General features: G+C 66.2%; 60 protein-coding genes and 4 tRNA genes (2 of these 64 running past the window's edge). 33 read left to right on the top strand and 31 right to left on the bottom strand.

Going from position 1 to position 54,765, the window contains the following annotated elements:
- Window positions 1-304: the 5' portion of a hypothetical protein gene (locus AB0I14_RS19460; RefSeq protein WP_358024959.1), read on the bottom strand. It extends 20 nt beyond the left edge of the window; the window shows 304 of its 324 coding nt (coding positions 1-304); its start codon is at window positions 302-304; its stop codon lies off the left edge, out of view.
- Window positions 305-485: 181 nt separating this feature from the next.
- A complete protein-coding gene (locus AB0I14_RS19455) occupies window positions 486-938 on the bottom strand; it encodes a hypothetical protein (protein WP_358024957.1) in 453 nt (150 codons plus the stop codon).
- Window positions 939-1,029: 91 nt separating this feature from the next.
- Here AB0I14_RS19455 and AB0I14_RS19450 point away from each other — a divergent pair, with 91 nt between their 5' ends.
- Entirely contained in the window at window positions 1,030-1,698 is a 669-nt protein-coding gene (locus AB0I14_RS19450; RefSeq protein ID WP_358024955.1) for a helix-turn-helix domain-containing protein, read from the top strand.
- A 17-nt stretch (window positions 1,699-1,715) separates the two neighbouring features.
- On the opposite strand, the gene AB0I14_RS19445 is transcribed toward AB0I14_RS19450, so the two are convergent.
- A complete protein-coding gene (locus tag AB0I14_RS19445; protein WP_358024953.1) occupies window positions 1,716-2,705 on the bottom strand; it encodes an LLM class F420-dependent oxidoreductase in 990 nt (329 codons plus the stop codon).
- A 96-nt stretch (window positions 2,706-2,801) separates the two neighbouring features.
- Between AB0I14_RS19445 and AB0I14_RS19440 the strand changes: the two genes are divergently transcribed.
- From AB0I14_RS19440 to AB0I14_RS19415, 6 genes are all read left to right on the top strand, one after another.
- Window positions 2,802-3,227, top strand: a complete 426-nt coding sequence (locus tag AB0I14_RS19440) for a pyridoxamine 5'-phosphate oxidase family protein (protein WP_358024951.1) — start codon at window positions 2,802-2,804, stop codon at window positions 3,225-3,227.
- 4 nt (window positions 3,228-3,231) lie between these two features.
- A complete protein-coding gene (locus AB0I14_RS19435) occupies window positions 3,232-3,828 on the top strand; it encodes a class I SAM-dependent methyltransferase (RefSeq protein WP_358024949.1) in 597 nt (198 codons plus the stop codon).
- Window positions 3,829-3,971: 143 nt separating this feature from the next.
- Complete coding sequence (locus AB0I14_RS19430) at window positions 3,972-4,796, top strand: type VII secretion target (RefSeq protein WP_358024947.1); 825 nt, start codon at window positions 3,972-3,974, stop codon at window positions 4,794-4,796.
- Between the two features lie 18 nt (window positions 4,797-4,814).
- Window positions 4,815-5,600 carry a hypothetical protein gene (locus AB0I14_RS19425; protein ID WP_358024945.1) on the top strand — a complete coding sequence of 262 codons (786 nt, stop codon included), beginning with the start codon at window positions 4,815-4,817 and terminating at the stop codon, window positions 5,598-5,600.
- Between the two features lie 14 nt (window positions 5,601-5,614).
- Window positions 5,615-6,967, top strand: coding sequence for an NlpC/P60 family protein (locus AB0I14_RS19420; protein WP_358024943.1), 1,353 nt, complete (start codon window positions 5,615-5,617; stop codon window positions 6,965-6,967).
- A 30-nt stretch (window positions 6,968-6,997) separates the two neighbouring features.
- Window positions 6,998-7,708 carry a sensor domain-containing protein gene (locus AB0I14_RS19415; protein WP_358024941.1) on the top strand — a complete coding sequence of 237 codons (711 nt, stop codon included), beginning with the start codon at window positions 6,998-7,000 and terminating at the stop codon, window positions 7,706-7,708.
- A gap of 1 nt (window position 7,709) precedes the next feature.
- Here the strand turns inward: AB0I14_RS19415 and AB0I14_RS19410 are convergent, their stop codons facing one another.
- Entirely contained in the window at window positions 7,710-8,255 is a 546-nt protein-coding gene (locus tag AB0I14_RS19410; protein ID WP_358024939.1) for a helix-turn-helix domain-containing protein, read from the bottom strand.
- 76 nt (window positions 8,256-8,331) lie between these two features.
- Here AB0I14_RS19410 and AB0I14_RS19405 point away from each other — a divergent pair, with 76 nt between their 5' ends.
- Genes AB0I14_RS19405 through AB0I14_RS19395 form a run of 3 tightly spaced genes read left to right on the top strand, consistent with a single transcriptional unit; the run spans window position 8,332 to window position 10,448 of the window.
- Window positions 8,332-9,540: an FAD-dependent monooxygenase gene (locus AB0I14_RS19405; protein WP_358024937.1), complete on the top strand. Its 1,209-nt coding sequence runs from the start codon at window positions 8,332-8,334 to the stop codon at window positions 9,538-9,540.
- 28 nt (window positions 9,541-9,568) lie between these two features.
- Window positions 9,569-9,991 (top strand): PPOX class F420-dependent oxidoreductase, encoded by a 423-nt coding sequence (locus AB0I14_RS19400; RefSeq protein ID WP_358024935.1) that lies wholly within the window; start codon window positions 9,569-9,571, stop codon window positions 9,989-9,991.
- Window positions 9,992-10,001: 10 nt separating this feature from the next.
- Complete coding sequence (locus AB0I14_RS19395; RefSeq protein WP_358024933.1) at window positions 10,002-10,448, top strand: TIGR03618 family F420-dependent PPOX class oxidoreductase; 447 nt, start codon at window positions 10,002-10,004, stop codon at window positions 10,446-10,448.
- Window positions 10,449-10,464: 16 nt separating this feature from the next.
- Here AB0I14_RS19395 and AB0I14_RS19390 read toward each other — a convergent pair whose 3' ends face one another.
- From AB0I14_RS19390 to AB0I14_RS19380, 3 genes are all read right to left on the bottom strand, one after another.
- A complete protein-coding gene (locus tag AB0I14_RS19390) occupies window positions 10,465-12,288 on the bottom strand; it encodes a S9 family peptidase (RefSeq protein WP_358024931.1) in 1,824 nt (607 codons plus the stop codon).
- Window positions 12,289-12,391: 103 nt separating this feature from the next.
- Complete coding sequence (locus AB0I14_RS19385; protein WP_358024929.1) at window positions 12,392-14,539, bottom strand: 3-hydroxyacyl-CoA dehydrogenase NAD-binding domain-containing protein; 2,148 nt, start codon at window positions 14,537-14,539, stop codon at window positions 12,392-12,394.
- Window positions 14,540-14,551: 12 nt separating this feature from the next.
- Window positions 14,552-15,763: an acetyl-CoA C-acetyltransferase gene (locus AB0I14_RS19380; protein WP_358024927.1), complete on the bottom strand. Its 1,212-nt coding sequence runs from the start codon at window positions 15,761-15,763 to the stop codon at window positions 14,552-14,554.
- A gap of 187 nt (window positions 15,764-15,950) precedes the next feature.
- Between AB0I14_RS19380 and AB0I14_RS19375 the strand changes: the two genes are divergently transcribed.
- Window positions 15,951-16,418, top strand: coding sequence for a hypothetical protein (locus AB0I14_RS19375; protein WP_358024925.1), 468 nt, complete (start codon window positions 15,951-15,953; stop codon window positions 16,416-16,418).
- 87 nt (window positions 16,419-16,505) lie between these two features.
- Here AB0I14_RS19375 and AB0I14_RS19370 read toward each other — a convergent pair whose 3' ends face one another.
- Window positions 16,506-17,612: an alkene reductase gene (locus AB0I14_RS19370; protein WP_358024923.1), complete on the bottom strand. Its 1,107-nt coding sequence runs from the start codon at window positions 17,610-17,612 to the stop codon at window positions 16,506-16,508.
- Between the two features lie 169 nt (window positions 17,613-17,781).
- On the opposite strand from AB0I14_RS19370, the gene AB0I14_RS19365 reads away from it, so the two are divergent.
- Entirely contained in the window at window positions 17,782-18,948 is a 1,167-nt protein-coding gene (locus AB0I14_RS19365; RefSeq protein WP_358024921.1) for a pyridoxal phosphate-dependent aminotransferase, read from the top strand.
- Here the strand turns inward: AB0I14_RS19365 and AB0I14_RS19360 are convergent.
- Window positions 18,945-19,241 (bottom strand): WhiB family transcriptional regulator, encoded by a 297-nt coding sequence (locus AB0I14_RS19360; protein ID WP_358024919.1) that lies wholly within the window; start codon window positions 19,239-19,241, stop codon window positions 18,945-18,947. The genes AB0I14_RS19365 and AB0I14_RS19360 overlap by 4 nt on opposite strands.
- Before the next feature lie 304 nt (window positions 19,242-19,545).
- Here AB0I14_RS19360 and AB0I14_RS19355 point away from each other — a divergent pair, with 304 nt between their 5' ends.
- The 3 genes from AB0I14_RS19355 (at window position 19,546) to AB0I14_RS19345 (ending at window position 23,693) form a co-directional block, all read left to right on the top strand.
- Window positions 19,546-20,943, top strand: coding sequence for an APC family permease (locus AB0I14_RS19355; RefSeq protein ID WP_358024917.1), 1,398 nt, complete (start codon window positions 19,546-19,548; stop codon window positions 20,941-20,943).
- Window positions 20,940-22,262, top strand: a complete 1,323-nt coding sequence (locus AB0I14_RS19350) for an amidohydrolase family protein (protein WP_358024915.1) — start codon at window positions 20,940-20,942, stop codon at window positions 22,260-22,262. The genes AB0I14_RS19355 and AB0I14_RS19350 overlap by 4 nt, the downstream gene beginning before the upstream one ends.
- A gap of 81 nt (window positions 22,263-22,343) precedes the next feature.
- Window positions 22,344-23,693, top strand: a complete 1,350-nt coding sequence (locus AB0I14_RS19345; protein ID WP_358024913.1) for a helix-turn-helix domain-containing protein — start codon at window positions 22,344-22,346, stop codon at window positions 23,691-23,693.
- A 12-nt stretch (window positions 23,694-23,705) separates the two neighbouring features.
- Here the strand turns inward: AB0I14_RS19345 and AB0I14_RS19340 are convergent, their stop codons facing one another.
- A complete protein-coding gene (locus AB0I14_RS19340; protein ID WP_358024911.1) occupies window positions 23,706-24,626 on the bottom strand; it encodes an LLM class F420-dependent oxidoreductase in 921 nt (306 codons plus the stop codon).
- 459 nt (window positions 24,627-25,085) lie between these two features.
- Here AB0I14_RS19340 and AB0I14_RS19335 point away from each other — a divergent pair, with 459 nt between their 5' ends.
- Complete coding sequence (locus AB0I14_RS19335; protein ID WP_358024909.1) at window positions 25,086-26,429, top strand: hypothetical protein; 1,344 nt, start codon at window positions 25,086-25,088, stop codon at window positions 26,427-26,429.
- An 83-nt stretch (window positions 26,430-26,512) separates the two neighbouring features.
- Here AB0I14_RS19335 and AB0I14_RS19330 read toward each other — a convergent pair whose 3' ends face one another.
- From AB0I14_RS19330 to AB0I14_RS19315, 4 genes are all read right to left on the bottom strand, one after another.
- Complete coding sequence (locus AB0I14_RS19330; RefSeq protein ID WP_358024907.1) at window positions 26,513-26,956, bottom strand: SRPBCC family protein; 444 nt, start codon at window positions 26,954-26,956, stop codon at window positions 26,513-26,515.
- A gap of 65 nt (window positions 26,957-27,021) precedes the next feature.
- Window positions 27,022-27,897 (bottom strand): universal stress protein, encoded by an 876-nt coding sequence (locus AB0I14_RS19325; protein ID WP_358024905.1) that lies wholly within the window; start codon window positions 27,895-27,897, stop codon window positions 27,022-27,024.
- Window positions 27,890-28,789 (bottom strand): universal stress protein, encoded by a 900-nt coding sequence (locus tag AB0I14_RS19320; RefSeq protein WP_358024903.1) that lies wholly within the window; start codon window positions 28,787-28,789, stop codon window positions 27,890-27,892. Before AB0I14_RS19320 ends, AB0I14_RS19325 begins: the two co-directional genes overlap by 8 nt.
- A gap of 59 nt (window positions 28,790-28,848) precedes the next feature.
- Window positions 28,849-29,931, bottom strand: a complete 1,083-nt coding sequence (locus tag AB0I14_RS19315; protein WP_358024901.1) for a CaiB/BaiF CoA-transferase family protein — start codon at window positions 29,929-29,931, stop codon at window positions 28,849-28,851.
- Window positions 29,932-29,948: 17 nt separating this feature from the next.
- Here AB0I14_RS19315 and AB0I14_RS19310 point away from each other — a divergent pair, with 17 nt between their 5' ends.
- A complete protein-coding gene (locus AB0I14_RS19310; RefSeq protein ID WP_358024899.1) occupies window positions 29,949-31,616 on the top strand; it encodes an alpha-keto acid decarboxylase family protein in 1,668 nt (555 codons plus the stop codon).
- A gap of 4 nt (window positions 31,617-31,620) precedes the next feature.
- On the opposite strand, the gene AB0I14_RS19305 is transcribed toward AB0I14_RS19310, so the two are convergent.
- Window positions 31,621-32,061, bottom strand: a complete 441-nt coding sequence (locus AB0I14_RS19305) for an SRPBCC family protein (protein WP_064884881.1) — start codon at window positions 32,059-32,061, stop codon at window positions 31,621-31,623.
- A gap of 33 nt (window positions 32,062-32,094) precedes the next feature.
- On the opposite strand from AB0I14_RS19305, the gene AB0I14_RS19300 reads away from it, so the two are divergent.
- Window positions 32,095-32,442 (top strand): UBP-type zinc finger domain-containing protein, encoded by a 348-nt coding sequence (locus AB0I14_RS19300; protein WP_358024897.1) that lies wholly within the window; start codon window positions 32,095-32,097, stop codon window positions 32,440-32,442.
- On the opposite strand, the gene AB0I14_RS19295 is transcribed toward AB0I14_RS19300, so the two are convergent.
- Window positions 32,439-33,995: an NAD(P)/FAD-dependent oxidoreductase gene (locus AB0I14_RS19295; RefSeq protein ID WP_358024895.1), complete on the bottom strand. Its 1,557-nt coding sequence runs from the start codon at window positions 33,993-33,995 to the stop codon at window positions 32,439-32,441. The two genes, AB0I14_RS19300 and AB0I14_RS19295, sit on opposite strands and share 4 nt — an antisense overlap.
- Before the next feature lie 75 nt (window positions 33,996-34,070).
- Window positions 34,071-34,676, bottom strand: a complete 606-nt coding sequence (locus tag AB0I14_RS19290) for a TetR/AcrR family transcriptional regulator (protein WP_358024893.1) — start codon at window positions 34,674-34,676, stop codon at window positions 34,071-34,073.
- A 90-nt stretch (window positions 34,677-34,766) separates the two neighbouring features.
- Between AB0I14_RS19290 and AB0I14_RS19285 the strand changes: the two genes are divergently transcribed.
- On the top strand, window positions 34,767-35,243 hold the full coding sequence (locus AB0I14_RS19285; RefSeq protein ID WP_358024891.1) for a DUF2834 domain-containing protein: 477 nt from the start codon (window positions 34,767-34,769) through the stop codon (window positions 35,241-35,243).
- Here AB0I14_RS19285 and AB0I14_RS19280 read toward each other — a convergent pair.
- The 3 genes from AB0I14_RS19280 to AB0I14_RS19270 are packed head-to-tail and all read right to left on the bottom strand — an operon-like array spanning window position 35,236 to window position 36,652.
- On the bottom strand, window positions 35,236-35,835 hold the full coding sequence (locus AB0I14_RS19280) for a TetR/AcrR family transcriptional regulator (protein ID WP_358024888.1): 600 nt from the start codon (window positions 35,833-35,835) through the stop codon (window positions 35,236-35,238). The genes AB0I14_RS19285 and AB0I14_RS19280 overlap by 8 nt on opposite strands.
- A gap of 24 nt (window positions 35,836-35,859) precedes the next feature.
- A complete protein-coding gene (locus AB0I14_RS19275; protein ID WP_358024885.1) occupies window positions 35,860-36,102 on the bottom strand; it encodes a hypothetical protein in 243 nt (80 codons plus the stop codon).
- Window positions 36,103-36,124: 22 nt separating this feature from the next.
- Window positions 36,125-36,652: a YdcF family protein gene (locus tag AB0I14_RS19270; protein WP_358025476.1), complete on the bottom strand. Its 528-nt coding sequence runs from the start codon at window positions 36,650-36,652 to the stop codon at window positions 36,125-36,127.
- A gap of 469 nt (window positions 36,653-37,121) precedes the next feature.
- On the opposite strand from AB0I14_RS19270, the gene AB0I14_RS19265 reads away from it, so the two are divergent.
- From AB0I14_RS19265 to AB0I14_RS19245, 5 genes are all read left to right on the top strand, one after another.
- Window positions 37,122-38,006, top strand: a complete 885-nt coding sequence (locus AB0I14_RS19265) for a TIGR04222 domain-containing membrane protein (RefSeq protein WP_358024882.1) — start codon at window positions 37,122-37,124, stop codon at window positions 38,004-38,006.
- Window positions 38,003-38,869 (top strand): DUF692 domain-containing protein, encoded by an 867-nt coding sequence (locus AB0I14_RS19260; protein WP_358024879.1) that lies wholly within the window; start codon window positions 38,003-38,005, stop codon window positions 38,867-38,869. The genes AB0I14_RS19265 and AB0I14_RS19260 overlap by 4 nt, the downstream gene beginning before the upstream one ends.
- Complete coding sequence (locus tag AB0I14_RS19255; protein WP_358024876.1) at window positions 38,866-39,066, top strand: hypothetical protein; 201 nt, start codon at window positions 38,866-38,868, stop codon at window positions 39,064-39,066. Before AB0I14_RS19260 ends, AB0I14_RS19255 begins: the two co-directional genes overlap by 4 nt.
- Window positions 39,067-39,148: 82 nt before the next feature.
- Window positions 39,149-39,961, top strand: coding sequence for a L,D-transpeptidase (locus AB0I14_RS19250; protein WP_358024873.1), 813 nt, complete (start codon window positions 39,149-39,151; stop codon window positions 39,959-39,961).
- Window positions 39,962-40,093: 132 nt separating this feature from the next.
- Complete coding sequence (locus AB0I14_RS19245; RefSeq protein WP_358024870.1) at window positions 40,094-40,717, top strand: hypothetical protein; 624 nt, start codon at window positions 40,094-40,096, stop codon at window positions 40,715-40,717.
- Between the two features lie 108 nt (window positions 40,718-40,825).
- Here the strand turns inward: AB0I14_RS19245 and AB0I14_RS19240 are convergent, their stop codons facing one another.
- The 3 genes from AB0I14_RS19240 to AB0I14_RS19230 form a co-directional block, all read right to left on the bottom strand.
- Window positions 40,826-42,388 carry a DUF4132 domain-containing protein gene (locus AB0I14_RS19240; RefSeq protein ID WP_358024867.1) on the bottom strand — a complete coding sequence of 521 codons (1,563 nt, stop codon included), beginning with the start codon at window positions 42,386-42,388 and terminating at the stop codon, window positions 40,826-40,828.
- Between the two features lie 125 nt (window positions 42,389-42,513).
- Window positions 42,514-42,777 (bottom strand): hypothetical protein, encoded by a 264-nt coding sequence (locus AB0I14_RS19235; protein ID WP_358024864.1) that lies wholly within the window; start codon window positions 42,775-42,777, stop codon window positions 42,514-42,516.
- 123 nt (window positions 42,778-42,900) lie between these two features.
- Window positions 42,901-43,248 carry a DUF2200 domain-containing protein gene (locus AB0I14_RS19230; RefSeq protein ID WP_358024861.1) on the bottom strand — a complete coding sequence of 116 codons (348 nt, stop codon included), beginning with the start codon at window positions 43,246-43,248 and terminating at the stop codon, window positions 42,901-42,903.
- 51 nt (window positions 43,249-43,299) lie between these two features.
- Here AB0I14_RS19230 and AB0I14_RS19225 point away from each other — a divergent pair, with 51 nt between their 5' ends.
- On the top strand, window positions 43,300-43,791 hold the full coding sequence (locus tag AB0I14_RS19225; protein ID WP_358024858.1) for a hypothetical protein: 492 nt from the start codon (window positions 43,300-43,302) through the stop codon (window positions 43,789-43,791).
- A 242-nt stretch (window positions 43,792-44,033) separates the two neighbouring features.
- Here the strand turns inward: AB0I14_RS19225 and AB0I14_RS19220 are convergent.
- The 3 genes from AB0I14_RS19220 to AB0I14_RS19210 form a co-directional block, all read right to left on the bottom strand.
- A tRNA-Phe gene (locus AB0I14_RS19220) sits at window positions 44,034-44,107 on the bottom strand.
- A 39-nt stretch (window positions 44,108-44,146) separates the two neighbouring features.
- Window positions 44,147-44,223: transfer RNA gene (locus AB0I14_RS19215), tRNA-Asp, on the bottom strand.
- 35 nt (window positions 44,224-44,258) lie between these two features.
- Window positions 44,259-44,331, bottom strand: a tRNA-Glu gene (locus tag AB0I14_RS19210).
- Between the two features lie 135 nt (window positions 44,332-44,466).
- On the opposite strand from AB0I14_RS19210, the gene AB0I14_RS19205 reads away from it, so the two are divergent.
- Window positions 44,467-44,542 (top strand) — tRNA-Lys (locus tag AB0I14_RS19205).
- A 56-nt stretch (window positions 44,543-44,598) separates the two neighbouring features.
- Here AB0I14_RS19205 and AB0I14_RS19200 read toward each other — a convergent pair.
- Window positions 44,599-44,964 (bottom strand): group 1 truncated hemoglobin, encoded by a 366-nt coding sequence (locus AB0I14_RS19200; protein ID WP_358024855.1) that lies wholly within the window; start codon window positions 44,962-44,964, stop codon window positions 44,599-44,601.
- 224 nt (window positions 44,965-45,188) lie between these two features.
- Here AB0I14_RS19200 and AB0I14_RS19195 point away from each other — a divergent pair, with 224 nt between their 5' ends.
- Window positions 45,189-45,545: a DUF732 domain-containing protein gene (locus AB0I14_RS19195; protein ID WP_358024852.1), complete on the top strand. Its 357-nt coding sequence runs from the start codon at window positions 45,189-45,191 to the stop codon at window positions 45,543-45,545.
- Window positions 45,546-45,555: 10 nt separating this feature from the next.
- Here AB0I14_RS19195 and AB0I14_RS19190 read toward each other — a convergent pair whose 3' ends face one another.
- Window positions 45,556-46,566: an oxygenase MpaB family protein gene (locus tag AB0I14_RS19190; protein WP_358024849.1), complete on the bottom strand. Its 1,011-nt coding sequence runs from the start codon at window positions 46,564-46,566 to the stop codon at window positions 45,556-45,558.
- Window positions 46,567-46,646: 80 nt separating this feature from the next.
- Here AB0I14_RS19190 and AB0I14_RS19185 point away from each other — a divergent pair, with 80 nt between their 5' ends.
- Entirely contained in the window at window positions 46,647-47,231 is a 585-nt protein-coding gene (locus tag AB0I14_RS19185; RefSeq protein ID WP_358024845.1) for a TetR/AcrR family transcriptional regulator, read from the top strand.
- A 19-nt stretch (window positions 47,232-47,250) separates the two neighbouring features.
- Here AB0I14_RS19185 and AB0I14_RS19180 read toward each other — a convergent pair whose 3' ends face one another.
- The gene (locus AB0I14_RS19180; RefSeq protein ID WP_358024842.1) at window positions 47,251-47,691 is read right to left on the bottom strand and encodes a hypothetical protein; all 441 of its coding nucleotides are present in this window, start codon (window positions 47,689-47,691) and stop codon (window positions 47,251-47,253) included.
- A 172-nt stretch (window positions 47,692-47,863) separates the two neighbouring features.
- Window positions 47,864-48,313, bottom strand: coding sequence for a hypothetical protein (locus tag AB0I14_RS19175; RefSeq protein ID WP_358025474.1), 450 nt, complete (start codon window positions 48,311-48,313; stop codon window positions 47,864-47,866).
- A gap of 198 nt (window positions 48,314-48,511) precedes the next feature.
- On the opposite strand from AB0I14_RS19175, the gene AB0I14_RS19170 reads away from it, so the two are divergent.
- The 4 genes from AB0I14_RS19170 to phoU all read left to right on the top strand — a co-directional run bounded on the left by AB0I14_RS19170 (window position 48,512) and on the right by phoU (window position 54,070).
- Window positions 48,512-49,516, top strand: a complete 1,005-nt coding sequence (locus AB0I14_RS19170) for an acyl-ACP desaturase (protein WP_358024839.1) — start codon at window positions 48,512-48,514, stop codon at window positions 49,514-49,516.
- Entirely contained in the window at window positions 49,513-50,697 is a 1,185-nt protein-coding gene (gene dusB, locus AB0I14_RS19165) for a tRNA dihydrouridine synthase DusB (protein WP_358024836.1), read from the top strand. The genes AB0I14_RS19170 and dusB overlap by 4 nt, the downstream gene beginning before the upstream one ends.
- Before the next feature lie 237 nt (window positions 50,698-50,934).
- Window positions 50,935-53,319, top strand: a complete 2,385-nt coding sequence (locus tag AB0I14_RS19160; RefSeq protein WP_358024833.1) for an LCP family protein — start codon at window positions 50,935-50,937, stop codon at window positions 53,317-53,319.
- 85 nt (window positions 53,320-53,404) lie between these two features.
- Window positions 53,405-54,070, top strand: coding sequence for a phosphate signaling complex protein PhoU (gene phoU / locus AB0I14_RS19155; protein WP_358024830.1), 666 nt, complete (start codon window positions 53,405-53,407; stop codon window positions 54,068-54,070).
- Between the two features lie 3 nt (window positions 54,071-54,073).
- On the opposite strand, the gene AB0I14_RS19150 is transcribed toward phoU, so the two are convergent.
- Window positions 54,074-54,592, bottom strand: coding sequence for a MarR family transcriptional regulator (locus AB0I14_RS19150; protein ID WP_358024827.1), 519 nt, complete (start codon window positions 54,590-54,592; stop codon window positions 54,074-54,076).
- An 81-nt stretch (window positions 54,593-54,673) separates the two neighbouring features.
- On the opposite strand from AB0I14_RS19150, the gene AB0I14_RS19145 reads away from it, so the two are divergent.
- Window positions 54,674-54,765, top strand: partial view of a zinc-binding alcohol dehydrogenase family protein gene (locus AB0I14_RS19145; protein ID WP_358024824.1) — the beginning only. The gene runs 883 nt beyond the window's last position; only the first 92 of its 975 coding nucleotides appear in the window; its start codon is at window positions 54,674-54,676; the stop codon falls past the right edge of the window.

Genomic DNA, 54,765 nt, shown 5'->3' with positions numbered 1-54,765 from the left:
CTCCCTCATAACCGAACCGGGCCCGCAGTTGAACGAGCAATCGCTCGGCCTCGGCAATGCGCGCGTACAACCGGACAAGTGCCTCCGGCATCGGCGCTTCGGCCACTCGGCTGCGTTCCCGAAGCTGTCGCCACCGGAGTTCGGTGGCCGCGAGAAGGTCGCGCAGCTCGGCGATTTCGCCGATCAGAATGTCCTCGAACAGCCGCGATTGGGCGATGTCAGCGCTGTGCACGGGCCTGGAACAGTCAACCGGCGAGGCCGCGCGCGAAGCCACGCGCGGCAGGGGGTTGAACACCGCGGCCACATCGGCCCCGACTGTCGGGGCAGAGATGTGTCCGCTCCCGAATTCCCGTGATATCAGCGTCACGTGAGGATCATGGAGCACTTCCCGGCGCCAATCCACCGCAGGTTTCACCCGGCATACCTTTGGCGGCCATCTGCCAGTCATGCGATGTACGTTTGACGACTTTCCCGAGCGGACGCGATCAATGCGTACCGGAGCGATGCCAGGCAGGGTCGTACACCGAGGCCAACCGGGCCAGAGTCAACGCCGCCAACAGCAGCCCGAAATCGCGCAGCGCGATGTCGTAGAAACCCGGGTAGCTCGCCAGGTTCACGATGATCCCGGCGAGCCACGCGGCGACGATGTAGGCCGCATACCTCGGCTTGACGGCCACTGCCACGCCGGCCACGATCTCGATCACGCCCACCACGAGCATGGTCGGGTGGGTTCCGAGCGGACTGAGATCTGCGATCCACGGCGCCAGATAGCCATCCCAGTCGGTCAACAACTGGGTGAACTTGTCGACGCCGAAGACGATGGGCAACAAGGTAAAGCCGATACGCAGCAACGCGTAGGCCCCATAGGCCGGGTCCTGGCGGGCCCGTTCAACCGCCAAGGACCCGGAGTGACCGATACCAACATTTGAGGTGGTCATAGCCCTTCCTTTCTAAAAACATAATCTAATGTTTTTAGACTCGACCCCCGCGACAGATTTTGTCAATAGTTTTTGGTGTTAGAGTGGGGCGATGTTTCCCCGGGCCGCCCAACCGGCGGCCATGTCAGCGCTGAGCACCCTCGATGACCCCCTGCGCCGCGAGCTCTACCAACTGGTCGCCGACAGTGACGAGCCGGTTTCCCGCGAGGACGCGGCCGCGGCAGCCGGGATCGGACGCACCCTGGCGGCCTACCACCTGGACAAGCTCGCCGATGCCGAGTTGCTCGCGGTCACCTACCAGCGTCCCGACGGACGATCGGGCCCCGGCGCGGGGCGGCCGGCCAAGCTGTACAGCCTGGCCGAACGCGAGCTGGCCGTCAGCGTGCCGCCTCGCGACTACCAATTGCTTGCAGGAATACTCGTGGCCTCGATCGAGCAGGACACCGACGGCGCGGTGCGAGCGGTGGTCGAGCAGGCCGCGCGCGACGCGGGCACGCGGGCGGCTCACGACGCAGACGGCGATCTACTCGACGCCCTGCGCGGCTGTGGATACGTGCCCCGCACAGACCCGGACGGGAGGATCTCGCTGCGGAACTGCCCATTTCATGCCGTGGCCCGTGATCACCTCGACGTCGTGTGCGGGTTGAATCTCGAACTGATCCGAGGCGCGATCGCCGCCAGTTCATCGAATACTGCACACGCAGAACTCAATCCACGTCCTGGACACTGCTGCGTTTTAGTGCACGACGCCGCTCACTGATATCGCGCTCTGTCAGGTCAGCCCAGTGCAGGGATGACCTCTCGCTCGAACAGTTCGATACCGGACCGGTCGTACGCGGCCTCGGGGAAGTACAGAATGGCGTACTCGCAGCCGAGGTCGCGTAGCCGCTTGAGCTTCTCGATCGCCTGTTCGGGTGTGCCGCTTGCCGATTCGGGTGCGGTGACGTTGGCCAGCATGGCGTCGACGGTGGCCTCCCCGGCCACCGGCACCTGCCGGGCCCGCAGCCGCGCGACGCGCTCGGCGACGTCGGCCTCGGATTCGCCGATGACGGCGTTGAAGTTGGCCGACCGCACGATCGCGTCGTAGTCGGTGCCGACGTCGCGGCAGTGCCCGGCCAGAACCTCCGACTTGTGCGCGAATCCCTCGGGTTCAGAGGTGAAGTTGGTGTACTGCGCATACTTGGCCGCGATGCGCAGCGTCACCTTCTCCCCGCCGCCGGCGATCCACATCGGTATACCGTTGCTCTGCAGCGGCTTCGGGGCCACGATGGCGCCGTCGACCTGATAGTGCTTGCCGTCGAAGCTGACCCGACCGTCGCGCCAGGCGTCGCGCATGATCTGCACGCCCTCATCGAGCCGGCCCAGCCGCACCCCGGCCGATGGGAATCCGTAGCCGTAGGCACGCCACTCGTGCTCGTACCAGCCGCCGCCGATACCCATCTGCACGCGACCACCCGAGATGATGTCGGTGGTGGCGGCGATCTTCGCCAGATAGGCGGGGTTGCGGTAACTCATCGCGGTGCACATCTGGCCGAGTTTGATCCGCGACGTCGTCGCCGCGTACGCGGCCATCAACGACCAGGCCTCGTGGGTGGCCTCGTCGGTCGGCACCGGCACCGTGTGGAAGTGGTCGTACACCCACAGCGAGTCCCAAGCACCCGCGTCGGCGTAGGCGGCCAGGTCACGCATCACCGGCCAGTGGTTTTCGGTGGGAATGTCGACGAGGTCGAGACGCCAGCCCTGCGGGATGAAGAGTCCAAAGCGCATGGACCCCGACTCTACGACTCCAGGCGCCCAGTGGCCAGATGTCGCACTGAAACCGTTGCCCGGCAACTTTTTTCAAACCAGGTCTAGGCTGTCATCATGCCTCTTTCCAAGGATGAACGCGAACAGTTTCTGGCCGAACCGCACATCGCCGCACTGTCGGTGTATGCAGGCGACAAGCGCGGTCCGCTGACCGTCCCGATCTGGTACCAGTACGCCCCCGGTGGCCAGCCATGGCTGCTGACCGGCACCGGGTCCCGCAAGCACCGGCTGATCGAGGCGGCCGGTCACCTGAGCTTGATGGTCGAGCGGCTCGATCCGACGGTGCGCTACGTCGCCGTCGACGGTGCGGTCGACCGCATCGAGCCGGGCACCGATGAGCAACTCGTCGAGATGACCAAGCGCTACCTGGCCCCGGAGAAGGTGGAGCCTTATCTGGAGTTCGCCCGCCGCGAGCAGGGCGACAGCGTCGCGGTGTTCCTCAAACCCGAGCACTGGCTGTCCTCGGATCTGGGAGCGCTATAGCGTTGTGAGTTCGCGCCAACGTTTGTTCCGGTGGCTGTACCGGCTCGGGTTCACACCCTGGGACGGCCACCCGTTGGCGCACAGCCTGACCGTTCTGGTCGAGGGCACCCGCAACTCATTGACGTCCCCGGGGACCGCGCTCGACGTGGGCTGCGGTACCGGGGACAACGCGGTGTACCTGGCCAGACACGGTTGGCGGGTCACAGGTGTGGACTACGTGGCCAAACCGCTGAAGAAAGCCCGCGCCAAGGCCACCGGGCTGCCCGCAATCTTCGCCAAAGCCGATGTGACACAACTGAGTTGGTCGGGCATCGGGGCCGGCTTCGATCTCATCGTCGACAGTGGCTGCCTGCACGGCATGAGTGCCGACGATCGCGACGCCTACGTCCGGGAAGTCAGCGCGGTAGCCGCCCCCGGCGCCCAGCTGCTGATCATGGCGTTCATCCCCGGTGCGTCGATGGGCGTGCCCGGCATCGGGTTCGACGAAGTCCAACGACGCTTCAGCGGGGGCTGGACACTGCTGTCCAGTGGGGATGAGCCGGCGATGGACCAGAACGGGGCGAACGGGGCGCGGTTCTATCTGTTCCGGCGCACCGCATAGGTTCGGCGCCCAAGACCAGACCTCGGTACACCCCGCGGCAACAATCCGCACATTCCGCAGGAAATCCACAGGTACTTCACAGCCGTTCTGTCGCAACAGAATTCGTGTCATGACAGGTCTAAGAGTGCCATTAGGCTTCCGATATGACCTCGCCGCTGCGCGTGAATCCGTCGACCCTCCGGTCGGCCGCAGGCGATTTCGACCATCTGGGCACCGACAGCGCCGGCACCGACGCAAACCTCCAATTCTCCGCACTTCCCGCTCAGCTTCCCGGTTTGAGCAGCGGTGACGCCTGCCAGCAGGCCGGAACGACCGTGGACGCCGCATGCCGTCGGGTGGCAGACCAGTACGCCAAACTCTCGAACAATCTGAACTCGGCAGCCGATACCTACGAGAAAACCGACGCCGAGCTCGGCAACAAGGTGAAGAAGGCCGGCGACGGCGTCGACAAGCCCGACGACGGAGGAGACGGCACCGCTCCCCCGCCGGCCGGCCAACAGGGTCCCGAGTCCATTCCGGTCGACCAGGTCACCTACGACAAGGGGTCCTGGCCCTCGGGTCAGGACGCCACCCGCAACTACATCAACCAGGCGCTGGACCAACGTGGCGTCACCGACCCGGCGGCCCGGCAACGGTGGATGGACGCGTACCTGACCTTGACCGAGCACGAGTCGTCCTACAACCCGATGGCGATCAACGACTGGGATGTCAACGCCAAGCCGCCGAACTCGACCTACACCGTGTCCGACGGCTACGGCAACGGGTGCTCGCGCGGGCTCGCCCAATGTGTCCCCGGAACCTTCGCCCAGTACCACCAGCCCGGAACGTCGAACAACATCTACGATCCGGCCGCGAACATCGCCGCGTCGATGAACTATCTGGTGGGGGCGTACGGCGTGAATCCCGACGGATCCGACATCCGGGCGAAGATTCCGCAGACGAACCCTGGCACCCATCAAGGGTACTGATCGATGACAGGAGAATTGGTGAAGCTCACGCGCGCAGTCTCGATCGTGCTCACCGCGGGCGCCATGGTGGCGGGCCTGACGGCATGTCAGAACAGCCCGGTTGCCGGCACACCCAGCCCCGATACCGCTGCCACGACCACAGGCATGGTGCACCCCGCGACGAGTCCCGCACCAAGCCCTACCGCCAGCCCGGGAGCCAGCCCGGTGTCGACGACGGCTCCGCAGGACGCGTCCGTTCCTACCGCCGCGTGGATCCACTCCAACCGCCTCCCACTCAACGGCTCTGCGCACTGGCCCAATCTGGCTGACTCCGCACAACCGCTGGGAAGCAACACATTCCGGATCGACAGCCTCTGCGCAGGGACGCCGGTGCAGGTCGCCGGCAGCGAGAACGCGAGTTCCCTGATCGATCGTGGCGACGACAACTGGTCGGTTCAGCAGGTGATCGTGCACTATCCCGGCGATCCCTGGACCATGGGCCAGACCGCGCACGCGATGTTCACGGCCCTGCAGGGCACCCTGGCCGGATGCCAATCTACGTCGCCCACAGCGCAACTGACCATGACCACCCCGAAGCAGTTCTGCCCGAGCATGCAGCGCGGCGGCTGCAATCAAGTGGCGGCCGAAATTCGCCTGCCGGACAAGCACACAACGGCACACGTGTACCTGGCAGTCGTGGGAAGCGCGGTGACCGAACTGAGCGTGTGGTCCACCGGAACGCCTGCGGCGCCGTGGCAGGACCATCCCGACGAGGATGTGTTCGCCGCCATGAACCCTCAGCTGTGCTCGGTCTGGGAATGCTGAGGAACTGACCCGACATGACGATGACGATCTCCGGGGTGAGCAACTCACACCCCGAGCAGTTGACCGATGCCGGACAGCGCGCGGCGGATTCGGCCGGCAAGGTCGCCCAGCAGATCGCCGACGGACACGGCACCCTCAAGAGGCTGGACGACGGGTGGAAAGGCTCGGCGGCCGATGCCGCGAATGCCAGCGCCAACCGCACTTTCACCGATCAGCAGAAGGTTGCCGACACGCTGCAGCGGCTGCAATCGGTCCTCACCGACGGCGGCAGCCAGTTGTCGCTGACCAAGAACAGCGTCACCGAAGGCGTGAACAGCCTCAAACAGCAAGGCTTTCAAGTAGCCGACGATGGCACTGTATCCGTCCGACCCGGCAGCGCGCTGGACGTGATGTCGAAGAAGAACCCCGTCATCGCCATGCAGCTGCGCCGGCTCACCGCCGCCAACTCCGTCAAACTCAAGACCCTGCTGGCCCAATTCGACAGCCAGGACCGAAAACTCGCCGATGCGATACGCAAGGCCACCGACGGCCTGAACCCGGCCGAGGACAAGCCCAAGGACCCGAACACTCCACCGCCACCGCCTCCGGACCAGCCGAAGCCCAACACCGACGACACCAATGCGCCGGTTCCGGGCCCGGATGCCAAACCGGGCGACCCCGGGTACAAGGTGCCCCACGCACCCGGCGATCCGGCGGAGGTGCCCCCGAAGCCGGGGTGGAAGGTGGACGCCAAGGGAGAGACGAATCCGCCCGGGTACCCGCCGCAACCGCCGGGCGAAGCGCGCGATCAGAATTGGCGTGACTATCTCAACGGGAAGAACGGCGACGGCACCCAACGTCCGTCGGGACAGCCTCCCGAGGCCTACCCACTGCCGGAGGCGGTCACCGACAAGAAGCTCAAGATCGTCGGTGCGGCCGAGAACCAGCAGGGCACACGGTATGTGTGGGGTGGTGGCAGCAAGGACGGCGCAACCTCAGGGGCACCGGCCAAGGGGACTGATCAGTACGCGGACAAGATGCACGACTACGAACACACCGGATTCGATTGCAGCGGCCTGTCCGAATATGCGATCTACCAGGCCACCGGGTACGACCCGGGCAAGGGCACATCCGTGCAGTATCCCAACATGACGGAGGGCGCCGGGGCGTTCGGGTCGGTGGTGCAGACCGGCGACAAGCTGGACACCTCGCAACTGCAACCCGGCGACGTCATCTACTACGACGGCGGCCAGGGTGTCGCGGGGGCACACGTCGCGATCTACATGGGCAACGGCGTCACGGTCGAGACAAATGAGTCCGGCACGCCCGCACATTCACAGGCAGCGACCACATCCAACGGCCCAGTCCGCGTGGTGCGGCCCAACTGAGTCCTCGACGATCCGAGCCAGGAGACCAACATGAGAACAACCGCCCTCAACGTCCTTTGCGTAGCCACCTTGCTCACCGTGAGTGCCTGCCATTCGCAAGGCCCGTCGACCGTCGGAGCCACCCCGCCCGCCACCGCCCCTCACGCGGCCTCCGTCACCGCCACCCCGGTGGACACCACAACCGCACCTACCGATCCGGCAAAGCTCACCTTGTCTGTTGACGCCCTGAACAGCGTTGTGCAGCAGGCAAACCCCGGCGCCGCAGAATTCGACTCACTGGACCCGGCCGAAACCACGCCGCGAGTACCGGATGCGGGACCGATGGCGGTGTGCGATGGGGTGAACACGCTGTACTTCGCCGCGGGTTCCCCGGCCACCATCAAGTACGTCTCGCAGTGGGCGGGCGCGCCCGGGCAGCACTCAGTCAGCCAGGCAATCGCCATCTACGACAGTGCTGCCACGGCATCGCAGAAATTCGCACAGCTCACCGCCGGGGTTCCCGCCTGCGCCACGGCGTCAGCGGGTGACGGCATCCCGTTCACCGTCACCCCGGGTGAGACCGGACCTGACGTGGTGCGCTTCACCCAGAAGCGCAAGCCCAATCCCAGTCTTTCAGGCGGAAGCTCCGGCAACGCCACGGAATACCGGCTGGCGGGCTCGGCGATCGTGGGGGTGTCATCCACCGAATCGGCTGCCGCCGTCACGGCAGTCGCCGGCAAGCTCGTCGGCAAGCTCGGCTGATTCACAACCCGAGCGCGGCCATCGCCCCGTCGACTGTGGCCGTGCGCAGCTGCTCGCAGGGGACGTCGGGAAACTGCAGGCAGCAGTCCTGCAGCCCACCGAAGGCGATGACCGCGCGGGCCGACTGTTCGAGGGTGGGCCTACGGCCGAACACCAGCACCCCCAGCCGGGCCCGCCAAGCCAGCAGTTGGTCGATCAACCCCAGATCGACCAACGTGGTCAGCTCGGAAACGATCAGCACGAGATCGGCGCGGTGCCGGTAATGAAAGTCGAAGTAGCCCTCCAGAAGTTCCCGCGCTGAGGCCCGGGCGGCTCCGCGTTTGCGTTCCTGCTCCGCGATGAAGGCCTCCCCCTCGTCGATGAGAGGTTGCAGAATGCTGCGGACCAGCTCCTCGCGTGACCGGAAGTGGTAGTACAACGCGGGTTTGGTGATACCGAGGCGGTCGGCGATGTCCTGCAGGCTGGTGCGCACCACGCCCTTCTCGGCGAACAGTTCGCGCGCCACATCCTGGATGCGCTGCCGGGTATCCAATACAGGCTTGGCCACGTAGCCACCCTAACTTACTTAACGATAGGTAAGCTCACGACAACAGCACTTACCGACCGTTAAGTAAGGGGGCATCATGAAGGTACTCATCTCCGGCGCCAGCATCGCCGGGCCGGTTCTCGCCTACTGGCTGTCGCGACACGGGGTCGACGTGACCGTGGTGGAACGCTCGCCCGCCCTACGTAAGACCGGCGGCCACGCCGTCGACCTGTTCCGGCCCGCCATGGAGATCTCCGAACGCATGGGTGTGCTGTCCGACATCGAGGCGCATGCCACCGGCACCACCGAGATGATCATCCATCGACCCGGCACGTCGCGCCCTACCCGCCTGGACTACGTCAAGATCATGGGCGCCATGTCCGACCGCCACGTCGAGATCATGCGGGACGACCTCAGCGAGATCTATTTCCGAGCAGGCCGCGACGACGTCGAATACCTCTTCGGCGACACCATCACGTCGATCTCGCCCGATGGTGACGTGACGTTCGAGCACAACGCACCCCGGCACTTCGACGTGGTGGTGGGAGCCGACGGGCTGCACTCCGGTGTGCGTCGTCTGACGTTCGGCGACAACGTTTCCGAGAGCTTCCTCGGCGGCTATCTGTCCGTGGTCTCAGTGCCGAAGGACCTGGCCCGTGACGGCGAGATGACCGGCTACTTCAAACCCGGCCACATGGCCGGGATCTACACCGCCGACCATCTCGACGATGCCCGCGCGGTGTACATCTTCCGCCCGGGCCAACCGCTGGATTACGACTACCGCGATGCGGACCGCCAAAAGGCGCAACTGCGCGCCGCATTCGAACACATGGGTTCCGAGGTGGACCGCTGGCTCGCCGAGGTGGAGCGGACGCCGACGTTCTACTTCGACGCCATCACCCAGCTGCAGATGACCACGTGGTCGCGGGGCCGGGTGACCCTCGTCGGGGATGCCGGCTACTGCCCCGGCCCCGCGGTCGGAGGAAGCACCAGCCTGGCGGTCTACGGCGCCTATGTCCTGGCCGCCGAGATGGTCCGCGCGGGTGACGATTACGCCGCGGCGTTCGCCTCGTATGAACGCACGATGCTCGAGCCGGTTCAGGGCAGCCGAAAGCTGGCGCGCGTGAACGCGAAAACGGTGGTGCCCATGAGTGGGTGGGGCATTCGCGCCCTCGTGGGTGCCGGGCAGGCGATCTCGCTGCTACCGCTGGGATTGGTCCAATCACTCGCTCGGCTCAACACGAAGGGCGTACGGCTCTACGACACCATGCCGTTGCCCGCCTGGCCGGCCTCCTTGACCAGATGAGCACGCGCGGCGGGCGTAGCGTGGCCGCATGGACGCACTTTCCGACGAGGTGATCGCGTTCCTGTCCGAAGGCACCCGCACCGCTGTGCTGAGCTGGGTGGCGGCCGACGGCCGACCGCTGGCCGCCCCGGTGTGGTTCGTGGTCGACGACGGAGCGCTTGTCTTCAACACCGGAAAGGGCACGGCCAAGGGCCGGGCACTTGCCCGCGACCGGCGGGTGACGCTGTGCATCGACGATTCCAACCCGCCGTTCGCGTTCGTCCAGGTGCAGGGCACGGCCTCGATCAGCGAGGACCCCGACGACCTACTCGCCACCGCGACCCGCATCGGCGGCCGTTACATGGGCGCCGACCGCGCCGAGGAATTCGGCAGGCGCAACGGGGTGCCGGGAGAACTCGTGGTGCGGGTCAAACCGACGAAAGTCCATGCCGCATTCGACGTGGCAGAGTGAGGAGATCAGCGTGACCGAGGTATCCGCATTCGCCGACATGCTGTCCCGCGATCACGGTCTCTGCGTGCTGAGCACCCTGCGCGGGGACGGCAGCATCCAGTCGTCGGTCGTGAATGCCGGCGTGATGGCACACCCGACAACCGGTGAGCCCGTCGTCGCCCTCGTGGCGATAGGCGGCGCACGCAAGCTCCAGCACCTGCGTGCCGATCCCCGGGCCACCGTCGTCGCCCGCGCCGGGTGGCAATGGGTCACGGTCGAGGGCACCACGCAGATCATCGGCCCCGACGACCCGCATCCAGGCACCGACGCCGAGAGATTACGACTGCTGTTGCGTGCCGTCTTCGAAGCTGCCGGCGGCACCCACGACGACTGGGACACCTACGACCGCGTCATGCGCGAAGAGCGTCGCACCGCGGTGTTGATCTCTCCCACCCGGGTCTACTCGAACCCCGGGTGAACCCCGCAGTGCCGCTTCACTCCGCGCGGCCACCCAGGTGCTTGGCCAGGAAGTGGTCGACGCGGCGGTAGAAGTCCAGCCGGTTCTCCGGCTTGGCGAAGCCGTGACCTTCGTTCTCGTACATCACGTATTCGTGGTCGATGCCGTGCTCGGCCATCGCCGCGACGATCTGCTCGGATTCGGCCCGCTTGACCCTGGGGTCGTTCTCACCCTGACCGATCAGCATCGGGATCGTGATCGCGTCCACGCGGGACAGCGGCGAACGGGACCACAGGAAGTCCGGGTCGTCCCCAACTCGCTTGTGCCACAACTGGATCATCGGCTTCCAATACTCTGGGAAGGAGTCGATGAGGGTGTTCAGGTTGGAAGGACCGACGATCGAGACCGCGCAGGCGAACACGTCCGGCGTGAACGTCGCCCCGATCAGTGCCGCGTAGCCCCCGTAGGAGCCGCCGTAGATGGCGACCCGCTCGGAGTCGATATAGCCCTTGCCCACCAGATGGTCGACAGCGTCGAGCAAGTCGTCGTGCATCTTGGCGCCCCATTCGCGGTTGCCCGCGTTGAGGAACTCCTTGCCGTAGCCGCTGGAGCCGCGAAAGTTGACCGACACAGTGACGTAGCCGCGGTTGGCCAACCACTGCGCCTCGGGGTCGAAGCCCCAGCCGACGCGGGCCCACGGCCCGCCGTGCACGTTGAGCACGGCGGGTAACCCGGAGCGCTCCACGCCGGGCGGGAACGAGAGGTAGCCGTGAACGGTCAGGCCGTCGCGGGAGGTGAAGCTGAACGGCTCCATCGGCACCAGCGGGAAGTCGTTGAGCTCTGGGCGATGGTCGAACAGGAACGTCGGAGTCTGCGAGGCCCGATCCCAGGAGTAGAACTTCACCGGCCCGGCGTCCTGATTGAAGGCGACCAGCCAGGTGCCGTCGTCGTGGCTCCGGTCGGTGATCGCCAGATCCCCTGGGCTCAACTGCGTGAGCGCCGCGATGTCGCCGCGAATCGACTCGTCGAAGATGCGGTACTCCAACCGTTCGCCGTACACGATCGCGGCCTGGATTTCACGGGTGTCCGGGTGCAAGACCACGTTGCTCACGTCGTACACCGGGTCCTCGGCGAGCACCTCGATCGCCCCGGTCGCGATGTCCATCGTCACCAAACGAGCGGTGTTCGAGCCGACCGACAGCAGCAGGTACATCGCCGAGCCGTCGCCGTTGAAGGTGATCGGGCCCGTAGTTTCGGCATCCTCGGGCGGAACGTCCAACAAGGTTCGCCACTCCGACTCTTCGTCGTCGCGCACCAGGATCGTCATCCCACCCTCGGCAGTCGGCTGCAGGGCGCCGCGTACCCGCATGTCTCTGTCGATCACCCAGCCCACGAAACCGGGGTTTTCCACCACCTTGCGCAACTCGCCGGTGGTCAGGTCGAGGTGGTACACATCGTGCAGTTGCGGGTTGTCCTTGTTGATGCCGACGAGCACATCATTGGGAAAGCGTTTGGGAAGACTGATGATTCGGCATTGCACGTCATCGAATGGGGTGAGGTCGCGTTCGACACCGGTGTCGAGGTCGACGTCGTAGAGCCGGAAGTTCTCACTGCCGTCGCGGTCGCGCACGTAGAGGATGTGTCGATTGTCGTACGCCCAGACGTAGTCGAGGATTCCCCGATCGGTGTCGTGCGTGACCGGCCGATCATCACCGGACCCGATGACGCCGACGAACACGTTGAGCACGCCATCGAGCGGAGCCAGGTAGGACAATCGCGTCCCGTCGGGCGAGATCTGCGCGGCGGCACGCTCCGGATTGCCGAACAGCACTTCGATCGGGATCAACGTCGCATCCGCCACTACAGCCCCCTTGTTGTCGGTATTTCTCAATACTGCCGCACGGTTGGCCGACGACCAGACGCAAAAGCCCCCGACTTGCGTCGGGGGCTTTTGACGTTCTGACTCAGGACTCCAGTGAGGCCGGCGGCAGGAAGCGGTCGCCGTAGCGGGCGGCCAGTTCCTTGGCCCGGGCCACGAAGGCCTCCTTGCCGACACCGAGCTCGCCCTGGTAGCCGACGATGAACTGCGCCGAACCACCGGTGTACGGCGGGAAGCCGATACCCATGATCGAGCCGATGTTCGCGTCAGCGGTCGAGGTGAGCACGCCCTCGTCGATGCACTTCTGGGTCTCCAGCGCCTCGGCGAACAGCATGCGGTCGATCATGTCCTGCAGCGGCAGCTCGACCGAACCCGAATTGAAGGTCTCCTTCAGCCCCGGCCACAGCTGCGTCCGCTTGCCGTCGACGTACTCGTAGAAGCCCGCACCCTTCAGGCGCGACGGGCGACCGAGCTCGATCATCTTCTCGACGACGACCTCGTTCATCTGCTTCTCGTAGGTGCCGCCGGCGGCTTCGATGCCTTCCTTGGTGGCAACGGCGATCTTGTGCATGAGCTCCAGGTTGAGCTCATCCGACAGCTGCAGCGGCGCCGCCGGGTAACCGGCCTGCGAACCCGCCTGCTCGATCGACGCGGGCGCAACGCCCTCGCCCAGCATGGCCAGCGCCTCGTTGACGAAGGTGCCGATCACGCGGCTGGTGAAGAAGCCACGGCTGTCGTTGACCACGATCGGGGTCTTGCGGATGGCGAGCGTGTAGTCGAACACCCGGGCCAGCGCCTCGTCAGAGGTCTTCTCGCCCTTGATGATCTCCACCAGCGGCATCTTGTCGACGGGTGAGAAGAAGTGGATGCCGATGAAGTCCTCCTGGCGCTTCACGCCGGTCGCCAGACCGGTGATCGGCAGCGTGGAGGTGTTCGAGCCGAGCAGTGCGTTGGGCTCGACGATGTCTTCGATCTCACCGAACACCTTGTGCTTGAGTTCCTGGTTCTCGAACACGGCCTCGATGACGAAGTCGACGCCCGCCAGATCCTGGGGATCGGCGGTCGGGGTGATCTTGGCGAGCAGCGCCGCGGACTTCTCTTCGGTGGTCTTGCCACGCTTGAGCGCCTTGGCCTCGATGGCCTCCGAGTACGCCTTACCCTTGTCGGCGGCCTCCTGCGTGACGTCCTTGAGCACGACGTCGTAGCCGGCCTTGGCCGACACGTAGGCGATACCGGCGCCCATCATGCCCGCGCCCAGCACGCCGATCTTGCGGATCTCCTGCTTGGCGATGCCCTCGGGGCGCGATGCGCCGCCATTGATGGCCTGCAGGTCCAGGAAGAACGCCTGAATCATGTTCTTGGCGGTCTGGCCGGTGACCAGCGAGACGAAGTAACGGCTCTCGATGCGGCTCGCGGTGTCGAAGTCGACCTGCGCACCCTCGACCGCGGCATCCAGGATGGCGCGCGGGGCGGGCATCGGGGCACCCTTGAGCTGCTTGCGCAGCAGTGCCGGGAACGACGGCAGGATGGCCGCCAGAGCCGGGCTCGACGGGGTGCCGCCGGGCATCTTGTAGCCCTTGACGTCCCACGGCTGGGTGTGGGCTTCAGGGTTGGCCTTGATCCATGCCTTCGCGGCCGGGATCAACTCATCGACCGAACCGACGAGCTCGTCGACCAAGCCGGTGTCCTTGGCCTTGGACGGCGAGAAACGGGTGCCCTGCGAGAGCACCTCCATGAAGGCCTTCTGGATACCGAACATGCGCACGGTGCGGGCCACGCCGCCACCGCCGGGCAGCAGGCCCAGGGTGACCTCGGGCAGGCCGATCTGGCTGCCCTTGACGTCGGCGGCGATGCGGTGATTGGTGGTCAGCGCGATCTCCAGGCCACCACCGAGCGCCGCACCGTTGATCGCGGCGACGACGGGCTTGGGCAGGGTCTCCAGCTTGCGCAGGTCGGCCTTGATGGTCTCGACCATCTCGAACGCCTCGGCGGCGTCGTCCGGGCCGATGTTCATCATGCCCTTGAGGTCGCCACCGGCGAAGAAGGTCTTCTTCGCGCTGGTGATGACCACACCGGTGATCGAGTCCTGCTCGGCCACAAGGCGTTCCACAGCGTTGTGCATGGATTCCTTGTAGTGCTCGTTCATCACGTTGGCCGAACCGGTCGGGTCGTCCAGCGTCAGGGTGACGATGCCGTCGGCATCCTTGTCCCACTGAATGGTGTTCTCAGCCATTGGTCATATCTCCTAGACGCGCTCGATGATGGTGGCCACGCCCATGCCGCCGCCGATACACAGCGTGATCAGGGCACGCCGAGCGCCACGACGCTCGAGCTCGTCGACCATGGTTCCGGTGATCATGGCGCCGGTGGCGCCCAGCGGGTGGCCCATCGCGATGGCGCCACCGTTGACGTTGAGCTTCTCATCCGGGATGTTGAGGTCCTTCTGGAACTTCAGGACGACCGAGGCGAAGGCCTCGTTGAGCTCGAACAGGTCGATGTCATCGACGGTCAGACCGGCCCGGTCCAGCACCTTCTTGGTGGCCGGGGTGGGGCCGGTGAGCATGATGACCGGGTCGGCGCCGCTGGTGGCGGTGGCCACGATGCGGGCGCGCGGGGTCAGGTTCTGCGACGCTCCGGCGCTTTCGCTACCGATCAGCAGCAGGCCGGCACCGTCGACGATGCCCGAGCTGTTGCCACCGGTGTGGACGTGGTTGATCTTCTCGACGTAGTGGTACTTCTGCAGCGCCACATCATCGAAGCCACCCATCGCGCCCAGACCCTCGAAGGCCGACTTGAGCTTGCCCAGGTCTGCCGCGGTGGTACCGGGGCGCATGTGCTCGTCATGGTCGAGGACGACGAGGCCGTTCTGGTCCTTGACCGGGATGACGGACTTGGCGAAGTAGCCGCCGGACCAGGCCGCGGCGGCTTTCTCCTGCGAGCGCGCCGCGTAGGCGTCGACGTCGTCGCGCGAGAAGCCCTCGATGGTGGCGATCAGGTCGGCGCCGATGCCCTGCGGCACGAAGCCGATGCGGTAGTTGGTCTCCGGGTCAGAAGCCCAGGCGCCACCGTCCGAGCCCATGGGTACGCGGCTCATCGACTCGACGCCACCGGCCAGCACCAGGTCGTCCCAGCCGGAGCGGACCTTCTGGGCGGCCAGGTTGACGGCTTCCAGGCCCGAGGCGCAGAAGCGGTTGAGCTGGAATCCACCGGTGGTCTCCGGCAGCTTGGCCACCAGTCCGGCGGTGCGGGCGATGTCGCCACCCTGATCGCCGACCGGGGACACCACGCCCAGGATGACGTCGCTGATCAGCGTCTCGTCCAGATCGGGGTACCGCGCGCGGATCTCCTGGATCAGGCCGACAACCAGGTTGACCGGCTTGATCTCGTTGAGTGCGCCGCCGCGCTGCTTGCCACGGGGCGTACGGATCGCCTCGTAGATGAAGGCTTCTTCGGACATGTCTGCTCCCCTGCCGTATCGGCGTCCAGGTTCAGGTTGGGTTGTGGAACCGCCCAGCGAATGTGGACAGTCCTCTGAACGGCAGCGTAGCAGCCTCGCCCAACCCGTTGGTTGGGCCTGTGCTCAGCATCTCCTTGAACCGGTGCCGGCGACGTCTGAAGAACCTCCGATTTGGTTGACTTGCCGCATGAACGACCTACCCGAGGAAATCGAGGTGCGGGGTACCGTGCTGGACCGCATCGGACTCTCGGAGGAGCTTGTCTGCTGGTCGGCCGCTCTGCCCGGTGACGAACCGCGCACGGTCAGCATCGTCGTCGAACCTGCAGGGCCGCCGACGGATGCGGCCGTCAACTCCGCAGCGGAGGCGATCGCCGGATTCGACGGGCTGGCGGCCGCCGCTTCGCGCTATCTCGTCGCCGAGTTCACCGATCCAGTATGGGCGCTCGACGCGGTGGACCGCGCACGGCTCGACGGGCCGGAGGCGCCGTTCGGCATGCCCGAGGCGATCATCTGGGCCGACGGTTCCTGGATGATCCGCTTCGCCGAGTGCGGCCTCGCAATGGGCGAGGAGTTCGGTATCGGCGTGCGTTTCGACGGGTCGGCGCCGGTGGCCATCGAGGACCTGTCCAGGGCGACCGAGATCGAGACGGACTGACCACGCTCACTGTCCACTCTGCGAGCGTGGCCAACTCCCACCCCCACTTTCCGGCTTCACCGCAGAATCAACGTGCAGTAGAAGCCGTCACGCCGAGCGGGGCGCCTCGATCTCGATCAACGACGGGTAGTCGGTGTACCCGATCGGCCCGGGCGCATAGAAGGTCGCCACGTCGGGCTGGTTGAGTTCGGCGCCCAGGATCAGTCGATCGATCAGGTCCGGGTTGGCCAGAAACGCCCGCCCCACCGCGGCCGCGCTGATAGCGCCCCACTTCGCATAGCCCTCCAGCGCAGAGAAGTCGGTGCCGGTGCCACGGCCGGTATTGAGGACGAACGTCCCCGACCACAAGGCGCGGATGACGCCGAAGGCCCGGGTGGCCGGGTCGATGAGCACGTGCAGGTAGGCCAGGCCCAGCGGGGCGATCCGCGCCAGCAATGCCTCGTAGGTGGCGACGGTGTCGTTTTCTCGCATGTCACCGGCGGGGTTTCCGGGCGAGATCCGCAACCCGACCCGGCCGGCACCGATCTCGTCGACGACGGCCTCGACCACCTCGGCCGTCAACCGGGCCCGGTTCTCCGGCGAACCGCCGTAGGCATCGGTGCGCTGGTTGACGACATCGGAGGCGAACTGGTGCAGCAGGTAGCCGTTCGCGCCGTGGATCTCCACGCCGTCCATACCGGCGTCGATCGCCCGGCGCGCGGCGGCCCGGAACTGCTCGACGATCGCCGGGATCTCGGCGGTGTCGAGCGCCCGCGGCGTCTGCAGCGCCTGCTTACCGGTGGGCGTGTGGGTGACCACCTCGGCGGCGATCGCCGAGGGCGCGACGGGTTCGAACCCGCTGATGTCGGGGTGGGCCATCCGGCCGACGTGCCACAGCTGGACGAACATCTTGCCGCCGGCGGCGTGCACCGAATCCGCGATCTCGGCCCAGCCGTGCTGATGGCGGTCGGTGTAGATGCCGGGGGTGTTCATGTAGGCGCCGTTGGCGGTCTCGGCGACGGCGGTGGCCTCGCTGATGATCACGCCCGCACCGGCGCGCTGCGTGTAGTACTGCGCGGCCAGCGGCGACGGGGTGCCGTCGGCATCGGCACGCGAACGCGTCAGCGGTGCCATGAACAGACGGTTGGTGGCGGCGGTGTCGCCAACCTGGATCGGCTGAAGCAGTGCGGCGTCGGCGTTCAGTTTGTAGCTCACGCCGCTCTAAAGCGTCGAGGGCCCGGCAATCATTCCCGCTGCGCGATCGCCGCCGCACGATCGCCGAGCCTGCACCCAGAGTGCCGAGCCTGCGTCCAGATCGCGGATTCGCCGATTTTGGCGATCTCACCGCAGTCTCGGTGGGCAACCACGCCTACGCTCGACCACCATGACCGTCCGCAGACTGCAGCCCTTCGCCGTCACGATCTTCGCGGAGATGTCTGCGCTGGCCAGCCGGCTGGGCGCGGTCAACCTCGGCCAGGGTTTCCCGGACGAGGACGGCCCGGCGGAGATGCTCAAGGTCGCGCAGAACGCCATCGCCGAAGGCCACAACCAGTACCCGCCCGGCCTGGGTATCCCCGAGTTGCGCCACGCGATCGCCGCGCAACGCAAACGCCACTACGGCATCGACTACAACCCCGACACCGAGGTGCTGGTGACCGTCGGCGCCACCGAGGCCATCGCCGCATCGGTCCTCGGCCTGGTCGAGCCGGGCTCAGAGGTACTGGTGATCGAGCCGTTCTACGACTCCTACTCCCCCGTGATCGCGATGGCCGGGTGTGTGCGCGTCGCCGTGCCGCTGGTCGCCGAGGGCGCCGGGTTCGGGATCGACATCGAGGGCCTGCGTCACGCCATCACTCCCAAGACTCGCGCATTGATCCTCAACTCCCCGCACAATCCCACCGGCGCCGTGGCGTCGGACGCCGAGTTGCGCGCCATCGCGGCGCTGGCCATCGAACACGACCTGCTGGTGATCACCGACGAGGTGTACGAGCAGCTGGTGTTCGGCGTAGAGCACCTGCCACTGGCCGGCTATCCCGGTATGGCCGAGCGCACCGTGACCATCTCCAGCGCGGCCAAGATGTTCAACGTCACCGGCTGGAAGATCGGCTGGGCCTGCGGGCCAGCCGAATTGATCGCCGGGGTGCGCGCCGCCAAGCAGTACCTGAGCTATGTCGGCGGCGGCCCGTTCCAGCCCGCGGTGGCCCACGCGCTCAATCGCGAGGACGGCTGGGTGGCCGACCTCCGGAAGTCGTTCCAGGCCAAGCGGGATCGGCTGGGCAACGCACTGGCCGACCTCGGGTTCGAGGTGCACGACAGCCGCGGCACCTACTTCCTGTGCGCCGACCCGCGGCCGCTGGGCTATTCGGACAGCACACAGTTCTGCGCCGAGCTGCCGCACAAGGCCGGGGTGGCCGCAATCCCGATGTCGGCATTCTGCGACCCTGGGGCTCCGCACGCCGATCTGTGGAATCACTTGGTGCGCTTCGCTTTCTGCAAACGCGACGACACCATGGAAGAGGCGATCCGCCGACTCGAGGCGTTGCGGGTCTAGCTTTCGTCGCTCAGCTTGACGGCACGCTCCCTGGCCGTCATCGCACCCCAGATGCCGTAAGGCTCGGGAGCGGACAGGGCATGCGCGCGGCACCGGTCGAGCACCGGACAAGCCCGGCAGATCGCCTTGGCCGCGTCCTCCCGTCTGCGTAGCGGGCGCCCGCGAACCGCCTCCGGGAAGAACACCTCTGCCGAATGGCCCCGGCAGAGGCCGCGCAGCTGCCAGCTCCACTCATCGAACGCAGGCGGCGGCAGGTTGCGTGGACAGCGGTAGACCGGGAGCGCCTGTCGCACAACAAATTCCGGTTCCTGGCGGTCGAACAGTGTGCGAGACAAAGCGTTCACCCCTTTGAGCGAAGTGGCGTGTGGCCTGCCATGCTGCCAGTCCCGCTTACCGCGCCACCCCGTCACCATGTAAAGAATCGACCGCAGATCGCTACACAATGTCGGGCCATTTCGGCCCGCCGTCGGTGATCAGGTGGTATGGGCCGGCGAGCAGAGCGCCATCGTCATGTGCACCAAGCGCCTGCGGCATGTTCGGGGCCGTCCAGCTCACCTAAATTTGCCCCGGTCCACGTTGTGCCCTTAGGAGGTCAAGATGACTGAAGAAAGCCAGCCGGGGTCTGGCGTCTCGCTCAAACGGGTCCTGACCCTGCGCTACCTGATCGTCTTCGGCCTGGCCTATCTGGCGCCCACCGTCGTGTTCAACTACTACGGCATCATCACCAGCCTCACCGGCGGCCTGATGGCGCTGGCATATGTAATCACCACGATCGTCATGTGCTTCACCGCATACAGCTACGCCGCAATGGTGAAGGCGTATCCGGTGGCAGGCTCGGCGTACACCTACGTACGCAAGGCGGTCAATCCCTGGCTCGGGTTCCTCACCGGCTGGGTGATGCTCGTCGACTATTTGCTGTTGCCGATGATCTGCTACCTGCTGGTCGGCATCTACATGAACCAGTTCGTCCCCGCGGTGCCGACCTGGCTGTGGGTGGTGGCCGCCGCCGTCATCGGGGCCTGGACCAACATCTCCGGAGTGCGCACCACCGGGCGGATCAACACCGTCATCATCGGCGCACAGGTGCTGTTCTCCGTCGTACTCATCGTATTGATCGCCAGTTATGTGGTGCGCGGCAACGGCACTGGATCGTTGTTCGTCGGATCGGCGCTGTTCAACCCGGGCACCTTCGATTCCGGCAACGTACTGCTGGCCGCCTCGATCCTGGCGGTGTCGTTCCTGGGTTTCGACGCGGTATCCACCATGGCAGAGGAGACCGTGGACCCCGCCAAGACCGTCCCGCGCGCCATCATGATCGTGCCGATCGCCGCCGGACTGGGCTTTGCGGTGATCTCCTATTTCACCCAGATCGCCTGGCCTCAGGGCTATCACGAGATCACCAACCAGGACGCCGGCATCTTCGAACTGCTCGAACGGATCGGCGGGACAACGCTTTCCACGGTATTCCTGGTCACCGACAACCTGGCCAGCCTGATCTGTGCGATGGCCGGATTGGCCGCCGCCTCGCGAATCCTGTACGGGATGGGCCGTGACGGGGCCCTGCCGAAGCGGTTCTTCGGCACGTTGCACAGTCGGTACCGCACCCCGGTCAACAACATCGTGCTGACCTCATTGATCGCACTCAGCGCGATCTTCTACGCCGAAAACCTCTCCGGTGCGGCATCGTTGATGAGTTTCGGCGCCCTCACCGGTTTCGTGCTGGTGAACTACTCGGTCATCAACCACTACTTCATCCGCGGTCACCGGCGTCAAGGTTGGGATGTAGTTCGGTTCCTGATCGTGCCGGGTGTCGGGGTACTGGTGAGCCTGGTGCTGTGGTTCAACGTCGACACTTCGGCCAAGATCCTCGGCCTGGTCTGGCTTGCGCTCGGAGTCGGCTATCTGGCCTTGAGTACCAAGGGTTTCCGCGAAAAACCGGTGGAACTACGTCTTGACGAAGATCACGAACTGGAACAGGAGTCGACTCAACGATGAAGGTAGCAGCAGACTTTGCACTCACAGAGGTCAGTGTGGTGGACGGACACGGCGGACCACCCGTAGACAATCAGGCAGTCGTCGTGCGCGATGGTCGGATCGACGCGGTATTGCCGATGGCCCGGTATCGCCGCGCCGACGACGTACAGGAGCTTGCGCTCGACGGGCACTACGTCATGCCGGGCCTGATCGACGCCCATGTCCACCTGTCCGGCGGCCGGGCCCAGATCGACGACCAGGAAATCGGAGTGATCGCCGAGCCGAAGCTCATGCGGGCGGTGCGCTCGGTATATGAGGCGCAGCAGCTGCTCAAACGCGGTGTCACCGCCGCACGCGACGTGTCCTGGAACGGCCTGTACCTCAAGCGGCTGTTCTTCGAACAGCAGATCCCCGGCCCCAAGGTGATCGCCTGCGGTCCGGGCCTGACCCGCACCGGTGGCCACGCCGACCTGCATCAGTTCACCCACGACTACGTCCAGGAAAACGGCGTCTGGGGCATCATGGCCGACGGCCGCGACGAGATCATCAAGTCTGTGCGCATGCTGCTTCGCGAGGGCGCCGACGCGATCAAGGTGTTCGCCAGCGGCGGCGACAACTGGCCGCACGACCGCAATCACGATGTCCACTACTCGTTCGAGGAGTTGCAGGCCTGCGTCGAGGAGGCGCACCGGCAGAAGGGCACGGTCGTGATGTGCCACGCGGAGAACCGTGAGGCCATCAACATGGCGGTGGACGCAGGCTGCGACACCATCGAGCACGGCGAGGACATCGACGAAGAGTTGGCGGCCAAGATGGCCCGCAACGGCACGATCCTCGTACCGACCCTTCAGCTCATCGTCAACTGGTACCGCGACTTCGTCCCGGTCGGCGCCGCCGCGCAACCCAAACCGCGCCCGGACGCGTTCCTGTACCGCGACCTTTACGACAGCCACGACGAGGCGTTCGGAGCGCAGTACAGCAGTCAGGCGGTGCAGAGCTTCCAGACCGCGAAGGCGATGGGGGTCAAGATCGCGCTCGGCTCTGACACCGTCTACGAGCCGCTCACCAAATACGGCGAGTACAGCGCCCTGGAGTTGCGGGCGCTGGTCGAGTACGGGATGACGACCAGTGAGGCGATCACCGCGGCCACCAAGACCAGTTCCGAGGCGGTCGGCATGTCGCACCTGATCGGCACCGTCGAACCCGGCAAGCTGGCCGACCTGCTGGTGCTGCGCCGCGACCCGACGCAGGATCCGATGGTGCTGTACAACGCCGACAACATCTACCTGACCTTCTGCGACGGCAAACTCACCGTGCAGGACGGGATCTTCGCTTGGTAGCCGATCAGCCGGCCGGTAGGGTGGGCGCCGCAGGTCGGAGAGGCGCCCCGCGCGGGCGGCAGAATGATGTTTCAAACGGCAGTGGATTTCGCACCCGGGGCACCGGTGCGCGCCGAGGTCATGGCGATCGGTTGCACCAACCTGCACATGCACCCGAATGCCGTCGAGATCGTCTACGTCCTGCGTGGTCAGCTCCATGTGCGGGTCAGCTGCGAGGCGTTCGACCTCGAGCCAGGTGATTACGCGGTCATCAACCGCCGCGATCCGCACTACCTGGAAGGCTCGTCGGACAATGTCACCGCGGTCCTGCATCTCGACCTGGCCGCGTTCGAGGACGTTGATCCTTTCGCGCAGTTCATCGTATTCGCCTGCGAATCATTTGATCTCGCCCGCTACCGCAGGCAGGAAGCCCTCCTGCGCGGGCTGCTGCTCGGTCTCGTCGAAGATGCGCTGTCTTCACCCGAAGGTGTACCGGCGCCGGATACGCGCGACAAACCCGACGAGCTGATCCGGCTGCTGTGCACCGGCTACTCGCTGGAGCATTACTACAACCGCGACGCATCTATCAATGCCGGCCGGCGGGAGAAGTTCCTGACCATCTTTCGCCATCTGGTCGACCACGCCGACCAGCGCGATGTGCTCGAACTCATTGCCGCAGAGCAACACTACTCGAAGTCCTACATTTCACACCTGGTGAAAGAGGTCTCCGCCATCAGCTTCAGCGATCTGCTGGCTTTTCTGCGGGTGGCGTCGTCGGAGCGGTTGCTGCTGACGACGGACAGCACCGTCCAGGAGATATCCGCGGCCTGCGGCTTCTCCGATCTCAAGTATTTCACTCGTAGCTTCGTCGACTGGTTTCATCAGTCACCGACGGAGTACCGCCGGAGCTTGCGCCCGAAGATTCTGCGCGACAACACGATCTCTGCGATCACCGGGCAGGAGGCCCTCCGACTGGTCGGTGAGCATCGGCGCCGAGTGGCCTCCCCAGCTGAAGGCCCGAAGCTCAGCATCACGCCGCTTCTCCTGAAGAATCTCGGCTCACGTACCGATCTGTTCGACGCGATTCGGTCCCGCCCATCCGAGCCGAGCCCGCCAACGACCACCACATCACACCAAACCCACTCCGGGACAAAGCATCTTGTTCCGATCCGGATCGACAAGGCCGACCTCGACGCCGGCGGCCTGATCGACGGCCTCGCATCGTTCGATCAGATCAACACAAAACCGTGCCTGGTCGTGGAGTACAGCACCAAGGCCGGCACGGCGGCTCTGGTCAAGGCGCTTTCGACACGACTGTCACGAGCCTCGGTGTCAGACCCCGTCATCTGGCTGGCCTACCGGGCCGTACACGATCGAGCCGGGGTCGACGAGGTGGTGGCATGCGCCGCCGCCGAATTGGGTCTGGCCATTCAGCCGATCCTGATGCCCTGAGCACCAGCTTCGTCACGAGCTGAGCGTGGCGGCCACTGCCCACAGCGCGGCCAGATCCTCGGGCTCGGTCCGGATCGGGCTGAGCGCCACGTCCGTGGCACCGGCGTCGAGATAGCGTTGCAGCTGTGCCCGGACCTGCGCGGGCGACCCGACCGCGGCCAGTTCAGCGAGACTGGAAACCTGTTCGCGGGCAATGACTTTCTGATACGACGGAATGGTCGCATAGAACGCCAGTTTCTGCACGGCTGCGTCGCGGGCGGCATCGGCGTCGTCGGCGACAAGCGCCGGAACCATGGCTACCACGCGGGGTTGCGGCCGGCCCACTGCTGTGGCCGCCGCGGTGATCGTCGGCACGATGAACTCCCCCACTGTGCGCGGGCCGGCGAGGTACGGCAGTGTCCCGTCAGCCAATTCACCGGTCACCCGAAGGGCTTTCGGCCCCATCGCGGCCACGTACACCGGGACCGGGGCACCACCGGGCACATGCACGGGCCACTCGGGGTTCGCGGTGAACTCAGTGCCGTGGAAGTCGACCGCACCGTCGTGGAAGATCGCGCGAAGCACCTGGAGGTGCTCCCGCAACCGGCCCACGGGATCCGGCCACACCGTGCCGAATGCCCGGTGCTCGGGCGCATGCGAACCCAGGCCGAGTCCCAGCGTGAAATTGCCGTGGGTGCCGGCCTGCGCGGTCTGCGCCGCGGACGCCACCACCAGTGGGTGACGGGGATTGAGCGGCACCACCGAGGTGCCGACGCCGAGACCGGGCACCGCGGACCCGATCAATGCGGCCAGGGTGACGGCGTCGACGTCGAATTGCTGGGCAACCCAAATCTGGCGGACGCCGGCCGCATACGCGGTACGGGCCTGTGAGATCGCGGCATCGACGACATTGGGGGCGGACGGGTTCAGGGCGAGGACGACTCCGGTCGGCATACCTGCACCAACCGGCGGAGCAGGCGGGCCTATTCCGTTCTGCTCACGGTGCGCGTTACTCGCGACACCGCTCCCGCAAACTTTCCGGAGGCCAGTCGGCTACGCATTGGCAAGGCTCGGCTTATCGACCCATTCCGCGGCCACGAGATATTTGCCCCAGCAAATAGTTTGCCACGGGCGGTCGATCAAGATCAGCAGGTCTGGATATCTGTCATCTGACAAGTAGCTATCAAATTTTCCAGCGCAACGAAAAACGCCCACCCCTCACCGCCTCATGCGAAGGCTCGTAGTTTTCCCGACCGACACCCTCCCACTGCCAATGAGCAGCAATAAATTGGCAGACACCGACGAAAATATCTCGCCACGCCGTCTCGGTACGAACACGTTCCAGTTCGTTGCTTTCAGGCTTCTCTCAGGTACTGTCCCGGGTGTCCAAGATCACCCGCCGATAGGAACTAGATGTCAGTCACACTTCGCTCACCACTTACGACGGGAGTCGCCCTGGTCGGTGCGTGCGCCATCGCGCTCACACCGATAGCGGCTGCCCCAGCAGCAGTACCCATACCGGCAATCCAGTCGACAGCCGTTCAGCTAACCGCCGCGATTGATCCGCTGGACGCGTGGGTCAAGTTGTTCACCAACACCGGGGTCAGCGCGACGACACTCGGCGAGCAGATCCTGGCCGACCCGGCACCGATCCTGACCCAGATGCTGCACAACGGGGCCGGCCACGCCCAGACAATCGCCACCATCGTCCAGGGCATGGGCGACGGTGTGGTGCAGTGGGTGCAAGGCCTGCCCGGGTATGCGGACGCGGTGAAGGGCGCACTGGACCAAGGCCAGTTCGACCAGGCCATCATGCAGATGGTGTATCCGCTGTTCGGGCTGGCGATTGGTGTCGCGATGCCGCTGATGTCGCTGTCGTCGATCACCGTCGGCATCACCGGGAACCTCTACAACGTGGCCCAGACCATCGCCAACCCGATGACGTTGTTCGGCACCGTGCTCGGCACGCTGCAGATCATGTCGAGCACCGCCGGCCAGCTCGGTGTCGGCGTGCAGGCCTTCGCCGACGCGGTGAAGGCCGGCGACGCAGTCGCGGCGGTGAACGCCCTGATCGCCACACCGGCCTTGGTTCTCAATGGCCTGATCAACGGCACCGAATACACGCCCGGAATCCTGACGCCCGAAAACCCCACGATGTCCCCGTTGCCCGGCCCCATCGCCGGTGTGATGGTGCAGGTCCGTCGTGCCATCGCCCAGGCGCTCGGCGCCCCGGCACCCGCGTCGACGATGGCGTTGCGCGCCACGCCCGATTCTGTGGCCCCCGACAGCCCAGCGGCCCTGCCGTCGTCGGTGGCCAACGCTGTCGCGGTCAACCTCACCACAGCACCCGAGGCCAAGGTGAACGTCTCCGAGGCCCCGGCCGAGGAGGCACCGGCCGAGGACGCTCCGAAGACCGACACCGCCGACGACACGGTGACGAAGACGGCAGCGGACACCGAAACCAACGAAAAGGCAACGGTTTCAGACGGCACCACCGCCGACACCGCCGACACCGCAGCTGACACAACCAGCACCAGCGGCGTCCAGGCACCCGCCAAGGTGCAGTCCGCCAAGCCCGACGAGAAGATTCGCGGCGATATCAAGAAGTCCGCCGATTCGGTTGGCAAGAAGGTGAATTCGACGGTCTCCAAGATCCGCGACGGGCTCAAGAAGGGCATTGCCAAGCCCGCCAAGCCGAGCAAGACGAAGGCCGAGAGCGGCGCGGGCAGCGCCAGTTCCAGTGAGGGCAGCAAGTAACCGCACCCCATAGCCGTCGGCCCCGCCATCCTCCACCGGCGGGGCCGACTTGCTGGAGCGCTAAGAACTCGGCAGGGCGACGCTCACCACTGCCGTGAATTCCTCATGACACGCTGACGCAACCGCTCGATGGCGACGTCGAGAACAAGTGTCTTTGCGCGCTTGATGAGGAACTCCGGAATCGGCATCGCGAGGTCGACGATGATGTCGAACCGCACCCGCGTCCTGTCCACCTCGGGCGTCAAGTTGTATTCGACGTGCTGACCACGCTGCTGGAGGTTCGCTTCGGCATCCCAGACCATCCAGTTGTCGCCCCAGTGGAACTCGAGCAGCTCTTTGTCCGTGATGCCCATCAACCGCATCGTTGCCCTGACATGGTGGGGCCTGCCGTCTGGATAGCGGTCGATGACCTTGACGCGACGGTGCACCGCAGACCAGGACGGGAGCGCGTCTACGTCGGCGAGCACTTCCATGATCGCCTCCGGCGGGGCGTCGAAGACCGCCTCGCGTGATGCCTGCACGGCCACGCCCCCAAATCTAGCGAAGTGTGCCGCCCAATGCTGCGGTTCTCCGCTTTGAGGACTGCCGACAATCAGTTGGGTTGCCGCGCAACGATCACCGGCGCGGTGGATGAATGCACCACCGCGGAACTGACCGAGCCGAGCAGCATCCCGGCGAATCCACCACGACCCCGGTTACCGACCACCACGAGCTGCGCGGTTTCGGCCTGAGCCAGCAGTTGTCGACCCGGCTCATCGGGCATGACCACCCGACGGACCGCGACATCGGGATACCGCTCACCCCACCCTGCCAGCTGTTCAGCCAACGCACGCTCGGCCTCGGCGCTCAGATCATCCCACTTGACGGCGGGGAATTCGAAGTTCAGGTCCGTCCAGGTGTGAAGGACCACGAGCTCCACACCGCGCCGCGACGCCTCGTCGAACGCGATCGCGGTGGCGAGCTCAGACGCGGGCGACCCGTCGACCCCGACTACCACGGGCGCCGTCAGCGGGCGTTCGTTCTGGGGAATCACCGCCACCGGCCCGTGGGCGTAGTGTGCCAGGCTCGAGCTCACCGATCCGAGCAACCGGCGTCCCCATTTACTCAGGCCGCGGGAACCCACGACCACCAGTTCAGCACGTCGCGAGTACTCGATCAGCGTCGCAACCGCATGCCCCGGAACAGCTTTGGCAATGACCTGAAGCGGGTGCGCCCCGGCCGCTTCCACAGCGACCCGTTGGGCGGCATCGAGGACGTCCTGACCCAGCTCGTCCTGATAATCCCAATAATCCTGGGGCAGGGCCACATCCAACCAGACCGGCGACATGGCACCCGGCAGTGCGTGCACCAACGTGAGCTCGACGCCCCGCAATGCCGCATCCCGAGCAGCCCACACCACTGCGTGGTCCGATGCCGGCGACCCGTCAACCCCGACCACGATGCCGCGCCGGACGTCGTGTTCACTCATGCGAATCTCCTTGTGCCCGGCAGATCATCACCGGTACCGGGCTGTGGTGCAGCAGGTTCAGACTCGTCGAACCCAGGAACACGCCGGCCAGCGCGTTGCGGCCCCGAGATCCGACCACCACGAGCCCGGAGTCCTCGACGTGCTTCAGCAGGGCCTTGCCGGGCGATGCGGGCTCGACGAAGCATTTGGCTGTGACGGCGGGGTGGCGCTTGTTGTGGACGTCGACTGTCTCGGTCAGCGCCGCCAGCTCGGCGGACTCCACACCGTCCCAGTCGATCAGCAGTGGGATGGTGACACCGGTCTCGGCCGGGGCGGCCAACGACAGTGACCGCACGGCGGTGAGCGCCAGCTTGAACCGATCCGCGAACTCGAACGCCGTGCTCAGCGCGGCCTGCGCGGCGGGACTGTCGTCGACCCCGACGACGACCGGGCCGTCCCCCGGGGCGACCCGGTCCCCGCGGAAGGCGACCACCGGGCACGCGGCCCGCGTCGCCACGGCCAGCGCCGTCGACCCGATCAACAGGGCCGCCGCCGGTGTCACCGTCTTACCGCCGAGGACGACGAGGCGCGCCCCCCGGCTGGCCTCGATCAGCACCTCGTCGGCGGGTTCGTTGAACGAGACCGTGGACACCGACAGCTCGGGATTGTCAGCGCGCACGGCCTCGTCCGCAGCCTTGAGGAACGCCTCGGCCATGTCGCGCTGATACGACATCATCGCCGCGGTCAGGGCGGCCGCGGTCTGGGTCAGGTTGCGGCCGATCGACGGTAGGGCGTGCACGATGCGCAGCGGCGCGCCGAGCTGCGAGGCGACCGCGCCGGCCCAGCGCGCCGCGTTCAGCGCGCCGTCGCTGCCGTTGATTCCGACTACTACTGGTGCATCCGAGGAAGTCACACCCTCATCGTGGCCGCTTCTGAGCTCGATCGCCAGGGCATAAAGGCCCTAGGTGCCGGTCAGGTCCAGCCGATGTCGGCGATGTCGGTGCTCGACTGCGGCGGCCGGCCGGGTGTTCCCGGCGGGGTCCGCGAGAACCGCGGGGCGGGGGCCGCCTGTGCGACACCGTCTACGGTGACCAGGGTCGACCGGGCCAGCAGATGCTCGCCTTCGGCGGCCTCACCCCAGGTGAGCACCGGTGTCACACACGCATCGGTACCCGCGAAGATCTCGGTCCACTCGTCGCGGGTCTTGGTGGCGAACCGCTCGGTGAAGATGGCCCGCATCTCGTCATAGCGGGCCAGTTCGAACTGCCCGGGGATCTCGCCGGCGCCCAGTCCGAGACCGGCAACCAGTTGCGCGAAGAACTGCGGCTCGATCGAACCGACGGCCATGTAGCCGCCGTCAGAGGTCTCGTAGGTCCGGTAGTACGGGGCGCCGCCGTCGAGCAGGAACGACTCGCGTTCGTCGCGCAACGATCCGGTGGCCCGCATCGTCCACATCATCTGCGCCAGCATGCTGACCCCGTCGACCATCGCGGCATCGATCACCTGCCCCTTGCCGGAGCGTTCCCGTTCGTACAGCGCGGTGACGATACCGATCAGCACCAGCATCGAGCCGCCGCCGAAATCGGCGACAAGGTTGAGCGGGGCAACCGGTGGGCGGTCGCGGTAGCCGATCGCGCTCAGCGCGCCGGTCTGCGACAGGTAGTTGATGTCGTGGCCCGCCGTGGTGGCCAGCGGCCCGTCCTGGCCCCAGCCGGTGATCCGGGCGAAGATCAGCCGCGGGTTGACGGCTTCACACTCGGCCGGCCCGATGCCGAGACGTTCGCAGGTGCCGGGACGGAAACAGTCCAGCAGCACATCGGCTTTGGCGACCAGCTCCAGCAGCTTGCCCGGTTCGTTCTTCACATCGAGGTCGACGATGCGCTTGCCGCGGTGCATCAGGTCGACATTCTCGGCGGGCATGGTCAGGCCACCGGGACGGCGCACCCGCACCACGTCGGCACCCAGGTCCGAGAGCATCATGGCGGCGTGCGGTCCGGGGCCGATGCCCCCGAGTTCGATAACTCGCACTCCGGCGAGCGGTCCGGTGTTGGTCATGCGAGGCACACTAAGGCATGGGCGAATACGGCTACACCGTCGGCGACTACCTGCTGGACCGGCTTGCCGAACTGGGGGTGACCGAGGTTTTCGGCGTCCCCGGCGACTATCAGCTGGAATTCCTCGACCACATCCTCGCCCACCCGACGCTGCGCTGGGTGGGCGGCGCCAACGAGCTCAACGCCGGCTACGCCGCCGATGGCTACGGTCGGCTGCGCGGCATGGCCGCCCTGGTCACCACATTCGGGGTCGGTGAGTTGTCGGCGGCGAATGCGATTGCCGGCAGTTACGCCGAACATGTGCCGGTGGTGCACATCGTCGGCGCGCCGTCCAAGGATTCCCAGGCGGCCCGTCGGATCGTGCACCACACCCTGGGCGACGGGGACTTCGAGCACTTTCTGCGGATCAGTCGCGAGATCACCTGTGCTCAGGCGAATCTGGCGCCGGCGACGGCGACGCGCGAGATCGACCGGGTGCTCTCGGAGGTACGCGAGCAGAAGCGGCCCGGCTACCTGTTGCTCGCTACGGACGTGGCCCGATTCCCCACCGAACCTCCCGCCGCACCGCTGCCCCGCTACACCGGCGGCACCAGTCCGCGTGCGCTGTCGATGTTCACCGCGGCGGCCGCCGAGTTGATCGATGATCACCGGCTGACCGTGCTCGCCGATTTCCTGGTGCACCGGATGGACTGCGTCGACGAACTCAGTGCACTACTGGCGGTCGACACGGTCGGGCACGCCACGTTGATGTGGGGCAAGAGCCTGGTCGACGAGAGCTCACCCAACTATCTGGGTATCTATGCCGGTGCGGCCAGCGAGGATTCGGTGCGTGAGGCGATCGAGGACGCTCCGGTGCTGGTGACCGCGGGCGTGTTGTTCACCGACATGGTCAGCGGGTTCTTCAGCCAACGCATCGACCCGGCCCGCACCATCGACATCGGCGTCAACCAGAGCGTCGTGGCCGGGCAGGTCTACGCCCCGCTGGACATGTCGGCCGCGCTCGACGCCGTCACCGCGATCCTCACCGAGCGCGGCATCACCACACCGGCGCTGCCGCCGCTGCCCACTCGGACGCACAGCGACCCGCCCGGACGCGATGCCGCGTTGACTCAGGAAATCTTGTGGGACAGGCTTTCTGAGGCACTCACCCCGGGCAATGTGGTGCTCGCCGATCAGGGCACGTCGTTCTACGGAATGGCCGGACACCGATTGGCGTCGGGAGTGACGTTCATCGGCCAACCACTGTGGGGTTCGATCGGTTACACGCTGCCCGCCGCGCTCGGAGCCGGGGTGGCCGACCGGGACCGCCGCACGGTGCTGCTCATCGGTGACGGCGCCGCCCAGCTGACCATTCAGGAACTCGGGGCGTTCGGCCGTGAGGGCCTCGCCCCCGTCGTGGTGGTGGTCAACAACGACGGCTACACCGTCGAACGCGCAATCCACGGTGTCACAGCCGAATACAACGACATCACCGGATGGCGCTGGACCGAACTGCCCGCGGCGCTGGGCGTCTCCGATGCGCTCACCTTCCGGGCCAGTACCTACGGCGAACTCGACGATGCGCTGACCGCCGCGGCGGACACTCCGGAGCGCATGGTGTTCCTGGAGGTGATGCTGGGCCGGATGGACATCCCGCCGCTGTTGACCGAGTTGGCGCAGTCCGCCTCGGACGCCAACTCGAGCTGAGCGGCTAGCCCTTCTTGACCTTGAGCACCTGCTTGCGCAGGCCTTCGGTGGCGGTCTCCACGCCGCCCTTCATGGTCCGCTTGAGGATGAAGCCCGGCAGCGGCACCGACAGATCGATGGAGATGTCGAACCGCACCTTGGTCTTGTCCCCGTCGGGCGTCAGGGTGTAGCTGGCGTCCTGGGCCTTGAGCTGGCCGGCACGCACCAACGTCCAGCTGACCTTGTTCTCGCTCCAGGTGTATTCGATGACCTGTTCGTCGGTCAGCCCGGCGGCCTTGACCGTCATCTTCACCTGCTTGGGCCGGCCGTCGTCGTAGGACTCGAGGATCTCAGCGCGTTGGTACTGCGGCGACCAGCTCGGTGTCGCCTCGACATCGGCGACGACGTCGAGGATCTCCTGTGGGGTCGCCTCGATCACTACTTCACGGGAATCGCTGGTTGCCATGCGGCGAGATTACCCGGGGCTACGCTCACCGATATGAGTAATCCCGTCGATCCGAGCGCCCTCCCCAGCGGAACCGGATGCGCGGAGTGCACCGTCGCCGGAGGCTGGTGGGTGCATCTACGGCGCTGCGCGGCGTGCGGGCATATCGGTTGCTGTGATGATTCGTTGGCCCGTCACGCGTCGGCGCATTGGCGCGAGACCGGGCATCCGATCATCCGCTCGTTCGAGCCGGGCGAGGACTGGTTCTGGGACTTCGAGACCAACCAGTACTACGACGGGCCCGAGCTTGCACCGCCACAGCATCATCCGGAAGACCAGCCGGTACCCGGACCGAAGGGGCAGGTGCCCACGGACTGGGTCGACCAGCTGAACAACCGCTAGTCGCCCAGCACCGCCTTGGCCGCGTTGTAGCCGGGGATGAAGGTGATCCCCGGGCCACCGTGGCAGCCCGCGCTGGCCAGATACAGACCGTCAATGGGAATCGGTTGACCGACATACCCTTTGGGTCCGGGGCGGTTGGGACCCATCTGCTCGGGATGGATCAAGCCGTGGCAGTAGTCGCCGCCCGGCGCACCGAACATCGTTCCCATGTGGCGCGGCGTGAAGGTGGTGTGCCGGAGGATCCGCCGCTCGAAATCCGGTGCCAACCGGGTGATCTTCTCGATGACCCGCCGGCCCATCTCATCCTTGAGCTCGCCGTAACCGGATGCGGACTCCTCGACCGGAAACCACAGCGCGAACGCCGAGGCGGCATGCTTGCCCGCCGGGGCCAGCGTCGGATCGTGGGCCGACGGGATCTGGAAGGCGATCGCGGGATCGGCAGGCACGATCCCGCGGCGGGCCTCCTGCCACTGCTGCTGCAGTTCTTCCGGAGTACTGAAAATGCCGATGGCAGCCTGCATTTCAGGGTCATTGAGCAATTCGTACGGAGCATCGAAGGTAGGGGCTCCGTCGAGAGCGAAATGCATCTGCAGATAGCTGCCGCGATGGTCGATTCGGGTGAACCGCTCACGCACCTCGCCCGGCAGCGCCTCGGGGTCGATCAGCTTGGTGATCGTGGTGTCCGGGGCGATCGCCGACACCACGACGGGAGCGGTGATCGTGGTGCCGTCGGCCAGTCGCACTCCGGTGATCCGGCCGTCGTCGACCGATATCCGGTCCACGCTGCTGCGCAACCGCAGTTCGCCCCCGGCGGCGGTGAGCAGGGCGTGCAGATGATCGGTCAGGGCGCCGATCCCGCCCACCAGTTTCTTCATCAGCACGGCGTTCTCGTCGGGCACCGCCAGGCCATAGGCCAGGGCGGCCGCACTGCCCGGCGTCTCGGGCCCGCGGTAGGTGGTGTTGACCGCCAGGAAGGCCAGCATGCCGCGCAACGCGCCGTGCTTGTCCTTGTCCGGCAGGTATCGGTCCAGGACATCACTGACCGATCCGAACAGCAGGTCGTCGATGGCCGCCCGCTCGGATTCCGTTGCCGCGCAGGCATACATCTCATCGAGCGTGCGGGACGGGCGGCCCGCGTCGAACCGGCCCAGTGCCCGGGTCGGCGCCAGGCTCCAGGCCATCAGGCCCGCCATGCCGGCCACCGCGTCGGCACCGTGAACCTCACCGAGGTGGCCCAGCATCTTCATCGGGTCCGCGTAGTAGACGACCGGCGGGTCACCGATTCCGCGTAGCGAAACCGACATGACCTCCAGGTCCACGGTCGGCAAGGTGTCCAGACCGAGCTCGGCGCTGACCACGGCGGAGGTGGGGAACTGCAACGACCCGGCGATCTCGAAGCGGTAGCCGTCGAAAAGCTCGACGGTCGAGGCCATCCCGCCGGCATATCGCTTGGCCTCCAGGCACAGGGTGCGCATTCCGGCCCGGGCCAACAGGGCCGCCGCGGCCAGCCCGTTGTGTCCGGCGCCGATCACGATCACGTCGTATTCCGCCATCGACTGAGGCTGACACCGAGCCCGATGTTTTGTCAATAATGACAAAACATCGGCCCACCGGCGCTGAGCCCGGGCTCACTCCAGCCCGGAGCGCAACGCCTCCAGCGCAGTCCGGCACATGCGCGCCAGCTCGGGCAGTGAGCGCTCCCCCGCCTCGTTGCCGACCATCCACAACTCCATGGCACCGAACACCGAAGCCGCGACGCATCGGGCGGTCACCACGATCCGCAGTCGGTCATCCCCCTGCGGCACCTGGCGCCGGCGTGCCACCAGCAGTTCGGCCACCGCGTCGGCGAAGTCCGATTCGACCTGGCGGATATGGCGCACGATCCGGTCGGGGTCGAGTTCCACCGCGCGCATGCTGGCGATTTTCGTCACCGCATCGACGTCGTACGGGAAGGCCAGGATCGACGATTGCACCGAGTCGAGGACCGATTCGGTGGCCGGACGCTCGGCCAGAGCGGCGCGAAACCAGTGCAGGCCTGCGTCGTAATCGGCGAACAGCAGGTCGTGTTTGGAGGTGAAATGCCGATAGAACGTGCGTAGGGAGACCCCGGCGTCGGCGGCGATCTGTTCGGCCGAGGTGTCCTCGACACCCTGGGCGAGGAATCGCACCAATGCGGCCTGACGCAGCGCCTCACGCGTGCGCTCACTGCGCGCGGTCTGCGCCGGCCTGGCCATGGGAGTGAAATTACCGCATCAGGCCGTGATCCCACGGCGCCGCGAAATGTCAATATTGACAAAACTTCCGATCGCGAGTGTGCTCACGCCATGGTGTCGCTCATCGTTCATGCAATTCTGGGCGTGGCCGTCGTCGCGCTCGTGATCCGCCTCAATCCAGGCATCTTCGCCCGCCCGCCCGGGCCGGCGCTGTCCCGGGTCGAACTGGCCTTCTACGTCGTCGGCCTCGCATCGATCCCGATCTGCTGGTACTTCAACATGCAGTTCGTCGCGCAGTACGCCCAACCGGGCGGCAATCCGATCTGGGGCCCGGGAAGTTGGGAGGAGTTCATCGCGCTCGGGTACACCAACCCCGCCGCCGGGTCCGCCAGCGCGGACTACACAATCGCCAATGTCATTCTGCTGCCGCTGTTTACGATCATCGACGGACTGCGCCGCGGCATCCGCCACCCGTGGCTGTTCTTCGTCGCGAGCCTGTTCACCAGCTTCGCGTTCGCATTCGCCTTCTACTTCGCCACCATCGAACGGCAGCGCCGTCACCAGCAGGCCGAGGTCGTGGTCAGCTGAGCGGTGTCAGCATCGCGGTGCAGGCCAGCACCGCGTCCTCGATGATCTCCCCCACCTCGCCGCCGCTCTCGACGGTCATCGCCGTGAGCTCGCGCAACCCACCGATCATCATGATGGTGCGGCCCCGTGAGATCGACACTCCGGCCGAGCGGAACGCTTCGGAGCTCGTCATCACCTGCACCATGGCGACGAAATTCTCCATCGACTCGCGTTGCAGCGCCCGTGCCGCGGCCCCCATGGTCGGCAGATCACGAATCCAGGCCAGCATCAACTCGGGGTGGGCCTGATACGAGCCGATCCACGCCTCGACCGCCTGGCGGACCTGAGCCTGCCACGGCGCCTGCCTGTCGACCACCCCGGCGATTTCCCGCACGTGCTTGGTGTTGACCGTGGTCAGCAGCGCAACGAAGCACTCCTCACGGCTGGCGAAGTGCTCATAGAAGGTGCGGCGCGACGTCTTGGCCCGGCGCACGATGTCGGCGACCGTGGTGTTCTGATAGCCGTCCTCGACGACCGACTGAATCATGGCATCGAGCAGCCGCGACCGGAACGCGCTCTTGTCGGCCTCAACCGACGTCGTGGGACTGTTCATCTCGGGCTGCCATGGTAATGCCGGTCAGCGACGGACGGTGGGGCTATGGCCGACGCTGGACCGCGCACCCGGGCTGGCAGCCGGTGGCCTGTTCTGCCGGAAGCTGAGACAGACGCCGAGATTGCCGCCCACACACGGCACACCGTTGACGGTCGGCACTGGTCCACCGGAACGGTTGCCGGTCGGATCAAGGGCGGCCGGTTCAGCGGCGACAGACGGCGCGAGCACCACCGCCAGCGCGACAACACCCAACACGATCCTGCCCATTCCTGCAGCGTAACCCCGCTGGTCAGCCGATCGGGGTCACCGGGCTCAGGACATCGCGCACGAACTGCGCGATGTTCACCGACGGGTTCCCGTCCGGGAAGCTCACCGTGGCCAGCACATTGCCGCCCGCGTTCGCGAAGTTCTGATCTGCGCGGCCCTGATGCGTCGAAGAGGTCACCACGATGATCCCGGTGGCCCCGGCCTTCTTGGCCAGCGGCACCGAGAACTGTGCGTTCTGCACGGTGCTGTTGGCCTTGTCCTCGACGATGATCCGGTTGGCCGGGAATCCCAGCATGAGAAGCAGATTGCGCATCTGCGCCGCCTCGGTCTGACCGTTCTGAGGGTTGCCGCCGGTGACGATGACGGGCGATTGCGGGAACGACTGCGCGATCGCGAGCCCGGTGAGCACACGGTGATACAGGATGGCGCGCATCGACCCGTCGGGTTTCAGCCCGTAGCCCAGGATGACGATGGCGGGCTTGGTGAAGTCCTTGCCGGCCACCGGTGGGACGGCCTGGGCGATGGCCGGGGTCAGCCCGCCAAACGCCACCGTCACCGCCAGGACAGTTGCCGCCAACCCTCGGCGCACGGTCTCACCCCCGAAAAATTTGCGACACGCGTGATTATCGATGCCTGTGGGGGCAATGTTACAGATAGGGTCCGTGAGGCGCAGTGTGCCTACTGTGAACTCCCGCCACCCTGACCAGCGCTACCGAACACCGTCTTCGGACCGGCAGGGCATTGGCGTTACGCGCAAACCCATGACTCGACAACGGTTTTCGCATTCGGCGTACACCCGTTGGCGGCACGAATTTTCCTCATTCAACAGCCAACAACCCCTCACCAACTGCTGTCCCCCGCCGTGCACTCTGGCTGATTCAGCCGGGCCGTACGACGCAACGACCTGACTGAAAGTTGTGACCGGTAACGGGCACAGCCCCGGCACGGTGGTCTGAACCGAACACCAGGAGGTGACTGTGATGTCGATCGAGCAACTGACTGATTGGTACGCAACGGCCATGACCGCAGAAGCGAAGTGGTACCTGGCCGCACTGGTCGCAGCGGCGGTCTTCGCGGTTCTCTGGCGGACCGCCACTGCTCCGCGGCGACCGGCAAGCCAGGACCCGATCAGCCCGACCCAACTCGCCTACCTGCGATCGGACATCGCCCCGGTGGTCGCCGCCCTGGCCGGACTGCGTGCCAGTGGACGGATCACCGGCAACGGCCGGGTGGACCGCGCGGTGCCCGCCGGCCCGGAGGACGACCGATTCACCGAACAGACGCTGGCGCGGGTCGCCTCCGACGCGGACCACACAGTGCCTAGCCTGTACGCCGATTCCGGCGACGATCTCGCCGCGCTGGAAAAACAGCTGAGCGAGCGTGGTCTGCTCCGCAGCCAGTCCGAGCGGACCCGGATGCGCTGGGGTACGGCACCGTCGTTTGTCGTGCTGGCGATCGGCATCGGCTACTGCGTGTACCTGGCGACCCATGCCGAAGACCATCCGAGCTACGTGGTGCCGTTGGTGGTGCTGATCCTGGCGACGGTCGGCTACAGCGTCGCGGTGCTGCCCCGGCTGCTCACGGTGGACCGGTTGACGCGGGCGGGCCGGCAACGGCTGGCCGCTGAGCAGGGACGCCTGGCCTACCTCAATCCGGCCGAGCGCCCGGCGTTCGAAACGTATGGGCCGGTAGCCGTGGCCCTTTCGGTGGCGGTGTTCGGCACCGGAGCGCTGTGGGCGGTGGACTCCGACTACTCCAGTTCGGTACAGCTGGCCGGGGAGTCCTCCGGAGGCGGCGACGGTGGCGGCAGTGGCGGCAGTGGCGCCTCCTGTGGCGGCGACGGTGGTGGCTGCGGGAGCGGCTGCGGAGGTGGGTGCGGCGGCTGCGGAGGGTGCGGCGGATGACCACCGCGACCCGCGCCGTGCCCGCGCTGGGCGACGTGGGGCTGGGGTGGCGCCGCGAAATCGCCGGGCTGATAGCCGACCTCACGCCCGGGTTCTGTGAGGTGATCGCCGAAGCGGTGCCGATGCGGCGACGCCGGGCCCGGCCAGATCCAATGCTCGCCGGGCTCGCGGCCGCCGGAGTCCCCGTGATCCCGCACGGGGTCGCGCTGTCCCTGGGCGGTGTGGAACCGGTGCAGCCGGCCCGGGTCCGACGACTGGCGGCCTGCGCGGAGGCGCTGGGCTGCCCACTGGTCAGCGAGCACATCGCGTTCGTGCGGGGCGGCGGGATCGAGGCGGGGCACGTGCTGCCGGTGCCCCGCACCCGGGAAGCAGTGGATGTGTTGGCGCGGAACATCACCCGCACCTGCCGGCAGCTGCCGGTGCCACTGGCGGTGGAGAACATCGCCTCGTTCGTGGAATGGCCCGAGTCGGATCTCAGTGAATCGGAGTTCCTGACCGAGCTGGTCGAGCGCACCGACGTGCTACTGGTGCTCGACGTGGCGAATGTCTATGCCAATGCGCGGAATCGGGGCCTCGACCCGCAACGCGAGCTCGCCCGGCTCCCCGTCGAGCGGGTCGCCTACAGCCACGTCGCGGGTGGGCAGCAGGGTGACGACTTCTATCACGACACCCACACCGATCGGACGCCGCCGGAGGTGCTGGACCTGGTCACCGCACTACGTGAACGGGTGAACACCCCGTTCATGCTCGAGCGTGACGGGCGGTACCCACCGGCGGCGGAACTATTCGACGAGCTGGACGCGATCGCCACGGCCGCAGGGGCCGCGCCGATCACCTCCCATGCGCGAAAGGCGTGGGCATGAAAGACACCTTGGCTCAACGGCAGGAAGCCCTGGTCCGGGCGTTGGTTGCCGATGGCCCGGTGCCACCCGGGTTCGATCCGGCGGCAGTGGCCGCGGCAGGCAAGGTGTGTCGTCACAAGCGGGACGCGCACTCGGGTGCCGCCACTCGTCGGCGCCCGTGGTGGTCGGGTGCGCCGCTGACTACCAGACAAGCCTGACACGATGGTCAGGTGACAGCGGCCATCAGTGTGATGATGCCGGGAACGATTGCCGCACGACTTCCAGAAAGCGACGTGAGGGATGTACGAGACTAGAAGACTTTTCGGCGTTTGGAAGGCAGCCGGAGCGGCTTCGCTGGTGGCCGCGGCGATCGTGCTGGACACGGGAACCGCAGCGGCAGATCCGGCGCCGTTCGAACCGCCGAGGCTCGTGCCCGCAGACGGCTCCACCGTCGGTGTGGCCCAGCCGATCATCATCAACTTCCCCGGGCCCGTGGATGACGCCGGTGCCACCGAGAACGCCATCCATGTCTCGTCCGTCCCAGAGGTTCCCGGCAAGTTCTACTGGATCACCCCCACGCAGCTGCGCTGGCGTCCGCTGAGCTTCTGGCCCGCCCACACCGCGGTCACCGTCGATGCCGGCGGCACCGTGTCCAACTTCAACACCGGGGACACGCTGGTGGCCACGGCAAACGACACCACCCACCAACTGACCGTCACCCGCAACGGGACCGTCGAGAAGACCATCCCGATGTCGATGGGCATGGCAACCGGCGGCCACCAGACGCCGAACGGCACCTACTACGTTCAAGAAAAAATGCCCTCGGTGGTGATGGATTCGTCGACCTACGGCGTCCCGGTCAACTCGCCGAACGGATACAAGCTGACCGTCGATCTGGCCGTCCGGTTCGACGACAGCGGCGACTTCGTCCACAGCGCCCCGTGGTCGGTGGCCGATCAGGGCAAGCGCAACGTCAGTCACGGCTGCATCAACATCAGCCCCGCCAACGCGCAGTGGTTCTTCGACAACGTGCGCCCCGGCGATCCCATCATCGTTCAGAACTCGACCGGCACCTACACCCGGTACGACGGCTCCAACGATTGGCAGATCTGAGTCGGGAGAAGCGCCGCGACGGTTCCGACGACCGTTGTCACCAGTCGATCTGAAGCGGGTTGCCACACGCCGTGGTGTTGGGCGCGTACCGGCACCTTCGACGGGATATGCAGGAGCCGAAAGGGGAACGGCATGGAGAACGGACCGGGCGCACCTCCGCCGAACCACCGGGTGAAGTACATCGCGGCCGTCGCCGTCTCGGTGGCCGTGGCCATCGCCGCGGTGGTCGCGGTCACCGTCGACGCTCCGGGCCGGATCGGCCGAGTGCTGAGCGGCGGTCCGCAAGAGGAGCTGTTCTCCTCGCAGCGGCTCGATTCGGAACTGGACTTGGTGCGCGCCCGGCTCAGCGGGCAGCCGATGCGGCGAGTGACGGTGACCTCCAACCTGATCTCGGTCGAGGCAGTCGCTGCCGACGGTCAGCTGCACCAATACTGGGTTCGCGACGGCGAGGTCGAGGATATGGACTCGATTTCCGATCTGCATGCGGGCGAGACTGCCTTCACCGCGGAGGATCTGTCCGGGCCGCGGATACGCGCGGCGGTGTCCGATGTTCGCGGTTTCGGGAAGCCCGGCCAAATCGAACTGGTCACCTACGAGATCGGACGGGGACATCCGCTGTCCGTCGCCGTCTGGATCCGGCACGATCCCGTCAGCTCGGTGCTGCACTTCGATCCGCGGGGCGGGTCAGCGGTGGTGCGTGAGCAGTCGGTCGAAACCGACGAGCACACCTCGGTGTTCGGCGGCTGCTGGTGCTAGCTCTGTCCGATCACCTGCTGCACCACTTCGGCTGCCGCGGTGACACCCATGCCGTAGCTCGACCACCGCATCGTTCAGGACTCGACTGGCTACTCCCGGTTGGCAGATCTAGTCGAGAAGGGCCGCGACGGTTCCGACGATCATCGTCAGCAGTCGATCTGAGGCCGGCTGCCACATGCCGTGGCGCTTCTTCGGCGTGATGTCCACAGGATCACCGTCCCGCGTCACCCGACCTGTGGTGAGGCTGATCCTGAATCCGTTGATCTCCAGGTGCCTTTGGGTGATCCGGACCGGCCCGGCCGAAGTGAGCTCGGCGAGGATGTGCTCGAGGATCACCCGCCGCGTTGCGAGCACTCCTGCCGGTAACTGACTGGAGGATGAGCCGCCGGATTCGGACGCGCCTTCGATCGCGACAGTGGAGGTGCTGAGGATCAGGTCGGCCGAGCGAATGATCTCGGACACGACAGGCAGGTCTTCGCACTCGGCAGCAATTGTCACCGAGCCGTCCGCGGCCATTCCCAGTGCTCCGACGCGCAGGCCTGTCGCGCTGCAGGTCTCCAGGCCCGAGCCCGGGTACACCGAGCCGTCGAACCACATCTCAGCGCCGACAGTACCCACCCGTCGGGTAATGGTTTCGTGGCCTCCGTTCGTCCATCCCTCTGCTCGATACAGACCAGTCAGCTGCCGCACGTTCAGAACCGCGTGACCCTCGATCAAGCGGTCCGCATCGGCGCCGGCGTAGTGCTCGCGGAACACTTGCGCGAAAGGCTGTACCAGTCGCAGGTTTCGGACGCGAAGCCGCCATGCGCCCCGTTCGTCGGGAGTCGCCGCAGCCGGATGCCAGAGTCGGATCCTGGAGGTGCCAGGGACGGCGACCGGGCGGCCCTCCGCGTCAGAGAAGTCGCCTGGCCCGCCGAGGAATGCCTGGCCGCCGGCGGTCTGCCAGATGAGGCCTGTGCTGATCGGAGCGACCGGAACGGCGAAGGCAGCGTCGATCCACGTCTGATAGGACCACGACGCGGAGACGAGCCACCCCGCCTCCAATGACTTGGTCCACGTGGTCAATTGGGCCTTCGTGGGCGCGGCGTCGAACGGGAGCCGCAAGGCGACGTCCGGGCGCCCGGCAAGTGCGCGACGAGCCTCCTTCGTGTACCTGGTGAACTTCTTCTTGATCCCGGCATGCCGTACAGCGCGCGTGGTGTCCGCCAGGCCCGCCACGCTCTCGGGGGTCGGCGCGGCCATGATGGCGCGCGCAAGCGCGAAAGCCGCCGCCTGCGACGGTGCCGATTTGACCGTGGTCTGGGGTGCGATGGCGGCTCGGCCGAGAATTCGGGGAATCGGCTCCGCCCAGTCGGCGTCCAGCGCGAGCGCAACGAGCGCAGCCCGCTCGACCACGCGCGCGTCGGCCGCAGTGAACGCCTTGTCGGCGACAAACGGCTCGGTTCCCTCGTGGATGGCCGCCAGTCGCGAGTCCGCGAGCGTGAGGATGCGCCGCGCGAATTCGAGGTATTCAGGGTCCTTGCTGAGCTGCTCGGTCAGCGCGCGCAGGACATCGTGGTCCTCCCCGACGAACACCCACCGATCGCGCAGCATCCCCAATGCGTTCGCAGCAGGCAATCCGAGACGAACTTCGACATGGGCTTCCAGTTCCTCGAGGAACCCGTCGGTCATGCTGGAGAGGTTACGTCGGCATACAGACTCATCGAGATCGCAAACCCGCCGGCGGTCCCGCCACGTAACTCATCGTCATTCCTCATCGCCGACCGGTGCGCCGCACTTCGTCGCGTTGCCGCCCCCTAGGCATGATTGCGGCGATGCTGCGCCGCTGCCAACCGGAGCAACTCGGAATACCCCGGTTCAAAGGCCTTCCGTGCGTCGGCATCGAATCGGCCCTCGAGGTAATCGTTCAGCTCGTTGGCGATGATCGCGACGAGCTGCTCTTGCGATCGATCACGTAGGTCAAGCATCAAGATGTTGTTGTCACGCAACTCGACGATCTCGGCCTTGCGGCCACCGTCGGGCAGCCGGTCCTCAAGCAAGTCGAACACGATCCCCGTCATCGACGAATTCCAGGACCAACTACCGTCCACGAACCAAACAAGGCTATTCACTGCTCGGCTTCCTCTACGCGGGCGGACTCTGGCGGATGTGCGAGGCAGCGCATCACCAGGAGCTGTCACCGACTACGCCGTGCGCAGCACCTTGTTCATCGGCTTGCCGCGCGCGAGCTCGTCGACGAGCTTGTCGAGGTAGCGGATCTTCCGCATCAGCGGGTCCTCGATCTCCTGCACCTTCACCCCGCAGACGACGCCGGTGATGAGCGAGGCGTTCGGGTTCAGCGAGGCGTCGGCAAAGAACTCCGAGAACGAGGTCTCGTCGCCGAGGTGGCGCCGCAGCTCCGTCTCATCGAACCCGGTCAGCCAGCAGATGGCCTCATCGAGCTCGGCCTGCGTGCGGCCCTTGCGCTGCATCTTCGACAGGTAGTGCGGGTACACCGCGGCGACGGCGGTGCCGAAGATCCGGTGCTCCATGCGTCGAGGCTACGGCGTGGTGACGTCCCCGTGCCGTGCCAGACTGCTGTCGTGACCGGCAGCGTGGATCAGATCCCCAAGGCCACCACGGAGTGGACCGCTCAGCCCGGCGACGCGCGCCGGGCAACGCTTTCGATTCTGCGGCAACCCGCGCTGTGGAAACGGCTGCTGACATTCACGACGGTGGTCGCGGCGATCGCCGCCGCAGTGTGTGTCGTCAACGGCAGCGGGTGGCTGGTCGGGTCCGTCATATTCGCGGGGGCAGCTGCGGTGTACGCGGCGTTCGCTGTCTTGGTGAGTCTGGTGTGCGCCTACATCCCGAACCGGCGAGTTCTGCGCACCGGTTCGCGGTGGGCCGCCGGCGGTGATGAAACCCGAATCCGTATCGACACCCCGGCGTCCACTCTGGTCATCAGCCGCAGCAACATCATCTCGGTCCGCCCGGCCGGTGCGCTGATCGTGCTGCGAGTCCGCCCCAAGCAGGTTCTCGGGATCCCGACGGCGCTGTTCGCCGATCCCGCACTCGTGAGCCTCATCGACTGACGTGTCCACGTAGTTCTACTGATCCGGCTGCGGGCCGTGTGGCCAACGATGGTGTCATGAGCCGCGAACTGCGCCGCAACCCACTGGCGCCGCGGCTGGCGTGAAGACCCGGGAACTTGGTTGCCCGCCGCGAGCACACCCTTGCGGACCCGTCGATAGGGCGGCCGCTCTACCAATATGCGCTCATGCCGGAACGTCCCCAGAATGCAGAAAAACCCGCTACAAGCAGCGGGTTTTCTCAGTGGCCAGGGCCGGGATCGAACCGGCGACCTTCCGCTTTTCAGGCGGACGCTCGTACCAACTGAGCTACCTGGCCGGAAGGCCGTCGGCCTTAGACCGAAGTGCCTCGCCGTGATGGCGACCCTGACGGGACTCGAACCCGCGACCTCCGCCGTGACAGGGCGGCGCGCTAACCAACTGCGCCACAGGGCCTTACTTTCCAGCATGCTCCGCGTTTCCGCGTTGCGTACCCCCAACGGGATTCGAACCCGTGCTACCGCCGTGAAAGGGCGGCGTCCTAGGCCACTAGACGATGGGGGCCTAATCCGAATCTCTCCGGGGTACTCGTCAACCTCGTTCGTTGGGAGCTTCGATAGCTTAGGGTACAGATGCCCAAATCCTCAAACCCGGTGGTCGCAACACCAATTTCGGTCATCTTGTACCCTGTCTTCTCGCGCCCCTATAGCTCAGTTGGTAGAGCTACGGACTTTTAATCCGCAGGTCGTAGGTTCGAGCCCTACTGGGGGCACCAAACACCCGCCGCAAGGCGGGTCACGGTGCGGCTCACGCACTCCGCGCTCCCGCGGTCTACGCGCTCCGCGCGGTCGCAATCTCGTCGGCCAGCGGAGCGATCGCGGCGATGATCTGTCCGGTGATCGGTTCGGGCACTCCGGCACCGGCCAGGCTGTCGGAGAGGTGGCCGGCCACCAGGGTGAAGTGATGCATGGCGATGCCGCGGCCCTGATGGACCTGACGCATCGGTGCACCGCTGTACTGCACTGGGCCGCCCAATGCCGCGGCGAAGAACTCGACCTGCTTGCCCTTGAGCCTGGCCATGTTGGTTCCGGTGAAGAAGCCGGCCAGCTCGCCGTCCGCGAGTACCCGCCGATAGAAGTCCTCGACGACGGTCTCGAGTGCCTCGGCCCCGCCGATCTGGTCATAGATGGTCGTCATGGCGCCAGCTTCGCCCGACGTCGTTGCCGCCCAGTTTCGAACGCGTAGCCGATCCGCTACAGCCGTCTGCTGCGCTTTCACACCCATGCCGACGCACCACGGGCCACACCCGTTTATCGTTGTACGCGGGGTCGGACGGCCCAACGTGAAGAAGATGCGCGATTGCCGAGCAATCTCCCCATCAAGTTCACGTTCGGGGTCGACAGCATGAAGGAGTCAGCAGCGTGTTCTCCCGGCGCCTGAGCGCTCGAGCCATGGCCACCGCGATCGGTGCTGCCGCGCTGGCCGCCGGCGCCGCATTCGGGGTCGCACCGGCCCATGCGGACGCTCAGGACGATCAGTTCTTCACCATCGTCAAGGACCTGAACATCCCGACCAACTCGGCCGAGGAGGCCGGCCAGGTCGGGCGCGGAGTTTGTGACGCGCTCACGAAGGGCAAGATCGAGCCCGCGCGCACGGTGCGAGGGGTCATCAGCCAGCTGATGACCCAGGCCGCCATCGACAAACACCAGGCCGCGAACCTGGTCCGGGGTGCGGTCAAGGTCTACTGCCCGCAGAACGCCCCATTCGTCGGGCGCTGAGGCGGTCCGTTCAGACCTTCGGGCAGTAGTGCATCCCGTTGTCGCGGTGGCCAATTGGCGGCAGGTTGCGGGCCGGGGTGTGCACCAAGGGTGCGTCCGCCGGGATACGGCCGGTGACGCGATCCCACGCGCTGCGCGCCCGCGGATGCATGCGGTGGCGACGGGGCACGATCGTGAACACTCTGCCAATCACCTTGCCCAACAGGCGATGCACCTTCTCGTCACGCTCCGACCAGGTGTAGCCCATCAGCTCGCGCACCGCCGGGTGGTACAGACCGACGGTGAACCACACGAACAACGGGTGCACCACATATTTGCGCTGCACCGCCCACATCCAGTCCGGCATCTTCGAGGCAAACGGCGGCTTGGGCAGCTCCGAGAGGTCCAACACCTCGCGGACCGCCTGGTTGTTCTCCAACACGTTGCGGCACATGTGATCCCAGTAGACCTGGAAGTCCTCCCAGGTTTCCGGCACGGGGCGCATGCTCATCCCGTACATCGAGTACCACTGCTTGTGCTCCTCGAACAGCTGCCGCTTGTCGGCTTCGGAGATCCCGCCCGCGAGCCGGTCGGCCACGATGATCGTGCCGACGAAGAACGTCGAATGCGCCCAGTAGAAGACCTCGGGATTCAGTGCGTGGTAGCGGCGCCCCTGAGCGTCAACCCCTTTGATGTTGACGTGGTAGTCGCGAACCTCGGCACCGGTCGACGGCGCCCGGTCTCCGTCGAACACCACGCCGCCGATCGGGTACAGCGAGCGCAGCAGGCGGGGCCAGCGCTCCTGAAAGAAGATCGAGTGCTCCTCGACGGCCGCACCGAGTTGCGGGTGCATGTTCTGCATGGAGCCAGCCCACGGGCCCTGCAGCATGCCGCGCCAGTCACCGAAGTACTTCCACGTCAGCGAATCGGGCCCCAGCGGTACCGGCGGCGCGTCATACCCGCCCGCGGCGGCCGGGCAACCCGCCGCCACGACGTCGGAACCGCTGGTCACCGGGCATGTCTCAGAAGTATCTTGTGTCACAGGTGCGCTTTCTGCCGGCAGAACGATGGGCCTGTTTCAATTGTGACTACACACGTTGTCATCAAAGCTTAGGAGTAGATGTGCCATCCGGTCAACGACGCGGCCGATGGTCGGGCGTTCCGCTGCAGGAACGCGCGACCCGTCGTCGCGACGAACTGATCGCAGCAGGGGTCGCGCTGCTGGGCAAAGCCGAGGGCCCGGCCCTGACGGTCCGTGCGGTCTGCCGGGCGGCCGAACTCACCGAACGGTACTTCTACGAGAGCTTCACCGACCGTGACACGTTCGTCCGGGCCGTCTACGACGACGTCTGCGCGCGGGCGATGTCGGCGCTGACCACGGCTGCCACGCCCCGCGACGCGGTGGAACAATTTGTCGCCCTGATGGTGGACGATCCCACCCGGGGCCGGGTGCTGCTGCTCGCCCCGGAATCCGAACCGGTGTTGACCCGCTCGGGCGCGGAGTGGATGCCCAACTTCATCGGCCTGCTGCAGCGCAAACTGACCCGCATCGCCGACCCGGTGCGCCAGGCGATGGTCGCCACCAGCCTGATCGGAGCGTTGACCGCGCTGTTCAGCGCGTATCTCGACGACAGGCTGCCGGCCAGCCGTGAACAGTTCATCGACTACTGCGTGGACATGCTGCTCGGGCGGGTCGGCAGTTTCTGAGGCAACCCCCAAGGCCCCGCTACTCGTCGGGGGTACTGGCCTCGGCGATCGGCTCCTGCTGGGCCGCGGCGGCCTCATCTTCAGCCGCCTTGGCCTCACGTCCGGCCGGGCTGCCGACCGACGCACCAGGGTGGGTCTCGGTGGCGTGGTCACCGTCGCAGTTGAGCGCCACCTGCGTCACGTCTTCGGTGTACTCGAAGTAGGTGTCGGACTTCTGCGGCACCAACTGCCGGACGGTCCAGGCATTGGTGACGATGCACTCGTCGCGCGGCAATCGACCGCCCACGCTGACAGCAACATGCGCCGTGCCGCCGCCGTCCTCGATGGTGCTGACCGCGTCGCTGTATTTCTGCCCCACGACGTCCGGCGCCGCATGGGCCGCCCCCGCACCCATCACGGCGAACGCAAAACCCGCCGCAGACATACCGATAACGCTTCCGAACCCGATCGCGTTCTTCATCTAGCCCGACCTTCCCCGTCCGGCGATCTCTCCCGGAGAGGTGGGGCGACGGCGGTGCCCGCCGTACGTGTCAGCGACCCCGCGGTCCGCGACAAGGTGTCACGGCAAACACTCTTTGGGAGCTGCCGAGAATTTTAGTCGCCGACGGGGCGCTTGACCAGGAAGAACGCGCCTACTCGTCGGGCGTGCTGGCCTCGGCGAGCGCTTCTTCCTCCGCTGCAGCCTGGGCTGCGGCGAGCTGCGCCTCCTCCTTTGCGGCGGCCTCATCATCGGCGGCCTTGGCCTCACGGCCGGCCGGGCTGGCGACCGAGGCGCCCGGGTGGTTGGCGGTGGCATGGCCACCGTCGCAGTTCAGGGACACCATGACCTCGCCGGAGGCATGGCTGCCGTCGCGGACGAACGGGGCGTCCCACGCATTGGTGACGATGCAATCATCCTGGGACAGCTTGCTGCCCACAGTGACCGCGACCTTGGCGCTGGAACCGCTATCCTCGATCGCGCTCGAGGCGTCCGAGTAGGTCTGCCCCACGACGTCAGGGGCGGCGGCCGCAACTCCGGCACCGAACAGCAGGGATACGGCCGCACCAGTGGCGCCCGCGACTCCGGCACCGACGACAAGCATTTTCACGTGTGCCCAACCTCCGAGCGTGGGTATCCGACAGATGTTCGTGCGGATCGTACCGTCGATACCCGCACGGCGCAGGGCTCGTCAAATACGGGCGGGGCAACTTGATGTCACCGAGTTACACAGATATATTGACTGCTACCAACAGGTACAGATAACTGAGCGTCCCAGGGGACGCGAGGAGGACGAGGGCACATGTCGCAGGAATACACAGACCTGCAGCTTCTGCACGAACTCGAGCCTGTCGTTGAGACCAGCATCAACCGCCATATGCGGATGCGTAAGGACTGGAATCCGCACGACTTCATCCCGTGGTCGGACGGCAAGAACTACTACGCACTCGGCGGACAGGACTGGGAGCCCGGGCAATCCAAGCTGTCCGAGGTCGCCCGCACCGCGATGATTCAGAACCTGCTCACCGAGGACAACCTGCCGTCCTATCACCGCGAGATCGCGATGAACATGGGCATGGACGGTGCCTGGGGTAACTGGGTCAACCGCTGGACCGCTGAAGAGAACCGCCACGGCATCGCCCTGCGCGACTACCTCGTCGTCACCCGCGCCGTCGACCCCGTCGAGCTGGAAGAGCTGCGCGTCGAGCAGGTCACCCGCGGCTTCTCCCCCGGCCAGAACCAGCAGGGCGACCTCTTCGCCGAGAGCCTGTTCGACTCGGTGATGTACGTGTCGTTCCAGGAACTCGCGACCCGCGTCAGCCACCGCAACACCGGCAAGGCCTGCGACGACCCGATCGCCGACCAGCTGCTGCAGCGCATCTCCGCCGACGAGAACCTGCACATGATCTTCTACCGGGACGTCTCGGCAGCCGGCCTGGACATCGCCCCCAACCAGGGCATGGCCTCGCTGCACCGCGTACTGGACAACTTCAAGATGCCCGGATACACCGTGCCCGACTTCCGCCGCAAGGCCGTCATCATCGCCGTCGGCGGCGTCTACGATCCGCGGATCCACCTGGACGACGTGGTGATGCCGGTCCTGCGCAAGTGGCGCATCTTCGAGCGCGAGGACTTCACCGGCGAGGGCGCGCGGCTGCGCGACGACCTCGGCCGCATCGTCGAGGAGCTCGAGGACACCTGCGACAAGTTCGAGGTGGCCAAGGAACGCCGCCTGGAGCGTGAGCGCAAGGTCGCCGAGAAGAAGGCCATGAAGAACCTGCTGGTGTCGTCCTCGTCGACTGCATGACGCTGACGGCCCCACCCCCTGCAACGGCAGCGCCGGCCCGATCCCAATTGCGGATCGGGCCGTTCGCGTTGCCCAGCCCGGTCGTGCTCGCCCCGATGGCCGGGGTGACCAATGTGGCGTTCCGCACACTGTGCCGCGAGCTCGAGATCGCCCGCGCCGGAACCGTCAGCGGGCTGTATGTGTGCGAGATGGTCACGGCACGGGCCCTGGTCGAGCGCCACCCGGTGACCCTGCACATGACGACGTTCGGCCCCGACGAATCACCGCGGTCGCTGCAGCTCTACACCGTGGACCCGGAAACCACCTACCTCGCGGCCAAGATGATCGCCGACGAGGGCATGGCCGACCACATCGACATGAATTTCGGCTGCCCGGTTCCCAAGGTCACCAAGCGTGGCGGCGGATCGGCACTGCCGTACAAGCGCCGCCTGTTCGGCCAGATCGTGGCGGCTGCGGTGCGTGGCGTCGCGGGCACCGACATTCCGGTGACGGTGAAGTTCCGGATCGGCATCGACGACGCCCACCACACGCACCTTGACGCCGGACGGATCGCTGCAGAGGAGGGGGCGGCAGCCGTCGCACTGCATGCGCGTACTGCGGCACAGCGCTATTCCGGGACCGCCGACTGGGACCAGATCGCCGCGCTCAAAGCCCATGTCACCGGCATTCCGGTGCTGGGCAACGGTGACATCTTCGAGGCCGACGACGCGCTCGCGATGATGGCCGCGACCGGCTGCGACGGCGTGGTGATCGGCCGGGGCTGCCTGGGCCGACCATGGCTGTTCGCCGAGCTCTCGGCAGCCTTCAACGGACGCCCCGCCGCCACCCCGCCGAACCTCGGCGAGGTGGCCGACATCGTGCGCCGCCACGGCGAACTGCTCAGCGAGCACTGCGGCGAGGACAAGGCCATGCGCGACATCCGCAAGCACGTGGCCTGGTACCTGCACGGGTTCCCTGCCGGCGCCGACCTGCGGCGTGGGCTGGCACTGGTCAAGACCCGTGCCGAACTCGACGCACTGCTCGACCAACTGGACGGCGACGCCCCGTTTCCGCCTGCGGCCACCGGTCCGCGCGGGCGCCAGGGCTCGGCCGCCTCGGTGTCGTTGCCCGAGGGATGGCTCGACGATCCCGACGACTGCGCGGTGCCGGCCGGGGCCGATGTGATGCATTCCGGAGGCTGACCTGCCCTCGCTCCGAGATGACATCGAGACGGCTCTGTCACCGGGTTGGGTCTAGCTCAGTCACAGGATGGCTCAGTACGATAAAAACCTTGCCGCGGACGGCTCAAGTAGCCAGTCCGGCACAGTGCTGCTAGAAGAGATGAGGAGAAAAACCTCAGCAGCACCCAATTCACACCTCAGGAACGATGCGCACCGACGCGCATGCGCTAGTTCGAAGAGTCGGAGGCCGGTAACGACATGAGTGACGGTGATAACGCCACTCCCGGCCGTCGGCGCCGCTCCCCGGAGGATTCGTCGGACAACCAATGGATTACCCGATCCCGGGAGCCTTTGCCAGGTGCCGCGCCGTGGGAACGTCAGGATGCGCCGTCACCCGACGATTCATCCCTCGATGAGCCCACCGGCAGTCACGCCGACGGGGTAACTGTCGCAGACCTGATCGCCAAGGTGGCCGGGACCGGATACACGCCGTCCCGCCACCGGCTGGAACCCGACGACCCGGAGCCAGAACCAGAGTCTGAACCGGCCCACGCGTGGGAACCAGAACCCGAGCCGCAGCCGGCCCACGCACGGGAACCAGAACCCGAGCCGCAGCCGGCCCACGCATGGGAACCGGAACCCGAGCCGCAGCTGCTTCCGGAGCCCGAACCCGAACCCGTGCCGGCGTACGCACCGGCGTATGTCCGCCCGCGGGTACCCGATCCGACCGACGTGATCGAGGCGGTGCGGATCGACCCGCAGGTCGATGAACCCCAGGATTCCCTCGAGGCCCTGGAGTTCCCGGAACCTTTCGAAGAGCCCTTCGAGGAGCCCTTCGAGGAGCCCTTCGCGAACGCGCCGGATCACCGCGAGATCGACGCCGCGAACACCGACGTGTTGCCGGCTCTGCAGGTCTACGAGTACGACGTACCCAAGGCACGCACGTCCTGGCGGGCCCGCCAGACGTCGGAGAATGAGCACGATTCCGAGCACGATCGCGCAGACACCGATGAGATCGAGAAGGTGCGGCCACCGATCAACCGCCGGGTGATGCTGGCCGGACGGGCCGCCGCGGCGATGCTCGCGGTTCTCACCCTGGTACTGACCGGCGGGGCCTGGCAGTGGCAGAGCTCGAAGAACAACAGCCTCAACAAAGTGGCTGCGCTCGACCTCAACTCGCGCGACATCGTCGACCCCAACGCCCAGTTCGGTGACGAGAACTTCCTGATCGTCGGTACCGACAGCCGCGCCGGCCAGAACAGCGACATGGGTGCGGGCAACACCCAGGATGCCGACGGCGTCCGGTCCGACACCGTGATGCTCGTGAACATCCCGGCCGACCGGCGGCGCGTCGTCGCCGTGTCGTTCCCGCGAGACCTGTCGATCACCCCGATGAAGTGCGAACCCTGGAACTCACAGACGGCGACCTACGGTCCGCAGTACGACGAGGAATCGGGGACCACCGGGCCCGACGAGGTCTACACCGAAACCAAACTGAACTCGGCCTTCGCCTTCGGCGGTCCGAAATGCCTGGTGAAGGTCATCCAGAAGCTCTCCGGGCTGTCCATCAACCGGTTCATGGCCGTCGACTTCGCCGGATTCTCCAAGATGGTCGACGCTCTCGGCGGGATAGAGGTGTGCAGTACCGCGCCGTTGGAAGACGAAATTCTCGGCACGGTGCTGGCGAACCCCGGTCGTCAGGTCGTCGACGGCCATACCGCACTCAACTATGTCCGGGCCCGGCATGTCACCACGGAGGTCACGAGCGACTACGGCCGGATCAAACGTCAGCAGCTGTTCCTGTCCTCGCTGTTGCGGTCGCTGATCTCCCGGGACACCTTCTTCTCGCTGAACAAGCTGAACAGCGTTGTCAATATGTTCATCAGCGACAGCTTCGTCGACAACATCAGGACGAAGGATCTCGTCGACCTCGGTCAATCCGTCCAAGGCGTCAACGCAGGCCGGATCTCGTTCGTCACTGTGCCGACCGTCGGATACGCCGACGAATACGGCAACGAGGTCCCGCGTACCGATGACATGCGTTCCCTGTTCGACGCGATCATCAACGACGACCCGCTGCCGGGTGAGAAGAATCCGGACAACACCCCGGTGCCCGGCACCCCGGAATCAGCGACGGCGTCCGTCCAGGCTGCCGCTCCGTCGGAGACACCCCAGTCGACAGCGCCGGCGCCTGCGCCTGCGCCTGCCACGACGGACAGCGGTGAAATGGTCAGCGCCATCGCCACCGAACCGCAGCAGGTCACGGTGCAGGTGTCGAACTCGACCGGCCAGAGCGGCCTGGCCTCCACCGCGGCCACCGAACTGCAGGAACACGGCTTCAACGTCAACGCCCCCGATGACTACCCGAGCATACTTCCGGCGACCACGGTGTTCTTCTCCCCCGGAAACGAGGAGGCGGCCGCGACCGTGGCCAGCTCCTTCGCCAACCCCACCATCGAACGCGTGTCGGGCATGGGCGACGTAGTGCAGGTGGTGCTGGGCTCCGATTTCTACACGGTTAATGCCCCGACCCCGAGTGGGTCGGAAGTGCAGGTGCACGTGCTGAAGGGCACCGGCGCCAGCCCGACGCACCTCCCCGAGGACCTGACCGTCACCAACGCCGCCGACACCACCTGCGAATAGTCCGGCGATCCGGGCGGGACGGCATTCACCGTTCGTTCATCGTTGCATCGTGACGAGAGGGCCACCGACCGCCTAATCTTGCAGCATGCGTACCCAATACCACGAGCAGTTGCATTCACTGACGGACCAACTCGGCGCGATGTGCGAGTTGGCGGGTACCGCAATGGAGCGCGCCACCCAGGCGCTGCTGCAGGCCGATCTGGCCCTCGCAGAACAGGTCATCAGCGATCACGATCAGATGAGCACGCTGAGCACCCAGGCCGAGGAATCTGCGTTCGTGTTGCTCGCGCTGCAGGCGCCCGTGGCCGGTGATCTGCGCTCGGTGGTGGGTTCGATTCAGATCGTCGCCGACGTGGACCGGATGGGCGCGCTGGCGCTGCATGTGGCCAAGATCGCGCGCCGCCGCCACCCCCAGCATGTGCTGCCCGAGGAAGTGAACGGGTACTTCGCCGAGATGGGCCGGGTTGCCGTCGAACTGGGCCACGCTGCCCGTGAGGTGCTGCTCACCCAGGATCCGGAGAAGGCCGCCCGGATCCAGGAGGAAGACGATGCGATGGATGACCTGCATCGCCACCTGTTCTCGGTGCTGATGGACCGGGAGTGGAAGCACGGTGTGACCGCTGCCGTCGACGTGACGTTGTTGAGCCGCTTCTACGAGCGCTTCGCCGACCATGCCGTCGAGGTGGCCCGGCGGGTCATCTTCCAGGTCACCGGTTCGTACCCGGACGACGAATCGGTTCCCTCGAAGTAGGCCTCAGGACCGGTCGGCGGGCGGTACGAGACGGACCCCGTCCTTGTGCGCGCCGGCCAGGTCCCCCAGGATCTTCACCAGTACCTGCAGGTCCGCGCCGCTGTAGCGCAGCAGGAACTCGCGGGTCCCGCGGTTCATCTCCTCGTGCAGCCGCCGGTGTACATCGACGACGAGTTCGCCGTCAGCGGTCAGGCCGAGCTCGATCTCCTTGCGGTTGCCGGGTACCGGCGTGCGAACCACGAGGCCGGCCTCGACCAGCCGCTGTACGTGCTTGGACACCGTGCCCTTGAGCCGGCCGGACCGCGCCGCCAACCCGACGACGCTGATCGGGCCGTCGGCGATCTCCGCCAGCAGGTGCATCGACGAGGTCGGTAGCGTCCGCACGGCCTGCTGCAGCCGCTGCGGGCATCCGGCGGCCATGAAATCACGCTCCGCGTCGCCGTCCCCGTCGTTCCCGAGCCGGTCGGACACCGTGGCCATGAGCCCGGTGACGGCGTCGATCAGCTCGAGTTTGGTTTTCACGGAAACCATATTGCCACCGGCGGCACTCCTGCGTACATTGTTTCCATAGAAACCATATCTAAGGAAACCAAAGGAGTCGACATGCTGGCAGCACTGGTCACCGAATGGGGCAGGCACCCCGTCTACACCGACATACCTGAGCCCCAGTCGCGCGACGGCGCCGAGGTGGCGAC

Origin of the sequence: Mycobacterium sp. NPDC050441 (assembly GCF_040655355.1) — a bacterium.
GTDB lineage: Bacteria > Actinomycetota > Actinomycetes > Mycobacteriales > Mycobacteriaceae > Mycobacterium.
This window is presented reverse-complemented; position numbering and strand designations above follow the sequence as displayed.

Excerpts from the sequence above, each read along its gene's own strand:
- AB0I14_RS19455 (WP_358024957.1), bottom strand. The coding sequence starts at position 938 with ATGACCACCTCAAATGTTGGTATCGGTCACTCCGGGTCCTTGGCGGTT.
- AB0I14_RS19450 (WP_358024955.1), top strand. The coding sequence starts at position 1,030 with ATGTTTCCCCGGGCCGCCCAACCGGCGGCCATGTCAGCGCTGAGCACC.
- AB0I14_RS19445 (WP_358024953.1), bottom strand. The coding sequence starts at position 2,705 with ATGCGCTTTGGACTCTTCATCCCGCAGGGCTGGCGTCTCGACCTCGTC.
- AB0I14_RS19440 (WP_358024951.1), top strand. The coding sequence starts at position 2,802 with ATGCCTCTTTCCAAGGATGAACGCGAACAGTTTCTGGCCGAACCGCAC.
- AB0I14_RS19430 (WP_358024947.1), top strand. The coding sequence starts at position 3,972 with ATGACCTCGCCGCTGCGCGTGAATCCGTCGACCCTCCGGTCGGCCGCA.
- AB0I14_RS19420 (WP_358024943.1), top strand. The coding sequence starts at position 5,615 with ATGACGATGACGATCTCCGGGGTGAGCAACTCACACCCCGAGCAGTTG.
- AB0I14_RS19415 (WP_358024941.1), top strand. The coding sequence starts at position 6,998 with ATGAGAACAACCGCCCTCAACGTCCTTTGCGTAGCCACCTTGCTCACC.
- AB0I14_RS19405 (WP_358024937.1), top strand. The coding sequence starts at position 8,332 with ATGAAGGTACTCATCTCCGGCGCCAGCATCGCCGGGCCGGTTCTCGCC.
- AB0I14_RS19400 (WP_358024935.1), top strand. The coding sequence starts at position 9,569 with ATGGACGCACTTTCCGACGAGGTGATCGCGTTCCTGTCCGAAGGCACC.
- AB0I14_RS19385 (WP_358024929.1), bottom strand. The coding sequence starts at position 14,539 with ATGGCTGAGAACACCATTCAGTGGGACAAGGATGCCGACGGCATCGTC.
- AB0I14_RS19380 (WP_358024927.1), bottom strand. The coding sequence starts at position 15,763 with ATGTCCGAAGAAGCCTTCATCTACGAGGCGATCCGTACGCCCCGTGGC.
- AB0I14_RS19375 (WP_358024925.1), top strand. The coding sequence starts at position 15,951 with ATGAACGACCTACCCGAGGAAATCGAGGTGCGGGGTACCGTGCTGGAC.
- AB0I14_RS19365 (WP_358024921.1), top strand. The coding sequence starts at position 17,782 with ATGACCGTCCGCAGACTGCAGCCCTTCGCCGTCACGATCTTCGCGGAG.
- AB0I14_RS19355 (WP_358024917.1), top strand. The coding sequence starts at position 19,546 with ATGACTGAAGAAAGCCAGCCGGGGTCTGGCGTCTCGCTCAAACGGGTC.
- AB0I14_RS19350 (WP_358024915.1), top strand. The coding sequence starts at position 20,940 with ATGAAGGTAGCAGCAGACTTTGCACTCACAGAGGTCAGTGTGGTGGAC.
- AB0I14_RS19340 (WP_358024911.1), bottom strand. The coding sequence starts at position 24,626 with ATGCCGACCGGAGTCGTCCTCGCCCTGAACCCGTCCGCCCCCAATGTC.
- AB0I14_RS19335 (WP_358024909.1), top strand. The coding sequence starts at position 25,086 with ATGTCAGTCACACTTCGCTCACCACTTACGACGGGAGTCGCCCTGGTC.
- AB0I14_RS19325 (WP_358024905.1), bottom strand. The coding sequence starts at position 27,897 with ATGAGTGAACACGACGTCCGGCGCGGCATCGTGGTCGGGGTTGACGGG.
- AB0I14_RS19315 (WP_358024901.1), bottom strand. The coding sequence starts at position 29,931 with ATGACCAACACCGGACCGCTCGCCGGAGTGCGAGTTATCGAACTCGGG.
- AB0I14_RS19310 (WP_358024899.1), top strand. The coding sequence starts at position 29,949 with ATGGGCGAATACGGCTACACCGTCGGCGACTACCTGCTGGACCGGCTT.
- AB0I14_RS19305 (WP_064884881.1), bottom strand. The coding sequence starts at position 32,061 with ATGGCAACCAGCGATTCCCGTGAAGTAGTGATCGAGGCGACCCCACAG.
- AB0I14_RS19300 (WP_358024897.1), top strand. The coding sequence starts at position 32,095 with ATGAGTAATCCCGTCGATCCGAGCGCCCTCCCCAGCGGAACCGGATGC.
- AB0I14_RS19295 (WP_358024895.1), bottom strand. The coding sequence starts at position 33,995 with ATGGCGGAATACGACGTGATCGTGATCGGCGCCGGACACAACGGGCTG.
- AB0I14_RS19290 (WP_358024893.1), bottom strand. The coding sequence starts at position 34,676 with ATGGCCAGGCCGGCGCAGACCGCGCGCAGTGAGCGCACGCGTGAGGCG.
- AB0I14_RS19285 (WP_358024891.1), top strand. The coding sequence starts at position 34,767 with ATGGTGTCGCTCATCGTTCATGCAATTCTGGGCGTGGCCGTCGTCGCG.
- AB0I14_RS19280 (WP_358024888.1), bottom strand. The coding sequence starts at position 35,835 with ATGAACAGTCCCACGACGTCGGTTGAGGCCGACAAGAGCGCGTTCCGG.
- AB0I14_RS19275 (WP_358024885.1), bottom strand. The coding sequence starts at position 36,102 with ATGGGCAGGATCGTGTTGGGTGTTGTCGCGCTGGCGGTGGTGCTCGCG.
- AB0I14_RS19265 (WP_358024882.1), top strand. The coding sequence starts at position 37,122 with ATGACCGCAGAAGCGAAGTGGTACCTGGCCGCACTGGTCGCAGCGGCG.
- AB0I14_RS19260 (WP_358024879.1), top strand. The coding sequence starts at position 38,003 with ATGACCACCGCGACCCGCGCCGTGCCCGCGCTGGGCGACGTGGGGCTG.
- AB0I14_RS19255 (WP_358024876.1), top strand. The coding sequence starts at position 38,866 with ATGAAAGACACCTTGGCTCAACGGCAGGAAGCCCTGGTCCGGGCGTTG.
- AB0I14_RS19250 (WP_358024873.1), top strand. The coding sequence starts at position 39,149 with ATGTACGAGACTAGAAGACTTTTCGGCGTTTGGAAGGCAGCCGGAGCG.
- AB0I14_RS19245 (WP_358024870.1), top strand. The coding sequence starts at position 40,094 with ATGGAGAACGGACCGGGCGCACCTCCGCCGAACCACCGGGTGAAGTAC.
- AB0I14_RS19240 (WP_358024867.1), bottom strand. The coding sequence starts at position 42,388 with ATGACCGACGGGTTCCTCGAGGAACTGGAAGCCCATGTCGAAGTTCGT.
- AB0I14_RS19235 (WP_358024864.1), bottom strand. The coding sequence starts at position 42,777 with ATGACGGGGATCGTGTTCGACTTGCTTGAGGACCGGCTGCCCGACGGT.
- AB0I14_RS19230 (WP_358024861.1), bottom strand. The coding sequence starts at position 43,248 with ATGGAGCACCGGATCTTCGGCACCGCCGTCGCCGCGGTGTACCCGCAC.
- AB0I14_RS19200 (WP_358024855.1), bottom strand. The coding sequence starts at position 44,964 with ATGACGACCATCTATGACCAGATCGGCGGGGCCGAGGCACTCGAGACC.
- AB0I14_RS19180 (WP_358024842.1), bottom strand. The coding sequence starts at position 47,691 with ATGAAGAACGCGATCGGGTTCGGAAGCGTTATCGGTATGTCTGCGGCG.
- AB0I14_RS19175 (WP_358025474.1), bottom strand. The coding sequence starts at position 48,313 with ATGCTTGTCGTCGGTGCCGGAGTCGCGGGCGCCACTGGTGCGGCCGTA.
- AB0I14_RS19170 (WP_358024839.1), top strand. The coding sequence starts at position 48,512 with ATGTCGCAGGAATACACAGACCTGCAGCTTCTGCACGAACTCGAGCCT.
- dusB (WP_358024836.1), top strand. The coding sequence starts at position 49,513 with ATGACGCTGACGGCCCCACCCCCTGCAACGGCAGCGCCGGCCCGATCC.
- AB0I14_RS19160 (WP_358024833.1), top strand. The coding sequence starts at position 50,935 with ATGAGTGACGGTGATAACGCCACTCCCGGCCGTCGGCGCCGCTCCCCG.
- phoU (WP_358024830.1), top strand. The coding sequence starts at position 53,405 with ATGCGTACCCAATACCACGAGCAGTTGCATTCACTGACGGACCAACTC.